The 57,671-nt window shown below is 41.4% G+C and carries 61 protein-coding genes and 1 tRNA gene (1 of these 62 running past the window's edge); 17 read left to right on the forward strand and 45 right to left on the reverse strand.

The window, feature by feature from the left end; all coding sequences use genetic code 11:
• Positions 1–48: 48 nt before the first annotated feature.
• Together D5281_RS05565 and D5281_RS05570 are read right to left on the reverse strand one after the other, a co-directional pair.
• On the reverse strand, positions 49–486 hold the full coding sequence (locus D5281_RS05565) for a DUF2752 domain-containing protein (protein ID WP_277935198.1): 438 nt from the start codon (positions 484–486) through the stop codon (positions 49–51).
• Positions 473–1,114 carry a DUF4190 domain-containing protein gene (locus tag D5281_RS05570; protein WP_277935199.1) on the reverse strand — a complete coding sequence of 214 codons (642 nt, stop codon included), beginning with the start codon at positions 1,112–1,114 and terminating at the stop codon, positions 473–475. The genes D5281_RS05565 and D5281_RS05570 overlap by 14 nt, the downstream gene beginning before the upstream one ends.
• 597 nt (positions 1,115–1,711) lie before the next feature.
• Between D5281_RS05570 and D5281_RS05575 the strand changes: the two genes are divergently transcribed.
• Positions 1,712–2,689, forward strand: a complete 978-nt coding sequence (locus D5281_RS05575; protein ID WP_277935200.1) for a hypothetical protein — start codon at positions 1,712–1,714, stop codon at positions 2,687–2,689.
• 16 nt (positions 2,690–2,705) lie between these two features.
• Positions 2,706–3,245, forward strand: a complete 540-nt coding sequence (locus D5281_RS05580) for a hypothetical protein (protein WP_160559156.1) — start codon at positions 2,706–2,708, stop codon at positions 3,243–3,245.
• Between the two features lie 316 nt (positions 3,246–3,561).
• Here the strand turns inward: D5281_RS05580 and D5281_RS05585 are convergent, their stop codons facing one another.
• From D5281_RS05585 to D5281_RS05595, 3 genes are all read right to left on the reverse strand, one after another.
• On the reverse strand, positions 3,562–3,765 hold the full coding sequence (locus D5281_RS05585; protein ID WP_160559157.1) for a helix-turn-helix domain-containing protein: 204 nt from the start codon (positions 3,763–3,765) through the stop codon (positions 3,562–3,564).
• Positions 3,737–4,195, reverse strand: a complete 459-nt coding sequence (locus D5281_RS05590) for an RNA polymerase sigma factor (protein ID WP_160559158.1) — start codon at positions 4,193–4,195, stop codon at positions 3,737–3,739. Before D5281_RS05590 ends, D5281_RS05585 begins: the two co-directional genes overlap by 29 nt.
• Before the next feature lie 371 nt (positions 4,196–4,566).
• Positions 4,567–5,355: an SDR family NAD(P)-dependent oxidoreductase gene (locus D5281_RS05595; RefSeq protein WP_160559159.1), complete on the reverse strand. Its 789-nt coding sequence runs from the start codon at positions 5,353–5,355 to the stop codon at positions 4,567–4,569.
• Positions 5,356–5,437: 82 nt separating this feature from the next.
• On the opposite strand from D5281_RS05595, the gene D5281_RS05600 reads away from it, so the two are divergent.
• From D5281_RS05600 to D5281_RS05615, 5 genes are all read left to right on the forward strand, one after another.
• Positions 5,438–5,812, forward strand: a complete 375-nt coding sequence (locus D5281_RS05600) for a MerR family transcriptional regulator (protein WP_160559160.1) — start codon at positions 5,438–5,440, stop codon at positions 5,810–5,812.
• A 347-nt stretch (positions 5,813–6,159) separates the two neighbouring features.
• The gene (locus D5281_RS05605) at positions 6,160–6,780 is read left to right on the forward strand and encodes a hypothetical protein (RefSeq protein WP_160559161.1); all 621 of its coding nucleotides are present in this window, start codon (positions 6,160–6,162) and stop codon (positions 6,778–6,780) included.
• On the forward strand, positions 6,750–7,700 hold the full coding sequence (locus D5281_RS05610) for a Mu transposase domain-containing protein (protein ID WP_160559162.1): 951 nt from the start codon (positions 6,750–6,752) through the stop codon (positions 7,698–7,700). The genes D5281_RS05605 and D5281_RS05610 overlap by 31 nt, the downstream gene beginning before the upstream one ends.
• 61 nt (positions 7,701–7,761) lie before the next feature.
• A complete protein-coding gene (locus D5281_RS25475) occupies positions 7,762–7,893 on the forward strand; it encodes a hypothetical protein (RefSeq protein WP_277935201.1) in 132 nt (43 codons plus the stop codon).
• A complete protein-coding gene (locus D5281_RS05615; protein WP_160559163.1) occupies positions 7,890–8,486 on the forward strand; it encodes an ATP-binding protein in 597 nt (198 codons plus the stop codon). The genes D5281_RS25475 and D5281_RS05615 overlap by 4 nt, the downstream gene beginning before the upstream one ends.
• Positions 8,487–9,150: 664 nt before the next feature.
• Here D5281_RS05615 and D5281_RS05620 read toward each other — a convergent pair.
• Both D5281_RS05620 and D5281_RS05625 read right to left on the reverse strand, forming a co-directional pair.
• A complete protein-coding gene (locus D5281_RS05620) occupies positions 9,151–10,083 on the reverse strand; it encodes a sigma-70 family RNA polymerase sigma factor (RefSeq protein ID WP_160559164.1) in 933 nt (310 codons plus the stop codon).
• 283 nt (positions 10,084–10,366) lie between these two features.
• On the reverse strand, positions 10,367–11,044 hold the full coding sequence (locus tag D5281_RS05625) for a recombinase family protein (RefSeq protein WP_160559165.1): 678 nt from the start codon (positions 11,042–11,044) through the stop codon (positions 10,367–10,369).
• Positions 11,045–11,256: 212 nt separating this feature from the next.
• Between D5281_RS05625 and D5281_RS05630 the strand changes: the two genes are divergently transcribed.
• Complete coding sequence (locus D5281_RS05630) at positions 11,257–11,484, forward strand: type II toxin-antitoxin system HicA family toxin (protein WP_121705144.1); 228 nt, start codon at positions 11,257–11,259, stop codon at positions 11,482–11,484.
• Positions 11,485–11,531: 47 nt separating this feature from the next.
• Positions 11,532–11,876, forward strand: coding sequence for a type II toxin-antitoxin system HicB family antitoxin (locus D5281_RS05635; protein WP_121705145.1), 345 nt, complete (start codon positions 11,532–11,534; stop codon positions 11,874–11,876).
• 70 nt (positions 11,877–11,946) lie between these two features.
• Here the strand turns inward: D5281_RS05635 and D5281_RS05640 are convergent, their stop codons facing one another.
• From D5281_RS05640 to D5281_RS05695, 12 genes are all read right to left on the reverse strand, one after another.
• Entirely contained in the window at positions 11,947–12,297 is a 351-nt protein-coding gene (locus tag D5281_RS05640; RefSeq protein WP_160559166.1) for a hypothetical protein, read from the reverse strand.
• A gap of 8 nt (positions 12,298–12,305) precedes the next feature.
• Positions 12,306–12,464 carry a hypothetical protein gene (locus D5281_RS05645; protein WP_160559167.1) on the reverse strand — a complete coding sequence of 53 codons (159 nt, stop codon included), beginning with the start codon at positions 12,462–12,464 and terminating at the stop codon, positions 12,306–12,308.
• A gap of 10 nt (positions 12,465–12,474) precedes the next feature.
• Positions 12,475–12,756, reverse strand: coding sequence for a hypothetical protein (locus D5281_RS05650; protein ID WP_160559168.1), 282 nt, complete (start codon positions 12,754–12,756; stop codon positions 12,475–12,477).
• Between the two features lie 14 nt (positions 12,757–12,770).
• Positions 12,771–13,166: a hypothetical protein gene (locus D5281_RS05655; RefSeq protein WP_160559169.1), complete on the reverse strand. Its 396-nt coding sequence runs from the start codon at positions 13,164–13,166 to the stop codon at positions 12,771–12,773.
• A gap of 49 nt (positions 13,167–13,215) precedes the next feature.
• Complete coding sequence (locus D5281_RS05660) at positions 13,216–13,476, reverse strand: hypothetical protein (RefSeq protein WP_160559170.1); 261 nt, start codon at positions 13,474–13,476, stop codon at positions 13,216–13,218.
• Positions 13,466–14,011 (reverse strand): hypothetical protein, encoded by a 546-nt coding sequence (locus D5281_RS05665; RefSeq protein ID WP_160559171.1) that lies wholly within the window; start codon positions 14,009–14,011, stop codon positions 13,466–13,468. Before D5281_RS05665 ends, D5281_RS05660 begins: the two co-directional genes overlap by 11 nt.
• Before the next feature lie 80 nt (positions 14,012–14,091).
• Positions 14,092–14,337: an HNH endonuclease signature motif containing protein gene (locus tag D5281_RS05670; RefSeq protein ID WP_160559172.1), complete on the reverse strand. Its 246-nt coding sequence runs from the start codon at positions 14,335–14,337 to the stop codon at positions 14,092–14,094.
• Entirely contained in the window at positions 14,318–14,596 is a 279-nt protein-coding gene (locus tag D5281_RS05675; RefSeq protein WP_160559173.1) for a hypothetical protein, read from the reverse strand. The genes D5281_RS05670 and D5281_RS05675 overlap by 20 nt, the downstream gene beginning before the upstream one ends.
• 205 nt (positions 14,597–14,801) lie before the next feature.
• Positions 14,802–17,117: a phage/plasmid primase, P4 family gene (locus tag D5281_RS05680; RefSeq protein ID WP_277935202.1), complete on the reverse strand. Its 2,316-nt coding sequence runs from the start codon at positions 17,115–17,117 to the stop codon at positions 14,802–14,804.
• The gene (locus D5281_RS05685) at positions 17,114–17,308 is read right to left on the reverse strand and encodes a hypothetical protein (RefSeq protein ID WP_016299277.1); all 195 of its coding nucleotides are present in this window, start codon (positions 17,306–17,308) and stop codon (positions 17,114–17,116) included. The genes D5281_RS05680 and D5281_RS05685 overlap by 4 nt, the downstream gene beginning before the upstream one ends.
• A complete protein-coding gene (locus D5281_RS05690; RefSeq protein WP_016299276.1) occupies positions 17,305–17,529 on the reverse strand; it encodes a hypothetical protein in 225 nt (74 codons plus the stop codon). The genes D5281_RS05685 and D5281_RS05690 overlap by 4 nt, the downstream gene beginning before the upstream one ends.
• 12 nt (positions 17,530–17,541) lie before the next feature.
• Positions 17,542–17,718, reverse strand: a complete 177-nt coding sequence (locus D5281_RS05695; protein WP_160559174.1) for a hypothetical protein — start codon at positions 17,716–17,718, stop codon at positions 17,542–17,544.
• Positions 17,719–17,920: 202 nt separating this feature from the next.
• On the opposite strand from D5281_RS05695, the gene D5281_RS05700 reads away from it, so the two are divergent.
• From D5281_RS05700 to D5281_RS05715, 4 genes are all read left to right on the forward strand, one after another.
• Positions 17,921–18,685, forward strand: coding sequence for a helix-turn-helix domain-containing protein (locus D5281_RS05700; RefSeq protein ID WP_160559175.1), 765 nt, complete (start codon positions 17,921–17,923; stop codon positions 18,683–18,685).
• Positions 18,686–18,689: 4 nt separating this feature from the next.
• On the forward strand, positions 18,690–19,892 hold the full coding sequence (locus D5281_RS05705) for a tyrosine-type recombinase/integrase (RefSeq protein ID WP_277935203.1): 1,203 nt from the start codon (positions 18,690–18,692) through the stop codon (positions 19,890–19,892).
• 155 nt (positions 19,893–20,047) lie between these two features.
• Positions 20,048–20,566, forward strand: coding sequence for a hypothetical protein (locus D5281_RS05710; protein ID WP_160559176.1), 519 nt, complete (start codon positions 20,048–20,050; stop codon positions 20,564–20,566).
• A complete protein-coding gene (locus D5281_RS05715; RefSeq protein WP_160559177.1) occupies positions 20,563–20,877 on the forward strand; it encodes a hypothetical protein in 315 nt (104 codons plus the stop codon). Before D5281_RS05710 ends, D5281_RS05715 begins: the two co-directional genes overlap by 4 nt.
• Positions 20,878–21,110: 233 nt before the next feature.
• Here the strand turns inward: D5281_RS05715 and D5281_RS05720 are convergent, their stop codons facing one another.
• The 8 genes from D5281_RS05720 to argH all read right to left on the reverse strand — a co-directional run bounded on the left by D5281_RS05720 (position 21,111) and on the right by argH (position 31,803).
• On the reverse strand, positions 21,111–22,121 hold the full coding sequence (locus D5281_RS05720) for a GGGtGRT protein (protein WP_160559178.1): 1,011 nt from the start codon (positions 22,119–22,121) through the stop codon (positions 21,111–21,113).
• A gap of 19 nt (positions 22,122–22,140) precedes the next feature.
• A complete protein-coding gene (locus tag D5281_RS05725) occupies positions 22,141–22,833 on the reverse strand; it encodes an iron-sulfur cluster assembly scaffold protein (RefSeq protein WP_120471292.1) in 693 nt (230 codons plus the stop codon).
• 190 nt (positions 22,834–23,023) lie between these two features.
• Entirely contained in the window at positions 23,024–23,689 is a 666-nt protein-coding gene (locus D5281_RS05730) for an LbetaH domain-containing protein (protein WP_160559337.1), read from the reverse strand.
• Between the two features lie 71 nt (positions 23,690–23,760).
• A complete protein-coding gene (locus D5281_RS05735) occupies positions 23,761–25,809 on the reverse strand; it encodes a DNA topoisomerase (RefSeq protein ID WP_160559179.1) in 2,049 nt (682 codons plus the stop codon).
• Positions 25,809–27,173: an ATP-binding protein gene (locus tag D5281_RS05740; protein WP_160559180.1), complete on the reverse strand. Its 1,365-nt coding sequence runs from the start codon at positions 27,171–27,173 to the stop codon at positions 25,809–25,811. The genes D5281_RS05735 and D5281_RS05740 overlap by 1 nt, the downstream gene beginning before the upstream one ends.
• A gap of 59 nt (positions 27,174–27,232) precedes the next feature.
• Positions 27,233–28,948: a putative bifunctional diguanylate cyclase/phosphodiesterase gene (locus D5281_RS05745; RefSeq protein WP_160559181.1), complete on the reverse strand. Its 1,716-nt coding sequence runs from the start codon at positions 28,946–28,948 to the stop codon at positions 27,233–27,235.
• 162 nt (positions 28,949–29,110) lie between these two features.
• Positions 29,111–30,196, reverse strand: coding sequence for an aspartate-semialdehyde dehydrogenase (gene asd / locus D5281_RS05750; RefSeq protein ID WP_160559182.1), 1,086 nt, complete (start codon positions 30,194–30,196; stop codon positions 29,111–29,113).
• A 209-nt stretch (positions 30,197–30,405) separates the two neighbouring features.
• Positions 30,406–31,803, reverse strand: a complete 1,398-nt coding sequence (argH, locus tag D5281_RS05755; protein ID WP_160559183.1) for an argininosuccinate lyase — start codon at positions 31,801–31,803, stop codon at positions 30,406–30,408.
• 194 nt (positions 31,804–31,997) lie between these two features.
• On the opposite strand from argH, the gene D5281_RS05760 reads away from it, so the two are divergent.
• Complete coding sequence (locus tag D5281_RS05760; protein ID WP_160559184.1) at positions 31,998–32,765, forward strand: ABC transporter ATP-binding protein; 768 nt, start codon at positions 31,998–32,000, stop codon at positions 32,763–32,765.
• Positions 32,766–32,767: 2 nt separating this feature from the next.
• Positions 32,768–33,595: an ABC transporter permease gene (locus D5281_RS05765; protein WP_160559185.1), complete on the forward strand. Its 828-nt coding sequence runs from the start codon at positions 32,768–32,770 to the stop codon at positions 33,593–33,595.
• Positions 33,596–33,655: 60 nt separating this feature from the next.
• Here the strand turns inward: D5281_RS05765 and D5281_RS05770 are convergent.
• From D5281_RS05770 to glgB, 4 genes are all read right to left on the reverse strand, one after another.
• Positions 33,656–33,728 (reverse strand) — tRNA-Thr (locus D5281_RS05770).
• A gap of 79 nt (positions 33,729–33,807) precedes the next feature.
• A complete protein-coding gene (locus tag D5281_RS05775) occupies positions 33,808–35,214 on the reverse strand; it encodes a hypothetical protein (protein WP_160559186.1) in 1,407 nt (468 codons plus the stop codon).
• Positions 35,215–35,217: 3 nt separating this feature from the next.
• Complete coding sequence (locus D5281_RS05780; protein ID WP_160559187.1) at positions 35,218–36,183, reverse strand: glycosyltransferase family 2 protein; 966 nt, start codon at positions 36,181–36,183, stop codon at positions 35,218–35,220.
• A gap of 36 nt (positions 36,184–36,219) precedes the next feature.
• Positions 36,220–38,706 carry a 1,4-alpha-glucan branching protein GlgB gene (gene glgB, locus D5281_RS05785; RefSeq protein ID WP_160559188.1) on the reverse strand — a complete coding sequence of 829 codons (2,487 nt, stop codon included), beginning with the start codon at positions 38,704–38,706 and terminating at the stop codon, positions 36,220–36,222.
• A gap of 156 nt (positions 38,707–38,862) precedes the next feature.
• Here glgB and D5281_RS05790 point away from each other — a divergent pair, with 156 nt between their 5' ends.
• Positions 38,863–39,174 (forward strand): hypothetical protein, encoded by a 312-nt coding sequence (locus D5281_RS05790; RefSeq protein WP_160559189.1) that lies wholly within the window; start codon positions 38,863–38,865, stop codon positions 39,172–39,174.
• A gap of 153 nt (positions 39,175–39,327) precedes the next feature.
• On the opposite strand, the gene D5281_RS05795 is transcribed toward D5281_RS05790, so the two are convergent.
• The 10 genes from D5281_RS05795 to D5281_RS05840 form a co-directional block, all read right to left on the reverse strand.
• A complete protein-coding gene (locus D5281_RS05795; RefSeq protein WP_160559190.1) occupies positions 39,328–40,491 on the reverse strand; it encodes a phosphoglycerate dehydrogenase in 1,164 nt (387 codons plus the stop codon).
• A 50-nt stretch (positions 40,492–40,541) separates the two neighbouring features.
• Positions 40,542–41,636 carry a 3-phosphoserine/phosphohydroxythreonine transaminase gene (serC, locus tag D5281_RS05800; RefSeq protein WP_160559191.1) on the reverse strand — a complete coding sequence of 365 codons (1,095 nt, stop codon included), beginning with the start codon at positions 41,634–41,636 and terminating at the stop codon, positions 40,542–40,544.
• A 156-nt stretch (positions 41,637–41,792) separates the two neighbouring features.
• Complete coding sequence (locus D5281_RS05805) at positions 41,793–43,193, reverse strand: L,D-transpeptidase family protein (protein WP_160559192.1); 1,401 nt, start codon at positions 43,191–43,193, stop codon at positions 41,793–41,795.
• On the reverse strand, positions 43,190–44,869 hold the full coding sequence (ilvB, locus tag D5281_RS05810) for a biosynthetic-type acetolactate synthase large subunit (RefSeq protein ID WP_160559193.1): 1,680 nt from the start codon (positions 44,867–44,869) through the stop codon (positions 43,190–43,192). The genes D5281_RS05805 and ilvB overlap by 4 nt, the downstream gene beginning before the upstream one ends.
• Before the next feature lie 62 nt (positions 44,870–44,931).
• Positions 44,932–46,599: a dihydroxy-acid dehydratase gene (gene ilvD / locus D5281_RS05815; RefSeq protein WP_160559194.1), complete on the reverse strand. Its 1,668-nt coding sequence runs from the start codon at positions 46,597–46,599 to the stop codon at positions 44,932–44,934.
• A 69-nt stretch (positions 46,600–46,668) separates the two neighbouring features.
• Complete coding sequence (locus D5281_RS05820) at positions 46,669–48,336, reverse strand: glycosyltransferase family 39 protein (protein ID WP_160559195.1); 1,668 nt, start codon at positions 48,334–48,336, stop codon at positions 46,669–46,671.
• Positions 48,323–49,408: a 3-isopropylmalate dehydrogenase gene (gene leuB / locus D5281_RS05825; protein ID WP_160559196.1), complete on the reverse strand. Its 1,086-nt coding sequence runs from the start codon at positions 49,406–49,408 to the stop codon at positions 48,323–48,325. The genes D5281_RS05820 and leuB overlap by 14 nt, the downstream gene beginning before the upstream one ends.
• 146 nt (positions 49,409–49,554) lie before the next feature.
• Positions 49,555–49,872 (reverse strand): preprotein translocase subunit YajC, encoded by a 318-nt coding sequence (gene yajC / locus D5281_RS05830; protein ID WP_277935204.1) that lies wholly within the window; start codon positions 49,870–49,872, stop codon positions 49,555–49,557.
• 235 nt (positions 49,873–50,107) lie between these two features.
• Positions 50,108–51,271, reverse strand: coding sequence for a tRNA guanosine(34) transglycosylase Tgt (gene tgt / locus D5281_RS05835; protein WP_160559197.1), 1,164 nt, complete (start codon positions 51,269–51,271; stop codon positions 50,108–50,110).
• 26 nt (positions 51,272–51,297) lie between these two features.
• A complete protein-coding gene (locus D5281_RS05840; RefSeq protein ID WP_160559198.1) occupies positions 51,298–52,320 on the reverse strand; it encodes a M15 family metallopeptidase in 1,023 nt (340 codons plus the stop codon).
• Positions 52,321–52,505: 185 nt separating this feature from the next.
• On the opposite strand from D5281_RS05840, the gene aroC reads away from it, so the two are divergent.
• Entirely contained in the window at positions 52,506–53,606 is a 1,101-nt protein-coding gene (aroC, locus tag D5281_RS05845; RefSeq protein WP_160559199.1) for a chorismate synthase, read from the forward strand.
• 68 nt (positions 53,607–53,674) lie between these two features.
• Here aroC and D5281_RS05850 read toward each other — a convergent pair whose 3' ends face one another.
• The 4 genes from D5281_RS05850 to D5281_RS05865 form a co-directional block, all read right to left on the reverse strand.
• A complete protein-coding gene (locus D5281_RS05850) occupies positions 53,675–54,736 on the reverse strand; it encodes a lactonase family protein (protein WP_160559200.1) in 1,062 nt (353 codons plus the stop codon).
• Between the two features lie 363 nt (positions 54,737–55,099).
• Positions 55,100–56,341, reverse strand: coding sequence for a glutamate-5-semialdehyde dehydrogenase (locus D5281_RS05855; protein ID WP_160559339.1), 1,242 nt, complete (start codon positions 56,339–56,341; stop codon positions 55,100–55,102).
• Positions 56,342–56,434: 93 nt separating this feature from the next.
• Positions 56,435–57,019, reverse strand: coding sequence for a 5-formyltetrahydrofolate cyclo-ligase (locus D5281_RS05860; RefSeq protein WP_160559201.1), 585 nt, complete (start codon positions 57,017–57,019; stop codon positions 56,435–56,437).
• A gap of 91 nt (positions 57,020–57,110) precedes the next feature.
• Positions 57,111–57,671, reverse strand: the 3' end of a protein-coding gene (locus D5281_RS05865; RefSeq protein WP_160559202.1) for an NAD(P)/FAD-dependent oxidoreductase. 1,059 nt of this gene lie beyond the right edge of the window; only the last 561 of its 1,620 coding nucleotides appear in the window; the start codon falls outside the window, past its right edge; it ends in the stop codon at positions 57,111–57,113.

A 57,671-nucleotide genomic window follows, 5' to 3' on the forward strand; every position in this document is an offset into this window, starting at 1 on the left:
TGCTATTTTATTGCCAGTTTTTATTGAATTTTCAAGGTGCATAGGCACTTATTCAAGTGCGAAGTTTGAGTATATTATCTTAACTGCCCATTGAACCAGCAAAATTACAATGGCAGCATACATATAAACCTCAATCCGTATCTCTTTTTCCTGAATTGTGCCACTTACATGGCTGCGGTAAAAATAAAACACCATAAAGTGCAAATACGCCAACACGCCATAAAGCACCGTTGGATTAAGCTGAAAGCTTTTTATCAGATTTCCCTGAAACAGATAATAAAATGCTCTGGTCCCGCCGCAGCCCGGACATGGCAAGCCGCATGTTCTGCGAATAAAGCACCCCATCCATTCCCCCATATATTCATATCCGCTATGTGAAAACCAGATGCCTGCCATACAAAATGGCAGCCAGGCTATCTTTCCAATCTGATAAAGAACTTCATCCACACGATACTTTCTGTTGCTTTCCAGCTTAATAAATCCCATTTGTAAGCTGTTCAATCATATCATAATAAGCGGACGAACTGCCTATGATCATAGCAAAAATAACAAATACTAAAGCAAGGCCGCCTGTAATGATACCCGCAATAGCCATTCCTTTGCCATCATATTTAAAGCAAAGCGTAATAATGCCAAGTACAATTGCCGCAATACCAAGCACTGCGCTGAAAAGGCCAAGACAGCAGCAAACCAACGAAATAATACCGCATACCAAAGACGCAATCGCAAAGCCAATGTTTCCGCCGCCCTGTTTTCCCTCGTCCAATCCCCCAGTATAGTATTGGGATGCCTGTGAATCATAATAAGAACTGCCTCCATTATCATTGCTATAATAGCCGGACGACTGCCCTGTTCCATAATTGATTTTTATTTCTTCCTGATAAGGAGACGCGGGTTTTTCTTCCTCCGCATCCGTTATTCTCTCATAAGCAGGCACAGTGTTTTCCTCTGAGGCACTTTCGCCGGAAAAAGCTCCCTCTGTCCGGAGAGCATCGTTTTCATCCTGCGAAGAAGGCTGTTCTAATTTTGCACCGCAATTGCTGCAAAATTTGGAAGTAGCCGCATTCCCCTTTCCACATTGTGTACAATAAATCATCTTACTTTCTCCACTCATTTTATTCCTCCAACCATCATTCCCTGTCTATCAGGGTATTATCATAAATCAAGTAACTGCATACTTGACGCAGTGCGTAACATAATGGGTTAAAGCTTTTCATTATCTTTTTATATCTTATCCTTCTCTATTGTAAATTAAGAATCCATAAATGTCTATAAAAATTTATTTACCCACACGGAAATCAATTTTCAAAGATACTTTTCACACATTGACCAGGGGATGCTTGCACTGTGTATCATATCTAAGTTTTGATAGATTTAAGAAAGGGGTTCTCCACTGCCCATCCATAAGAAAAGCCCGCAAGCGTTAGTTTTACGGTGATAAAGAAGTATGGAAACTAACTTATCATCAATGCTGACAAACAGGGGGCAAACAAGAGCAGAAAATACATTACTTTCATTAGTGGTGGGTTCTCTGATCTTCTGTTATGTAATAAAATGCTATTTTTGAAATCTGGCATATATAATCTTACTATAATAGGAAGCAGATAGAAATGGTACACAATTATGAATTTTCATTTGTCACTTCTATTTTTTCGACAGAGCAATATTTTTGTGTTATAATTGTTATAATACTCAAAGAGGAGGAACGTTAATGTTCAATCTTAGTTTAACCGCTTGTAGCTTTCATTTACGAAAAACCAACTCGAAGGGAAACACAAAAATTTATAGTCTGAATATGCCTTTAACCCTGCAAAAAGATGACGGAGCAGAAGAAACTTTACAGGATTTATCAGAAATATTTGTTCAATTTTTTGAAAAACATAAAACTCTTGTTAAAGATGATGTCAAGCAACAATCATTTAGATGTGAATATAATAAAGAGAATTATTTAGAAACTACTGATTTCCGTATGTTCTATACAAAAATTTACTCTGGTATATATGGCAGTTCATCTGATATTATTGACGGAAGTACTCAAAGAATAAAATATAAAAAGAAATCATCTGATATAGATACACGACCATTCTATTTAATGGTAATTTTTCCAAAAGATAGTGAGAATGTTACGGTTCAAAAAGGCTTATTCATTTTTCAGAATGTAGGTCAATTTGGTGTAAAGACAATTACTACTACTTTAATGCAAGATTTTTTTTCTAACGAATTTATAATTACGCTAAAATGTAATACTATCTCTCCAGATTTGTTCATTAAAAAAGTTATACGGCAAGACAATATTAAGAAACTAGTAATGATTAAAAATATCAAATCAAGTGACAATTCCGATAATATAGGTAAAGGATATGGCTCAGAAGTTCGAGAAATTGGTAATTTTTATTTTAATGAAAAAATGTGGGGCCGTTTAATGGATAAAATCCGATATGTTGCAGGCGGTCGCTATAATTTATTTGAATTTGAACAGGTAGCGTATGACAATTTAAAGGTTATCGTTGACATTGGCGGTCGTACTCGGAAAATAAATTTACACAATCTTGAAAACTTGAGCATTATAGAAGCAATCCCAGATGAAATAAAAATGGCAGATGGACACCCCAATCTGTCAATGCTCCTTGAACACTTCACAAAGGTAGCAACTGAATATTTGGAGGAAATGGTGTTATATATTCGTTAGATAGGAGGAGGCGTTTTTGAATAGTATATCCATAATTTTATTTGTAATCGGAGTTGTCATTTTGATTTTTAGCCTTTCCTTAAAAATGAGCAATTTTCTTGATGTACGCAAAATTTTTTTGGAGCATTTTAGTGTATTTAAAGGGAATACACTACAACTTATAAGTATTTTTATTGTTCCTTTTTTGTTTTCTGTTGGAACTGTAAGGATACGTTGTGTAGATAGGGAAATACTGAATAACTTAAATATTGTCTTATCTATTCTTATTGCCATGTTTTTTTCTACACTTAGCATATTATGTGCATTTGAAGATAAAAATAATAAAAATTTAACTTATAGACAACTTTTAAAAGAAACATTTAATGCAACGATTTTTGAGGCAATGATATGTTTACTTCTACTTTTCATTTCCTTTATTACGCTATTTATTGGGGAATTTGAGCAATCACTTTACTTACAAATTATCAGCGGTAGTATTTACTATTTAGCGATTGTAGCCGTCTTAAATATTTTAGTAATTATAAAACGGCTTAAAGTTCTCTTTGATAATAAATAATTTTAATAATCTTACTTCTAGTCTAAATAAAAACTAGAGTGAGCAGTATCTGCTGTCTATGTTCTGTTACGCAATAGAACACCGTTTTTGAGGACAGACATACAAAACCCTTACCCCGTCATTTCAACGCCCACAAAGTCGCATAAATCAAGGACAAAATAACCTCTACTACGTAACAATCCCAATAATAAATTGAGGGCGAAAGCAGTCTACTGATTTCGCCCTCTTGACTACCCACAAGCAAAGGCGGGAAACGCTGTCAAGGGCGCAAAGCGCGAAGTTTACCCTTGACTGCTTTTCCTGTCTTTGCTACTTCCTATCGGTCAAAACAAAATTTCAATATAGCTTCAACCAATTTCGCCTTTAATCTGTCCTGTGTATCGTCATTGATATGTCCTTTATACATAGACAGGTATTTGATGTGTGCGGTGTAGTGCCGCAATACTGCGTCTACCGCTTCCGGCTCTCCGGCAACGGCTTTTTGGATTACCTCAAAAGGTATCAGCTTTTTGTTCCTCATGTTCCAATCTCTCCCATTCTTTCCGCAAATGTTTCAGCGCGACATTTCTCCGACTGTTTATTGTACTCCTGCAACGCCCATACAGTCTGCCGATTGCTTCATCACGATAGCCGACAAAATAATACAATAGCAAGGTTTCCCAACGCAATTTCGGCAATCTTGATAATGCTGTTGCTAACTGTTCATCATCAATGATAACTTCCTTTCCAAACACAAGAAATACAGTCGGTTTGTCCTGCTTTTCAAAATAGCTGTCCATAGCAGACGGTTCAAAATACCGTTCTGACATCAGATAGTCGAGGGATATTTCCCGTTCTTCTTTCCATTTCAAATCCCGCCATGCGTTGATTGCTTCATGGCGCAGGACAATCTTACAGAAAGCATGAAACGCATATTCTATATGCTCCATGAACTGTTCAGAATATCTCATTTTCTCTCACCCCCTTTCTTCCCAGTAGGGGGCTATTACAACAAAAACCCATGCAGAATATACCCGCATAGGTATTTGAGTAATATGAGTTATTAAGACATACTAAATGATATGTGTATTCATACTTATAGGCAGAATATCCCACTTTGCAAAACAGATTTTTTTTGACGAAAAATCTCCGACAATATATGAGTAATGAACAGGCATAGCAATACCTCTGCCGCCGGAAACCTGCTTTACAGAAATACAGACAACAGAAAACGGCGGCTTGGACTTTCCAAAACCGCCGTAAAGATTATCAAGGCATGAAAATAGGATTGCAACACGATGGTTTTTTTCTTTTGCCATCGTGCGGCAATTATCTGAACATATTACATCTTTTGGTTATGCTGTGAATCTCCCGCATATTGAAATTGTGGTTCGCATAAGTGAAAAGAAAAGTTTTCCCTGTCAACCAATCCTGCCACTTTATCACTGTCATATAATTCAAGCAGAAAATCCGCTACCTGTGCGCTTGTATGGTATGTGCCAAACAGTTTATCATAGTCATATTCCGCTACATCATTTGCAACTTTTCCAAACTCTGTTTTTGTTGCGGCGGGTGCTAATACCTTTGCCTGCATTTTCGCATGAGCAGTTTTTAATTCCCATGAAAGCCCCTCTGTAAAGGCACTGACATAAAATTTTGCCGCACAATATGTCACCGCATTAGGAACAATCGTATAACCGCCGCATGAAGAAACATTGATAAGCTGTGCTTTTTCAGTATTCTTGAAATCACGCACAAATAAGGACGAAAGGATAGTGAGGGCTTCCACATTCAAGTGCAACATCTGACTGATTTTCCCCAAGTCCTGATGGCTTACGCTGTCATAATCACCAAAGCCCGCATTGTTAATCCATGTCTGCAACGGATAGGATTTTACATCTTCATAAACCCCAAAAACATTTTGGGAAACAGATAAATCGGTTACTTTCAGCACAACATCAAGTGTCGGATATAAAGTCGAAATTTCCTGCCGCAACGCTTCCAGTCTGTCTTTCCTGCGGGCAATCAAAATAAGATTACTTCCGCGCTCTGCAAATACCTTTGCCGTTTCGTACCCTATGCCAGAGCTTGCCCCTGTAATGACCGTGTATCCTTTTGTGTTTTGAACCATTTACAAAACCTCCTCGTCTTTGATATAATGCAAGCATACAATGTAGAGTAAACTCTATGTCAAGAGGATAGGAAGTGATTTTTTGGAATACTCCATAGGTGAATTTTCAAGGCTGACAGATTTAGGAATACATACCCTGCGCTACTATGAACATGAGGGCTTAATTACGCCGGGGCGCAATTCCAGTAACCGCCGCTGTTATTCGGATAAAGACCTTGCATGGATTGAATTTATCAAGCGTTTGAAAGATACGGGTATGCCGATTAAGGAGATACAGCATTATGCAAAACTGCGGGCGGCGGGAGATCCCACTCTGCGTGAGAGAATGGAAATGCTGACTGCACATAGGGAAGCCCTAAATGAGCAGATAAGACAGTTACAGAAACACCTGACAAAACTGGACGACAAAATTGACTTTTACCGACAGGAGATAGACCGCACATCAAAAAATAATTAGGACGCAATAATACGCCTGTTTTCTTTCTGAAAAGATTGGAAACAGGCGTAAATTTTTATGGTTTTGTTTGGCATTTCCCAAACTTGCCCGTATTAAGAAACAAGGAAAACTTTTTGAAGAATTTCTCTCAAAACTCCGTCAAAAATGCCCTGTGTGGTGTTGTATGAATATTCTAACGCTTTGGAGCCACCGTTTTATCGCTTGAGAGCCATTTGATTTTGGTATTCTAATGCTTGAGAGCCACCACAACATCTAGTGGTCTTTGATATTTGATTTTATATAGGATCTCCTATAGATTTTGATAGAAAGCCTAGTGCTTTTAATAAATCTATAGGAGGTCTTTTATTATGTACAAAAAGACGAAACCCAGAAGCGTGATGGAGCTTCTAAACAAAAATCTAAGCGAAAGGGAGGTGGCGGCAATACTTGGATGCTCAAGAAACACAGTTTCTGAAATTAAGGAACTTTGCAGACAGCAGGGCATGACTTGGGATGACATTCAGGATATGACAGATGACGGGTTGTACGATATCTTATATCCTAAGAAATTCAAGCGGACAACAAACTATGTGCCTGTCAATTATGCATACGTACATTCAGAACTCAAGAAAACTGGAGTGACTATGAAACTGCTGTGGGAAGAGTATCGGGACAAATGCGTGAGCGAGGGCAGGGAATACTGTGCGTATCCTATATTTACTGTCAATTATTACAAATACACTGGCGAGAAGAATTATACCAGCCATATACAGCACAAGCCGGGAGTCGAGGTAGAGGTGGATTGGTCTGGTCCTACAATGTCATATGTGGACGTGGATACCGGAGAAATAATCATAACCACATATCTGTTTGTCGCCACACTGCCATACAGCCAGTATGGGTATGTGGAAGCCACTACGGATATGAAAGAAAAGGCGTGGCTTGAAGTCATGTGCATATGTTTGAATTCTTCGAAGGCACTCCTGTGAAGATTGTCTGCGACAACTTGAAAACTGGTGTTGTGTCCCATCCTAAGAAGGGCGAGATAATCCTCAATGATGCATATTTGGCATTAGGGGAGTATTACGTGACCGCCATCATGCCTACAGGCATTAAAAAGCCCAAGCAGAAAGCCAGCGTAGAAGGTTCCGCAGGCAAGATTGCAACGGCTGTTATAGCAAAGCTTAGGAATGAGATATTTACATCACTTGAATCGCTAAACTCAGCTATTCGCAAGGCTGTAAAGGAGTACAATGACAGACCGTTCCAGAAAAGAGATGGAAGCAGGAGCACTGTTTTCAATACGCAGGAAAAGGCTTATCTGAGAGCCCTGCCGTCAGTCCCTTACGAGGTGTGTGAATGGTCTTACGGACATAAGGTGGGCAGGAACTCCCATATAAGCTTTAACAAGGGTCAATACTCTGTTCCCAGCAGATATATTGGTTGTAAGGTTGATGTCAAATACAACTCCCACCTTGTCTTTGTCTATTATAACAGAAGCGAAATTGCAGGACATGAAATTCTTCCCAAGGGCATAGTAAACGGTGTCAGGACAGATGAATCCCATCTTCCGTTTCCGCTTAAGAAGAATAAGCAGGCTGAAGACCTGATTGACGCAGCCAGAGAAATCGGGCCGAATGCTTTTGAGTTGATCCGAAGGATGTATGACGAGGCAAAAGTAACGGAGCAGCCCACGCAGACGGTTGTGGCTATTCTCGCAATTGCTGACACCTTTATGCCGGACATCTTAGAAGCCGCTTGTAAAAAAAGCTTAAAGCAGTATCATATGCCTTTTTACAAAACGGTATACAAGGCTGCTGAGAATCTAAATCATCAAAAAGAGCTTGAAAAATTCAAAGAAACAAATAAAACAACCGGCATCGTAAGAGGTGCCGATTACTATGGATAGGAGGAAATATCATTATGAAATTTGAGTTAAAAAAACCCTTACAAAACACGAGCTGGGTGATTTGGCCAGACTGGTGGAAAACCAGGAAAGCGATATCGCATTGGCAGATTTGAGCTTTGATGCAAGATTGGAACAACTGCTTGAGGAATTGATTTGTGAAAGAGAAAACAAGCTTATTAACAGGCTGATATGATAAAGACTGCCTCATTCAAGTATCCAATGGCAAGCATTGAGTCTCTGGATTTTGACGCAAGACAAGTCAAGAAGAACACGATAATCAATCTTGCCGCAATGGGATTTGTGACTACAGCAACAAACCTTATAATCACAGGTCCGACCGGTGCTGGCAAAACCTATCTTTCATGTGCGTTGGGAATTGAGGCATGCAAAAAAACTTACAGGGTTTTCTACATCCGAATGCCTGATTTAATGCGCAATTTTGAGGACAGGAGGGATGACCTTAAAGAGTTGACCCGTTACAGGAAGATATTGGGCAACTACAACCTCCTCATAATCGATGAGTGGCTGAACTACAAGCTTAACGAGAGAGATGCAAAGATGCTCTATGAATTGTTTGAGCAGAGAAGTGGAAACAATTCTACTATCTTTGTCGGACAATTTCCTGTGTCAGAATGGCATGACAGGCTGGGAGGCGGAACACAGGCTGATTCTATAATGGACAGGATTGTTCATAACGCATATGAGATTCCGAGCAGCGAAACGAATCTCAGGAAGATATACGATTCCAAAAAGCTTGCTAATCTTAAGGCCGAGATTGAGAAATAGACACTTGTAAGACCTGTAAAAAAAGTTGGAGCTGTGAGCTCATGCTCATGGCTCCATTACTATATCTTGTGTTTGTGATGGCTCTCAAGTGTTACGAGGTGGCTCTCAAGCGATAAAACGGTGGCTCCGAGGCGTTAGAATATTCACTGAATTATAACATGGACTATTTTTTTCGACAACTTATATTAAAATTTTTATTTTCTATTTTATCTCAAACATCTCCCAACTGAAATCCTTTATGAATTGTGTAAAATTGTAATTTGGGAGGTGCTATACGGGTGCTACTTGGGTGCTACGAACTCAAATTATCCTGAATTATCTTGAACACCATAAACATGAAAAACCCTAGAACTCGCGCGGCTTTAGGCCATTCTCCCTTTTCGTCATGATGGGAGCTCAAAATGCAACTCTGTCGCACCAACCATCAATTTTCAGCAAAATCACTCCGATATTGTATTCGAAAAACGCCACAATTCAAACGAATCATGGCGTTTATCTGTCTTTGTCTTCTGTTTTTGTAATTTCTAGTTCAAATCAATCAAAATTTCCCAGCCTTCGCCGCTTCCTCGATCGAAACTGTCAGCCTTGATTTTATAGGGTTTTAAGGACTATTTGTGTGCTACTTGTGTGTAACGCACCTAAATTTTTATCTATTTTTGAACACTTACAGACACTTCCTTTTTCTCTGCTCAAGCATAATTTCTACCTGTCTTTTATGCTTTTCATACTCTGCCTGTAATTCTGCCCTGCGTAAAGCAATATACTCAACCGTAGAAGTAAACCCATGCTCATTGAATTTATTGATACTGTTTCTGTATGCCCCGGCTTCCACAATATCAAATTTTTCCAATAATTCACGCTTTGCCTTGCCTGTCCGTAACCGCCGCAGTCCTTTTTCCTTTATCTGGCGTATTCTATCTATGGTTATGCCCTGCTCTCTGGCTACCGCTGCCATTGTCCGATTATTTATGAATATCTCCCTTATTATATTATTCTCTCTATTGCTTGTAAAATGTTCCACAATGCCCCATAATTGGCTTTTAGAGTGTTCGGCATACATTTTATCTATTGTTTCATCTTCAAGGCTAAAATCGGCTTGTATGGTATCGGAAAGTGTCAAACTGTAATCGTCTGCTAAAGGGGTATCTAAACTGGCTACCCCTTGCATCTGTATTTTCAATTCCGGCAGCAGTCCTACAGGTACACGCATTTTATCAGCTATTTCATTATCTGTCGGCATTCTGCCTAATTCCTGTTCTAACTCCTGTACAGTTTTCTTGTAACGTGCTATTTTCTGCCTTGTGTGGCTCGGTATTCGCACCGTAGAGCCGCATTTTTCAAGATACCGCTGTACTGACTGCCTTATCCAGTATTCCGCATAAGTCATAAACCGCACATTTGCAGACGTTTCATAATGCTGTACCGCTTCCCACAATCCAAAATAGGATTCCTGCACTAAGTCCTCCATAGGCTCATAGGCGGCATATGGTTTTATGAATTTCTTAATCAATGGCAGATTGCTTTCATACAATAATTGCATATAATCCGTTACAGAATAACCGTTCCTAATTTCAGAAACAATTTGCTCATTCGTCATTACAACGCACCTACCCCTTTGCTATAATTTGAGTAGATGCAGGATATAAAGAGAAGTCAGCCCACAAAAGCAACGACTTCTCTTTTATTTTATCACAAAACCGCCTTTTTGCATATTTTAAAAATATTTTGAATGGCAACAGGACTAAGCCTTTTTGAAAATGCCCGGCAGAAAAAGACGCTAACTACCCCTATGCAGCGTTTCCCTATAAAACCCCCACCGCATGATATTTAGAACAAAAACAAAAGGCAGCAGTCCATTATGAACCCTGCCTAAACAATCCTTATTCTGCTTTCAATTCTCTCTTATATTTATAGAATGTATTTCTTGCAAGCCCTATCAGCTTCATGCAATCCGCATCTGACAATGCTCCATTAAAATCCTTGCTATGCTTCTGTATCTGCTTTTTTGCTTCAATAGATTTCTTTGTTGTCAGCTTTGCCCCCTGCTTCTGTCCGATCTGCTTACCGTTTAATCTCGCTGTTTCTATGCCCTCTTTTGTTCTCTGGTGCAAGTCCTGTACTTCTTTCTCCGACTGTTCAAAAGCAAGCCGTATCTGTTCCTTTGCAAGCGACATAAGGTATTTATTCACACCCTCTAAGATAAAGTCAACATTTGTTCCAGTCATTGATATATTGCTCTCTAATGCTTTCTTATATGTGCTTGTGTTGATATGCGGCTCTTTCAGAAATACAAGCTCTATGCCCTTATTATATAATTCCTCATACAGACAAAAACCCTCATCCGCATTCCTACTCATTCGTGATACACTATCAAAAATAATGGTATCTCCTGCTTTGGCTTTCTTATACAGTTTATTCCATTCTGGTCTGTCCTGCTTTGTTCCTGTATATACTTCCTGTATTATCACAGCCTTATCATAACTGCCCTTGATATTTCTAATCTGCCTGTCAATACTCTGCTGTTTTGTACTTATTCGGCAATATCCATACGTACACATAAACAATGCCCTCTCTTTCAGTATCACTTCTATCGTTCGTCTTTTTTGATACTTCTATTTTACTTCTTATTATTGTTGTTGTCAATAACTTTTAATACTTTTTTATCATACATTACTTTTGATACTAAACAGACATAGAAACAATACTTTATTTTGATATTGACATATAGTACTATATATGATACTATAGTGTGGGAAAGGAGATAATCACAGTGCCAAACGTAAAAAAGCTAATTGAAAAAATGAAGCAACAGCCAAATGGAATGCGGCCAGAAGAAATAGACAAAGTTTTAGCAGCATACGGCTATATTCCGGCAAGACAAAAAGGAAGCCATAAGCATTATCTGAATAAAGAAACTGGGGATTTGATAACAATAAAACAAGAAAATCCATTAAAAAAGGCTTATGTCGTAGATGTTCTGAATAGGATAGGGGAATAATCCCCTTATCCTGGCATAGCATAACAAGCAGAAAGGAGCAGGAAAGCATGGAAGTTAAAGATTATATGAAATTGCCCTATACAAGATTAGTACAGGAAATGAACGATGAAAGCGGACACTATTTCTATGGCAGAATTTTGGAACTTGACGGATGCCAAAGCACCAGTGATACACTTGAAGAATTGTATGAAAGCCTTAATGAAGCAATGGAAGGATATATCGAAACAAAAATAGAAAACAATCTCTCTATACCAATTCCAGAAACACCAAACAATTACAGCGGTAAGTTTGTTGTAAGGCTTCCAAAATCTTTGCATCAAAGATTAGCCATTGAAGCAGAAAAAGAGGGTGTAAGTCTTAATCAGTTAGCATTATACAAGTTGGCGCTTTAATATATGATACGCACAAGGCAGGGAATCATCAACGCCCTGCCTTTGCTTATATCCTTTTAAATAATTTCCGTTAATGTAAACCGTTAGGAAAGTAATAAACTGCTGCCCTCTGTGGCTCTACAGGCTTGAAATACTCGTCCGGGTTTTCTCCGGCTTCTATCAATTCCTTTCTGCATTGCTCTATCCGCTGTAAAAGTTCTTCCCGGCTCTCACCGGTTATCGCCATCACATCATCTAAAGAGAAATACTCATGCTCATTAAATGCGGATGCAAGGCTCATCCTCAAACCGCTGTAGATAGCTTCTAATGACAAATCATAGTTCTGTATGCCATCATCTATAATCGGTTCTAATTCTGCTCTGGTAACGCCGTATTTGCCATAATTCGCAAGCAGATTGTTTATAAGTGTGTCCTTATCCATAATGTGATCTACCTCCATTTTCCGCTTGCATAGTCGCTAATAATTTCACGCCTTGCCCGCTCGTTCCCTGTTCTTTTTGCCGATTTTACAGCCATTTCTTCCGCTGTCAGTGTTTGGCGGTCTTTATGTTCCTGCTGCCTTCGCGCTGTACCATTCTTATTATCCATAATCCTCCCCCTATACTGCTATTGCTCGCCCATCTATAGGAATAAACTTTTGCGGTGTCCGTCCAATCAGCGTTACTTGATATGACGTTCTACTTGTCCGTATCACTTGTAAATCAATAAATTCTCCTATCCGGTATTCTTCCGGCATTGATACCATCAGCCGCCCCTGCTCGTCACTATTTAGCCATAATTGAAAAATTAAGTGTTTATCTTCAATATCTAAAATCCGATGCGCCTTAATTCCGTTCTGATTGCGTAAAGCCGTTGTTGTCTGAATATGTTTGTATTCCATAATATTTTACCTCCCTACCTAATCGAAAATGGTTTATTTTTGAATGTGTTTTCAGTCAACCGCCTATTGTGTAGCTTTGCCTGTTCGTCCTGCTCCTTGTGGTATCTCTCCCGGTACTGCTGGTATAATTCCGGGGATTCTTTAGCAAATTGTGATAACTCCTGCATAACTCCCCTTTTGCCGCTGTCTGATTTTTTCTTGAATTGTGCATAGGTCATAGTTTCGTTTCCCTCCTGTTTCATTTCCGCAATATCCTGTCTTGTGATTCGTCCGAGCATATAATCTTTTTCAAGATTGAATACCGCCGTCCTTTCTGAATCGCTTAATGAATTTATGGCTTGTTCCCGTTCCCGGCTTCCTTGCGGCGTGCTAAATACTTTATTGTGTAGTTCTGCTATTCGTGCGTTCATATTGATACCTCATTCTTTCTTTATGATAATTTTTATTGTTACCTCAAAATCACTTATCCGGCAGATATGCAATCGGATAGCCTTTCACTTCCAATCCGTAAAACCGCTTCAAATCGTCTGACATACGCCTTTTCAATAATGACATTTCGGGATAAATTCTTCTAAGCGTTGCACGCACTATGTATAAGGAAATATTGTATTTCTCACATATCATAGTGCAGATTTCTGTTTCAAGAACATATCCCTGCTGCCTAACCACGCTTAAAACCTCATTTCGCAGGATTTCTTCAACATACACTTTAAAATTCATTTTCTCCCTCCCCATAATCTAATTTCATTCCCAATTTTGGTAAATCCTCACCCTGTTTCTTTGTAGCATCACCCAGTTTAGGCAGTTCCGCAGCAGTCAGAATACGCTTTGTCTCTTTGTTTGGTATGCTTTCTTCAATGCTGATAGCATCTTTATAAGACAACCAATTTTTCATTAAGAAAATGCCGCTTGGAGGGCTTATTTTACCGCCTAACATGGCTTGCTCGATAAATGCCCCTATAAACGCTTTTGCCGATTGTATCAACTCTTGACACATCTCACTGCATCCTGTTCCGTTATTCCAGTTAAAAAGTGTTGTCCTGCTGATATGCAATGCCATACAGAGAGATTCAATGCCAGGACGAATACTTGATTGCTGGCAGAATGAAAAATACTCGTCAATCCTCTGTTTGATTTCCTCGTCCGTTTCCGGCTTTCCTCTGTCGTGCAATTGCTTCAATGATGTGACAAGTTCCTGCACCGTTGACGGTTCCATATCGTCAACCTGTCCTTGTGGATAACTGTTTCTTCCCATATTTTTACCTCTTTTCCGCTGATTTTCAGCTAATTATTTTTCTTTTTATGATGTTAAGATTGTGCGCTGTACCTAGTCTTTCACGCCCTCCTGCGGTTATAGTAAGCGTGTATCTTCTTATGACACGAACCGCAAAGAGTACAAAGGTCTGTCAGCACATTCTCATTGCCTAATCTAGCATAAGTGATATGATGCACCTGTACGCTCCTAATCCTGCTTATCGGTCTGCCGCACATCACACAACCGCCATCTATGGCTATTCGCTCCTGTTTCTTGGCTTCCCATTTATCACTACGCATATAATCCTTATACTGCTGTGTCTGCATTTTTCATCATCTCCTTATAAATCCGTTCCAGTTCATCAATGACCGCCAATAATAACGCAATCGCAAATTTGTGATTATCATACTTCTTTGCTATCTGTCCGCTTTCATCAACTACCGCTTCCCAGTACGCATCATCTGTCTGTACCTTTGAATATTTTTTGTGGAAATTCCAAACATCTTGATAAAGCCCCCAATATTCGTTTTTAAATGAATCTCTCCTAATATTCTCCTGTATCATATCAATATCTTTGTTCGTCACTATTGACCTCCATTTCTGAAATACCGTTACAAAAACCATAAAATTATTTACATTTATTTTGCACACTTCAATTTACTAAAGTGCTTGAAACCATTGATTTTACTGGATTTGTGCAAAATGTGCATTTCATATGTGACATTCTAAAGCTAAACCCTATAGGGAATTTACATTTACTTTGCACAAATTGCACATTTCCAGTTTTTCTTTAGTCAAAAGGTAATGGCTCTTGCCCCTCGTACTCAATAAAATCTGTTTCCACCGTATAGCCCTTTACGATATTTTTAACGGTCTTGCCCTCCACCGTTCCACTGTTCGCAAATAATCCCTTTGTTTTAAGTTCTGCAAAGAAATTTGACTTGTTCTCCACTCCGAAGCCGTTTTCCTCGCACCACTTTGAATAAACCTCGTAAATATCTTTCGCCTTGCTGTTTTGTCCTGTCTTTGTCAGACATTCATTGATAAAATTACCTATCTTGTCACTGTCCGTCCTGTAAGTGTCCGTAGCGGTCTGTACTGCTACCGGGGGCTTCAATCCATCTCTACGGTATAACTGCAAGCCCTCAATGCACCAATTCAAGATGCCGGATAGTTCCTGTTTATCCCTCAATCGGTTCTTTAGGTCTTTGTCTTGCTCCTGCAGCTCAAAATGTCGGTCAAAACTGATAACATTGATTCTGCCGGAACTGAAAACCGTATCATCTGTAATCGTTGGTAAATAATTTGTATTTATCACAAGTTTAAACTTGGGAATGAAACTAAATTCTCTTTGGTGTAAATGCCTTGCTGTAATACTATCCCTGCCTAACAATGATTTTAATAAAGCTGTATCAAATAACATTCGCTTTGGCGGCTCACTGGCATTACAGAACCTACACCCTGCCAATCGTGCTATATCTCCGCTTGCCTGTCTGCTGTCAAGATTTTGCTTTACTGCCAAACTCTCCGGCTTCATTGTCAAAGCATAATCGCCCAACAGATATATCAGTGTTTCACAAAACGTAGATTTTCCGTTTCGTGTGGTACTTCCATAAAGGATAAAACAAGTTTCTTCCTGTGTGCATCCAGTAAGTGACAGTCCGGCTATCTTTTGGAGATATGATATTTTCTCCTTATCGCCCTGCATGATTTCCATTAAAAATTTCTTCCATTCTCTGCAATCGGCAGCAGGATCATATTCAGCATTGCATATCTTTGAAAGAAGCATATCGGGGCTGTGGCTCAAAAATACAGGCTCATTCCCGGATAAATCCAGTGTGCCGTTCTGCACATTCAAAAGATAATCATTCACATCTAACTGCTCATTGCTAAAAAAATATACATCTTTGCTGTCCTGTAACATATTGTTTCGGTTTCTGATGTTACACAATGCCGCTACTGCTTTGAGATACTTGCCCTCTGTATCAACATTTACTGCATATCGCACAAGTGCATCTGATAGAACCTTTGCTGACGCTCTCGCACCCAAACCCTCAATATCATCAATCCACCGTTTACCGTCATACCTCATAAAATCTTTTCGTGATGGGTTGTATCTGTGTTTGTCCTTAAAAACATCTGCAAATAGCCGTCCGAAGCCTTTATCGCTTGTTTCATACCGCTCTGCGTGTAAATCCTTTAATACCTGCTCTAAGTGGCTGTCCTGCCGTTTCTGCGGCTCTATAGGGGTACTGTGAACCGCCGTACACTCCCTTACGGTTACTTTAACGGTACTCTTATTGAGTGCATCTTTAATCAGGGTTTGTAAATCTTTCTTTGTGTGTTTCTTCATATAATCACTAATATCGCCCTTTTCTGGCACTTCTGGCGGTATAATCATGGTTGCAGTTCCTACCGTATTTAGTAATGCTGTAATACGCTCCGCATCTGCAATTCCAGCTCTGTCGTTATCGCCAAATACTGCAAATCTACCACCCTTTAAATATGGCAATAACTCTTTTTTAAAAGTATTTGTACCTCCACAAGTGAAACTGATACAATCATTATTCCATAAGCATTTAGTATCTTTTTCTCCCTCTGTATAGCAAACAAGACTTTTCTTCTCAATGGCGTTCTTCACTTCCTTTAAATGTCCGTTACAGAAAACCGCATAAGTTGTATCAACTCCATCTGTTCCCTTTGTAACGTGTTCGCCGTCTCTTATACCTCTTGGAAAACCCTGTTTTTCTTTGTCTTTCATGCGAAAATGTGAACATAAATATTTTTCTGTCACAAAATCGTACATTTTATATTCATCTTCTGTATTGTAGTAAAGAAACTTTTCAAATGGTGTAAACCCTCCGCTATCGGATTTATCCTGCCACAATCCAGCATCTTTCTTTAGTTGATGATAAATACTTCCACACACAGAGCAATAACACATAGGCATCCCATTTCTTCCAATTTTCATAGAGGCACTTGGTAAATTATCATTGTGATAGAAACAGTTAAAAATAATACCGTTACCACTCCTTTTTACCTTACTACTGCGTGACCTTATGTATTGCTCTAATGCGGTAAATTCTTCTTGTCCTGTCATTCTCATTCACAGCACCCCATTTCTAACACATGGCGTATCTGCTCTGCTTCCTCGTCGATGGCATCCATTTCTTTCTGTGCATACCTGTAAAAATATTCATCTCCACTGTGTTCTGTCTGCAACTGTTCCAATATCGCATATCTACGCACTAACTCTTTTTGCTGTTTTTTCAGTCGGTATCTTTTCAAAATATTCATTCTGATGTACCTCCTTTATAAAGGAAGCCTGTTTCCTCGTAGAACTTCTTAGGATAAATCAGATAAGAATATTGTCGGCTCTTTGGTGTCCTATGGTATGCAATTCCCCAATTTACCGCACCGCTTTGAAGTAATAGCCTTACTGTCTGACAATCTACCTTTAAGGCTTTAGAAGCGACTGCAACAGGGATATTTGCACATTCAAAAATAGGTTCGCTCATATCATCACCGCCTTACTGCTCTGCTGCCAGTTCATCAATAATTACTCTGATTTCAGCTTTTTTCTCCTCTGAAAATTCAATTCTCAACTTCCTGCTGAAATTTCCATCATTGATACCAAGTTTTGATGCTATCTGCCATAAACGCACATTTCTTTTGTTCGCATATTCCCTTATATCTTTATTACACATAAGAATTACCTCCACTTTGTTTAATGTTGTTGACTTTTACCCTTGCAAGTGGTATTGTTGTTGTAGAAACATTAAAATTATTTGTTTCTATAAACACATTATCATGCTTGTTGTTGATGTTCAATTTTTTCAAGATTGTTGTGCTTTTTATCACATTTTTATTATTTTGTTATTTTGACAACATTTTATAAAGGAGATTTTAATGAATAATTATAGGTTTTTAGAAATGCGTGTTGACAATTTAGGTAGAAAAAAAATGACACAAGATGAATTATCAAATATTATACACATTGATAGAAATAGAATACAACAACTAGAAACAAGTCCTAAAGTTATACCTAAAGAAGAAGAATTACGTGCATATTGTAACTATTTTAATACAACATCTGATTACTTACTTGGAATACGCAACACAAAACCTGTAGATGAAAATATTGCTATGATTGCAAAAGTCACTGGTTTATCAAATGATGCCATTGAAATGCTAAAAATTCTTTCTAATTACAGAAAAGAGTATAATTCATTTCTACCTGGACTTGGTGCGGATATTGATGCAATAAATGCAATACTCGAATTCCAATATAAGGAAACAAAAAAAACTGAAAAGCAAGATAATATTCCCGCATGGTCAGTTTTGCACTATATAAAGCAATATCTTTCTTCTGGAATATACGAAAGAGAACAGCAAGACCGATTAAGAATATGTGATGGTAATGTTTGGGTTGATATAGACAATGGAGATATTTTGATTAAGAATAATGAGCAATATACAATACAAAATAAATCTGCAATTAATAGCAGCTCTGGAAGCGGCGAAAATTCTAAAACAGTTCATATTGTAAATATAAGAAACAAAAAGGAACGTTACGTTGTTGAAATAAATAAGATGTTTGAATCTTACTCGAAAGATAACATATTTCGTGAACTAGATAAGATTAAAGATTATATTGAAAAGAAAAGGAAGTGATCTCATGGCATTATTGAAATGTCCAGAGTGTCAACATGATGTATCTGACAAGGCTGCTGCCTGCCCTCATTGCGGTTATCCTATGAATAGCCCTACCAGTACAAAACCACGTATCAGAAATGGCAAACCTACAAAATTACCTAACGGGTACGGAACAATCTACAAACTGCCCGGAAAGCGTACAAAACCGTTTAGGGCTGTCAAAACTGATAAATGGGTACTGGATGCCGATACAGGGAAAAGCAAGCAAATACGCTTCACTATCGGTTACTATGCCACTCGTGAAGAAGCTATGATTGCTCTTGCTGAATACAACGAAAATCCGTATGACATTAAAGCGGATAGCATTACATTTTCAGAAGTCTATGAAAAATGGAATAAAGGATATTTCCCTACGCTCTCCAATCCGTCCAGTATCAGGACTATCACAGCGGCATACGCTTATTGTAACGGTCTTTATGATATGCGGATGAAAGATATAAGGGTATCTCATTTAGAGGGTACTATCTTAAATGCAGATGTCGGAGACAGCACAAAGGGCAGAATCAAAAGCCTGTTCAACATGATGTATAAGTATGCTGTAGCGCATGATATTGTAGATAAGGATTATGCTTCTGTAATGTTTGCAAACGGCAATCCCATTAAAAGGGAGCGCACAAAAGAACCCATACCGTTTACAAGTGAAGAAGTACAGCAGTTATGGGATAACAAAGACTTAATACCTTTTGCCGATATGATACTGATAGGGATATACAGTGGGTGGCGGCCGCAGGAATTGTCTATACTTCAAATAGCAGATATTGACCTTGAAGCAGGAACCATGAAAGGCGGCTTGAAAACGGATGCCGGTAAAAATAGAATTGTTCCTATCCATCCAGTAATAAAACCGTTAATTGAAAACCGTATGAAAGAAGCCGCCACTCTACAATCTGGTTATCTTTTCAATGATGTAAACGGGCAGCAAGGTACATATATGACCTATGACAAATACCGCAAGAGATTTCAAAAGGCCATGGACAGATTAAAAATGAAGCACCGCCCTCACGAAACCCGGCACACATTCATTACAAAGGCAAAAGCGTGTAATGTTGATGAATATATCTTAAAGCTGATTGTAGGACACGCCATAGAGGATATTACCGAAAAGGTATATACCCATAGAACAATGGAGCAACTAAAATCCGAAATGGAGAAAATCACAAAATAGAAAGGAGTTGATGCAGATTGATTGTAGCAATTAAAAAGGCTCTACAGTACCGCAAATACCATAGAGCCGCTACCCAGTAATAAGCTACCACGCAAATTAAAGGGAGTATGTTCATTGTAGCATACTTCCCAACCAAAAGAAAGGAAGATTTTACAATGAAGAAGATTAAGAACTTGACCGCCGCCGAAGCAAAGGAAGCCTTTACCAAATGGGAAGTAAAGCATCCCCGGCATGATGATTTTGATTTTAATTCCGCACAGATCGGAAATTACAAAGAACTTTTCAGACTGGCAGACAGAGAAAGCATTATTGATTTGATTTATGACCTTTTCAATTATGGCTTTATGGCAGGATATAAGCAAGCAGAAGCCGAACTGAAAGTGAAGATCGATAAGCGTATGTATAGCGATATGCACCGCCGCCTTTTGGAGTTAGTCTATTATCTGCCTTTTGGGTATCATGCAGAGTATTTCTATTACATTATGGTTTATTCCTTTAAAGAAGGTATGCTTGAAGCGTTTTATCCTAAAAGAATAGCAACGCCAGCCCTTGAAATCCGAGCAAAGAGCAAGGAAAAAGAAGCAAGGAAAAAGGCAGAGCGTGAGGAAAGAAAAAGGGTAGTAGATGAAGCCTTGAAGCAGTACGAACAGCAGAAAGGCGGTGAATCTGCATGATGGTACACAAAGGACTTTTGAGCAAGGAAACCGCCGAAGAAATTTTTAATATTGAATCGGTATATCTTGACCGTGGAAACGTAATACCATGTTACCGAGTAGCGGAAATGTTTGGGGATTGGATAAAGGAATATGCAAGAACAAGATTAAAGGATGGCAATGATTGTAATGCATGGGGCGATTGCCACGAAAGACCTATGATTTATTATCTTAGTAAATCCGGCTTTATGAAAGTAGTGGCAGAAAGAAATTATTTGCTTATGGCTAATGAAATCAAAGAAAAGGGCATAAGCGGAGAATTAGTTGAATAGAATAACCGTTACATAAAACCGTATTAGAGGGTGTCTGTCAAATGCAGATGCCCTTTATTCACTTCAAAAAGAAACCGCTCCCCCACCTACTTTGGGTAACGGTCTTTTTATGTTTAATATTTGTGTGCTACCTCATGTGTGCTACCTGTGTGTTACTTGTGTGCTACGTGGCAAAATTCAGGGCTTCCGCTGACAATCCACATCAACGGAAACCCTTAAAAATACGCTATTTGTTAGAACTTCCCAGCCTTAGCAGCTTCCTCGATCGAAACTGCAACAGCCACTGTAGCTCCTACCATCGGGTTATTACCCATTCCAATCAGCCCCATCATCTCAACGTGAGCCGGTACGGAAGAAGAACCTGCAAACTGTGCGTCAGAATGCATACGTCCCAATGTATCAGTGAAACCATAAGAAGCAGGACCAGCTGCCATGTTATCAGGATGAAGGGTACGGCCTGTACCGCCGCCTGATGCAACTGAGAAGTACTTCTTTCCGGCTTCTGTTCTCTCTTTCTTATATGTACCTGCTACAGGATGCTGGAATCTTGTAGGGTTGGTAGAATTACCGGTGATGGAAACGTCAACGTTTTCCTTCCACATAATAGCAACGCCTTCAGGAACGGAATTTGCACCATAGCAGTTAACTTTTGCACGAAGTCCCTCTGAATAAGCTTTGCGCTCGATTTCTTTAACTGTGTTTGTATAAGGATCATATTCTGTCTCAACAAAGGTAAATCCATTGATTCTGGAAATAATCTTTGCCGCATCTTTTCCGAGACCGTTTAAGATAACACGTAAAGGTTTCTGGCGAACCTTGTTTGCTTTCTCAGCGATACCGATTGCGCCTTCAGCGGCTGCAAAGGACTCATGGCCTGCAAGGAATGCAAAGCACTCTGTCTCCTCTTCAAGGAGCATCTTGCCAAGGTTACCATGTCCAAGGCCTACCTTACGGGTATCCGCAACCGAACCGGGAATACAGAAAGCCTGAAGGCCTTCGCCGATTGCTGCAGCAGCGTCAGCTGCTTTTTTGCAGCCCTTCTTAATAGCGATTGCAGCGCCTACTGTGTAAGCCCAGCAAGCATTTTCAAAACAGATAGGCTGGATTTTCTTAACCTGCTCATAAACATCAAGGCCAGCATCCTTTGTGATTTTCTCAGCTTCTTCGATAGAAGAAATGCCGTAAGAATTTAAAACGGAATTGATTGTATCAATTCTTCTTTCATATGATTCAAATAATGCCATTTTTACATTCCTCCTATAATTATTCTTTTCTGGGGTCAATGATCTTAACAGCATCATCTACACGACCATACTGTCCGCAGGATTTTTCATATGCAGTTGCAGGATCATCACCTTTTTTCATAAAATCTGTCATTTTACCAAAGTTTACGAATTTATAGCCAATGATTTCGTTGTCAGCATCAAGGGCGATACCTGTCACATAACCTTCAGCCATCTCAAGGTAACGTGGACCTTTCTTTAAGGTTCCGTACATTGTACCAACCTGGCTTCTAAGTCCCTTTCCTAAATCTTCAAGACCCGCACCGATAGGAAGTCCGTCTTCTGAGAACGCACTCTGAGAACGTCCATAAACGATCTGCAGGAATAATTCCCTCATAGCCGTATTGATTGCATCACATACAAGGTCAGTATTTAGTGCCTCCATCACAGTTAATCCGGGAAGAATTTCAGATGCCATAGCAGCGGAATGTGTCATACCTGAACATCCGATCGTCTCAACTAAAGCCTCCTGAATAATACCTTCCTTTACATTCAGTGTTAATTTGCAGGCGCCCTGCTGGGGTGCACACCAGCCAACACCGTGTGTTAACCCTGAAATGTCTTCAACCTTTTTTGCCTGAACCCATTTTGCTTCTTCCGGGATAGGAGCACAGCCATGATGAACACCCTGTGCAACTGTACACATTTCTTCAACTTCCTTTGAATAAATCATGTGAAAACTCCTTTCAATATGTAGATAGTATAAACACCAGCCCACCGGCAAACCAGCCAAATCACTAAACAGCTCGCCTGGCGGCATAGGTTTCAACAACGAAATCCCATGTTATGGGGTTTAACGCAAGTATATTTTCGCATATCCGGCGCAAAAAATCCAGTGTTTTTCACAAATTTTTCGAGGATTCTTAATATTTTTCAGCAATTTCTCCCTGTTTTTTATAGATATTTTTGGCAGGAATGCAGCCGCGCACCATACTGGTAGGATATATATTAGAATTTCTCCCCACAACGGTTCCCGGATTCAATACGCTGTTACAGCCCACCTCAACATAATCGCCTAACATTGCGCCAAATTTTTTCAGTCCAGTCTCTATCTTTTCCTCCCCGTTTTTCACGACTACCAGCGTTTTATCGCTCTTGACATTTGATGTGATGGAGCCTGCGCCCATATGGGATTTAAAGCCAAGAATGCTGTCTCCCACGTAATTATAATGGGGAACCTGCACTTTATTAAATAAAATTACGTTTTTTAGCTCCGTAGAGTTGCCCACAACAGCGCCCTTTCCCACTATGGCATTTCCGCGGACAAAAGCACAGTGTCGTACCTCCGCCTCCTCGTCAATGATAGCAGGGCCGTTGATGTTGGCGCTTGGAGCTACCTTGGCGGATTTTGCAATCCAGACATTTTCTTTCACCTGTGTAAATTTTTCTTCCGGAAGCTTTTTCCCCAGCTCCACAATAAAGCTGTCGATTTTAGGAAGCAGCTCCCACGGATATTGCACTCCCTCAAAAAGGGCGGCTGCAATTGTCTCCTCCAGATTGTAAAGATTTTCAATTGTAAATTCTTTCATGCTCATACGATTCCTCCATTCTTGCCGGCAACCCGCATATTTGGGAGCAAGCACAAATTTGTTGTATTCCTTCATTTTTTATAATTTGCGGCTGCCTTATGAAACTGCTGGTTTAGAACAAACTGATTGTCTAACTGTTTGACAATATTGGTTCTTCTGGACACAAAATCGTCCAGTTTCCGCATATATTCTTCTTCTGTTATCGTTCCGTCCGCTACCATGGTAAGCCCCTTTTCCCAGCTTGCAGTAAGGGCCGGATCCAAAAGGGGGCGGATGGAATTGTTAACCACCTCGTATATCATCTCTCCCATCAGAGTTGGGGTTATAATCTGTGTTTTTTTGTTCAGGGCCAGATACTGGATGTTCACAAGCTTTTTTAAAATCTCAGCACGGGTTGCACTGGTTCCGATCCCACTGCCCTTTATCTGGGCCCGCAGCTCCTCATCTTCTATAAACTGGCCTGCATTTTCCATCGTTAAAATCATGGTGCCGGAATTATACCGTTTGGGCGGAGATGTCTCTCCTTCTTTTACTTGCATATCTTTCACTGGGATCATCATCCCTTTTCTCAAATGGTTAAGCGCATCCATAAATGCTGGATCCGCTCCATCATTTGCACCCTCACTCTCAGCGCCTTCGGCCTCCTTTTCCTGTGCCTGATAAGATTGTTCCTTACGGACGGCCTCCATTTTCTTTTTGGCAAAGGAAAAAGCTGCAACCTGAAGATAGCCTTCTTCCTCAAGTACTCTAAAGCTTGCAAAAAACTTTTCTTCCTTTACGGACACACGAAGGGCGGCTTTCCGGTAAATTGCAGGAGGGAAAAAGATACTGAGGAACCTTCGCACAATCACCTCATACACCTTAACCGCCGTAGGGTTAAGGCTGTTTAACTGGTTTAACCCCTGCCCTGTGGGGATGATTGCATAATGGTCTGTAATTTGCTTATCATTCACATACCTTGTCTTTGCAATTCCCCTGTAACTGCCACTTTCCAACACTCTCTCAGCAAAGGCGCCGACCAGCCCATAGTTTGTAAGTCCCCGCAAATTCTTATGTATTTCCTTGGAAACCGCACCGGATAACACTCTGGCATCCGTACGGGGATAAGTAGTCATCTTTTTCTCATACAGTTCCTGGGCTATTCTTAATGTTTCATCCGGGCTGATTTTAAAATATTTGGAGCAGTCATTTTGTAATTCTGCTAAATTATACAAAAGAGGCGGATTTTTGGTTTCCTTCTTTCTTTCCACACTCTCCACCATAGCCATTACCGGAGGAGAATCCATAAGATGTACAATCAATACTTCCGCATCCTTTTTTTCTTTGAATCCATTTTCTTTATACAATAAAGGAGACTGAAAATATTTTGTATTTTCTACTGCTCTCCATTCACATTCGCAATTTTTTTCATTCATGGATAGATTGGCTGCAATACGGTAAAAGGGAGTTTTCACAAACTCTCTGATTTCCCTTTCCCGATTCACCACCATTCCCAGGACACATGTCATAACGCGCCCTACGCTAATCACCGCCCGGTCTCTTTTTAAATAAGTCTTTACAGGATTACCATACTTTAAAGTCAGGACTCTTGAAAAATTGATGCCCATCAGATAATCTTCTTTCGCTCTCAGATACGCAGCGGCTCCAAGATTATCATAGGCGGAAAGATCCTTTGCCTCTCTGATTCCGCGAAGAATTTCTTCCTCTGTCTGAGAATCAATCCAAACTCTTTTTCGTATTTTCCCTGTTACATGGGCTTGCTGTTCCACAAGTCGGTAGATATATTCTCCTTCACGCCCGGAGTCTGTACACACATAAATGGTTTCCACATCCTCACGATTCAGCAATCCACTTACAATCTTAAACTGCTTTTTTACCCCTTCAATCACTTCATATTTAAATTCAGTGGGGATAAACGGAATTGTATCTAAAGACCATCTTTTATATTTTTCATCATAGACTTCCGGGTAACTCATGGTTACCAAATGTCCCACACACCAGGTTACAACACTGTCTGCCGATTCCAGGTACCCGTCTTTGTTGCTTGCGTTTATCTGTAATGCTTTGGCAAACTCCCTTGCCACACTGGGTTTTTCTGCTATATATAGATTTTTTCCCATCACATTTCATCCATACTGATTAATTTAAGCCTTTGTTTTCCTTTTGCTTCCAGAATCAGCTTTTCCTCAAAGCCCTGAACGGAGAATAAATACACGTAATCCGCCTGCAGCTTCGCCTTTTCCGCACAAAAGAGAAGCCATTCATAATCATCGTACCGCACAGTCGGTTTATCCCAGCTGCAAATACCTACAATGGTTTTCCCACTTTCATCCTGGGCAACTACGTCAATATTTCCAAACTTTCCAACCCACTCTCCCATCTTGTCCACTTTAATGGGCAGGCTTCCCCATTTACTCCATTTTTCAATATACTGTCTACAGACTACTTTAAAATATTCTGCCACGTAATCTTTGAAATTAGAATCTATATATTTATTATAAAATTCACCTGGAGTCAATCTCTCTAAACCGCTTAAATTAGGATAAAGATAGGCAAAATAAAAATGCACAAAATGACTGCAAATTCTATAAATTCCTTTCTGGACATTTGCCTTTCCTTCCGTATCATAGGAAAAAACCTTTTCTACCAGCTCAAGCTCTATCAAATTTTTCAGATAAACACTGATTTTGGCCCGTGAAAAGTTTGTATGCCTATACAAATCGTTTAGTTTTAAATTTCCGGCTGCCAGTGAGGCAAGGATGGTATTATACACTCCCATTTCGCGGAGTTCCTCCTCCACCATCCGCTGACCTTCCCCGTATAAAAAGGCATCCTTATTTAAAATATATCTACATATATTTTCTTTTATACCAATTTTATCATCAAACTGCTTCCAAAGTCCCGGCAGTCCTCCTAACACAGCGTAAGCTTCAATCCCCTGCCTCATGGAAAAGCCCGGAAAATATTCCATCATGACCTCAAAGCTAAGCTCTCTGACTTTAAGCAGCCCTGAAATCGTATAGGCAGCATCGCCGATTTTTTCAGTCATGGTGTTTTCCACCCATCCAATGGATGAGCTGCAAAGAACAAACATCACCTGGGCATTTGGCTGTATATGATGAAGGAAATTGTTAATATCCTTGATAAACGCTTCATTTGCTTTGATAATGTGCTGAAATTCATCTACTATAACGATTTTTTTATCGCTTTTTTCCTGTAAAACCGCATCAAAAATTTCAGTATAAGACGGATATCTGGACACCTTAATCTTTTCCTTTTCCAGCTCCCGCCCCCACTGGTAGCGCTGCTCTCTCTCGGAGGCAGATCTTGCCCGATAGTAATAGCTGGGTTTACTTTGGATAAATTGGCGAAGCAGGGCTGTTTTCCCCACATTTCTGCATCCATAGACCACCAATATCTGGCTTCCCTCACGGTCATAATAACTATTTAAATATTTTAACTCCGAAGCACGTCCTAAAATCATTTCACTTTCCTATTGCCTAACGGCGCCCTAAACACTCTAATGTTACCCACTATTTCTATCTATTTTAACAGCTGCTCCATGTCTTCTTTTCGCATTGGTCTGCTCAACAGATATCCCTGCATATAATCACAGCCAAGTTCCTTTAGGCGGCTTAACTGCTCCTTGGTTTCCACTCCTTCTGCTATGATTTCATATCCAAGCTTTTGGGCCATGGTAATCACAGATTCTATCAGGATTTCCGTGTTCTGATCTGTCATAATGCCTTCAATCAGCTCCTTATCTATTTTCAAGGTATTCACAGGCAGCCCCTTTAAATAAGCAAGTGAAGAATAGCCGGTTCCAAAGTCATCCAATGCAAATCGGATTCCGTAATCCTTAAGCACACACATTTTTTCCGTAACCGTCCTGTAATCCTCAAATAATAATCCTTCCGTGATTTCCAACTCTAATTCTTCCGGATTCACGCCATACTTTTTGATCATTCCAAGAAGTTTGTCCGTAAATCCGTCCTCCATATACTGGCTTGCAGATATATTAAGCGAAAGAATGATATTTAACTCAAATTTCTTTTTCCATATGGCAAAAGTTCGGATGCTTTCCTCCACTACCCATCCGTCTATTGAAGACATAGTGCCGTTTTTTTCTGCAATTGGAATAAAGTCCATAGGGCTTACCTGCATCCCATCCGGTCTTTGCCACCTGACTAGTGCCTCTATCCCCCTTAGCCTTTCCTCCTTGGTATCATACTGCGGCTGAAAATTTAAATCAAAACTAAGGTTAGAGAGGGCTTCTTTTAAATCATTTTCTATATGAAGATTCAGGGCAATCTCATCTAAAATGGCCGTATCAAAATACTGAACTGTATTTGGTCCGCTTTTTTTAGCCCGTTCCACAACAATTTCCGCACAGTTAATCAGTTCAAGCGCTGTCTTTGCCGCCTCCGGATACTCCGCAATCCCTATCCCCGCAGAAAGCAGCGACTTCTGTCCTGACTGAAGCTCAAAGGGCGTTTCCATCCTCTCCTGTATTTGTCTGCAGATATTTTCCACAGTCCTGCAGCCTCTCGGGTCATAAATGGCAATGCAGAAAATATCCGCCTGAAAGTAAGATACAATCACATTTTCTCCCTGAATGGAGGATAAAAACTGTCCAAACTGCTGTGTTCCTTCCTCTCCTGCAGAGAGCTTAAGACCATCTCTTTGCTTCCTGTTGTCACTTACATCAATAGAAATTAGAGAAACAATTGCATTTTCCTGCTCTGCCCTGTGTACATAGTCCGTTAAAAGTCTGATAAAATAATTCTTATTATAAAGACCTGTTGGCATATCATAATATGCCATATAAGCCAGGTCATCGTTTTGATTTTTCAGCTTGGAGATATCTTTAAAGCGAATTACCTTATCCGTTGCATTTCCGCTCTCATCGTACAAAACAGAAACGGTACATTCCACCCATGCTTTTTCATCCTTTAAGCGTATGATTCCTCCATCTGTGTTTCTCTGGGATTTTTCCAAAAAAAGCAAATCGCGAAGAGGAAGCACATATTTTTCTTCTGCTTTCGCATACAATTTCGCTAAGTCCTTGACATCCTTTACCTCCACATCAGGGAAAAAGAAATTCCAGTCGCCTAAAATCCTGACCTGGTTCTCGGTAAAATTTATATAAAGAAATGCACTGCCTGACACATCACAAATCATCTGGTACATTTTTTCATCGTTTGTCAATTTTTGATTCATTGCGCCTAAAAGGTCAACCTGATAGCGTAACTCGTCCATAAAGCCTGCTCCTTATCTTTCTTCCATATAAATCCCCCATGCTGCCAGTTCCTGCAAATTTGGGTGTCAGCACAAATTTGTATTATAAAAATTTATTTTTCATAGTAACCATCTCAAAAAGCATGATAGTATTTTCCCTGGCAGCTGCCGCGGGGTCATTGACTATTTATGGGCAATATATCCCTGTGCTTTTAAAAGCTCCGCGCAAAGAATTGCACCGCCTGCAGCGCCGCGGACCGTATTATGGGAAAGTCCCACGAACTTCCAGTCATATACGGTGTCTTCACGCAGACGCCCCACGCTGATTCCCATTCCATTTTCAAAATCCACATCCGCTTTTACCTGAGGCCTGTTATCCTCCTCCAGATATTGAATAAACTGCTTCGGTGCGCTTGGCAGATGAAGCTCCTGTGGAAGACCTTTAAAAGAAACAATCTTTTCAATCAGTTCTTCCTTTGAAGGGTTCCTACGGAATTTCACAAATACAGCTGCCGTATGTCCGTTTAATACAGGTACCCGGATACACTGACAGGTAATCACCGGAGAATCAGCAGGCACAATCACACCATCCTTGATTTCACCCCAAATCCTTAAGGGCTCCTTTTCGCTCTTTTCTTCCTCACCACCAATATAAGGAATAATATTTTCAACCATCTCCGGCCAGTCCTTAAAGGTTTTTCCGGCGCCGGAAATCGCCTGGTAGGTGGTTGCCACTACCTCATAAGGCTCAAACTCCTTCCATGCCGTAAGGACTGGTGCATAGCTCTGTATGGAACAGTTTGGCTTTACCGCAACAAATCCTCTTGTGGTTCCCAGCCTTTTTCTCTGGAAATCAATCACCTGCATATGTTCCGGATTAATCTCAGGCACTACCATAGGCACATCCGGCGTCCACCGGTGCGCAGAATTATTAGAAACAACAGGGGTTTCTGTCTTAGCATATTCCTCCTCAATCCGTTTGATTTCTTCCTTGGTCATATCCACAGCACTAAACACAAAATCCACCTGTGCCGCTACCTTCTCCACCTCATTTACATTCATAACCACAAGGTTTTTTACTGCCTCCGGCATAGGCGTAGTCATTTTCCACCTCTCACCCACCGCCTCTTTATAAGATTTTCCTGCCGACCTTTCACTTGCAGCAATTGTGGTCACTTCAAACCACGGATGATTTTCAAGCAGGGAGATAAATCTCTGTCCTACCATGCCTGTTCCGCCTAAAATCCCTACTTTTAATTTTTCACTCATCTTTATAACCATGCTCCTTTCTCAATGTGCAAATTTGTTCGCTCAAGCACAAATTTGCGGTTGAAAGAATGCAATTCTTTCAACCTTTTCTCCTCTTTTCTGCCAGATGAACCGTTACAATTTTACTCCTTGTTCCTCTTTGCTTTATTGTATTTCACAGAGTCTATGATTGCATTGCAAACACAAACTCTTTAGAATACTTTTCATTTTTAATATCTTTCCACTACCCAGATATGCGCAAGAAATTCTTTGTTTATCCTGATGACTTCCTCCATAGCCTTTTTACTTGGAGCCCCCATGGTCAATCGTTTTTCCACACAGGTTTTTAAACTGATTGTATCATAGACATCTCCCTCAAATAACGGGCTGAAATTTTTAAGCTCATCTATACTTAAGGCATCAATTGAACAGTTTTTCTCAATACAGTAAAGCACAAGCTGTCCTATGATGCCATGAGCATCTCTAAAGGGAACTCCTTTGTTTACCAGATAATCTGCCGCATCAGTGGCATTGGTAAATCCCTTCGTCGCACTTTCTTCCATAATTTTCTGATTGAACTTCATAGTGGAGAGCATACCATGAAACAGGGTAAGACAATTCTTTACTGTTGTAATTGCATCAAAGGTGAGCTCTTTATCCTCCTGCATATCTTTATTGTAGGCAAGAGGCAGACTTTTCATAGTCGTAAGTATGGACATAAGCGCACCGTAAACCCGTCCTGTCTTTCCGCGAACCAGCTCTGCAATATCCGGATTCTTTTTCTGGGGCATAATGCTGCTTCCTGTGGAAAATCCATCATCTATCTCTACAAAACGATACTCATTTGAATTCCAGATAATAATCTCCTCCGAAAACCGGCTAAGATGCATCATAATTGTAGAAAGCGCCGCCAAAAATTCTATCACATAATCCCTGTCCGCCACAGCGTCCATACTGTTTAGGGTGGGACCTTCAAATCCCATAAGCGCTGAAGTGTAAGCTCTGTCCAGCGGATAAGTTGTTCCCGCAAAAGCCCCAGACCCTAACGGACAGTAATTCATCCTTTTATAAATGTCTTCAAGTCGGAGCACATCTCTTTTAAACATTTCAAAATATGCACCCATATGATGTGCCAGTGTGGTAGGCTGTGCTTTTTGAAGGTGCGTAAATCCCGGCATATAGGTCGTTAGATTCTTTTCCATGATGGATAGCAGCGTTTCCAGCAAATCCTTTAAATTTTCCGCAATCTGTACCACTTCCGACCTAATATAAAGCTTCATGTCAAGCGCCACCTGGTCGTTTCTGCTCCTTCCGGTGTGCAGCTTTTTACCGGTATCACCAATCCTCTCTATCAGATTGGCTTCCACAAAGCTGTGGATGTCCTCATATTCCTCCGTAATGGAAAGCTTTCCATCCTCAACATCTTTACGAATACCGGTAAGCCCTTTCACTATGGCATCCTTTTCCTCACAAGTCAGTATTCCCTGCTTTTCCATCATCACAACATGTGCGATACTTCCCTCTATATCCTGTTCAAAGAACTTTTTATCAAAAGAAATGGATGCGTTAAATTCATATACCAGTTTATCCATCTCCTTGGTAAAACGTCCTCCCCATAACTGAGCCATGGTTTCTACCTCCAATTATTAAATCTGAATTTGATACTACCATATTTTAAATGTCATTTCAACATTTTCTTCTAATCTTGATGACAAAAAGCTTTCATTCTTTATCTGCACATAAATGTCGAAAGTTCATAGATTATATGTATAAGAAACAAATATCGGTGCATTTCATACTGCTACTGATAAAAGGAGGAACTATGAACCAGCCTGTTTTGGAATGTAAAAACATCTGTTTCTCTTATCATAACTTAAAGGGCGAAACAAAAGCTTTGACCAATATATCGTTTCAGGTAAATAGAGGGGAATTCCTGGCAATTGTGGGGCCCAGCGGCTGCGGCAAATCCACACTGCTTTCCATTATTGCGGGGCTTCTTAAACCGGAATCTGGAGAAGTATTATTAAATGAGAAGGAACAGGGGCACATTGGGTATATGCTTCAGCAGGATCATCTGCTGGAATGGCGCACCATATGGAAAAATATACTCTTAGGTCCTGAAATTAATAAAACTCTTACCAGGGAAAAAGAGGCATTAGCAGGCAAGTTATTAGAGGATTATGGTTTGTCCAAATTTAAAGATAAAAAGCCCAGCGAATTATCAGGAGGCATGAAACAGCGTGCTGCGCTAATCCGCACCATGGTTATGGAGCCGGGACTTCTTCTTTTAGATGAGCCTTTCAGCGCACTGGATTATCAGACCAGACTGAGTGTGTCTGCCGACATAGGAAAGATTATCAGGGCCTCTGGTATCACCGCCATCCTAATCACCCATGACCTGTCGGAAGCCATCTCTTTATCTGACAGAGTGCTTGTCCTGTCCAAACGGCCTGCCCGTATCAAAAATAGCATTCCAATCCAACTTACTTTAAAAGATTCCTCTCCTCTGGCCGCTAGAAATGCTCCTGAATTCCAGGACATATTCAATTTATTATGGAAAGAAATTTCAGATGAATATAGGGGAGATTAATTATGAACAGAAAATCTACAAACTCTACGCTTAAGGGAGAAGCTCTGACTGCTCAACAGCTTTATATAAAGAAACACCATAAGCATCATCATTTCGTCACTATACTGCGCCTGCTTGTGCTTGTTCTGTTCCTGGCTATCTGGGAATTCTCCGGACGACTTGGGCTGATAGACACGTTTTTTTTCAGCAGTCCCTGTATGGTAGTCACCTTTTTTATAGAAATGCTCCGTGATGGTTCCTTTTTTACCCATACAGGAATTACTTTGCTTGAAACACTTATAAGTTTCCTGCTGATTACAATAATTTCTATCCTGTCTGCTACTCTCTTGTGGCATTCAAAAACACTGTCAGAAATTATAGAGCCTTTTCTTGTGGTGCTGAACAGCCTGCCTAAATCCGCTCTTGCACCGCTATTTATCGTCTGGCTTGGCACCGGCATCAACACGATTATCGTTGCTGGTATTTCCGTAGCGATTTTTGGCTCTGTCATTAATCTTTATACTGGCTTTAAAAGTGTGGACAGCGAAAAGTTAAAGCTCATTCAAACACTAGGCGGAAATCGTTTCGATGCCTTCCTCAAAGTGGTACTGCCTTCCTCCATTCCTACTATTTTGAGTAACATGAAGGTCAACATTGGCCTTGCACTTGTAGGGGTAATCATAGGAGAATTTCTGGCAGCCAGACGTGGGTTAGGATATCTGATCATTTATGGCTCACAGGTATTTCAGCTAAATATGGTTATAACCTCTATTATCATTTTATGTGTGATTGCCATGGGATTATATCAATGTATCCAATGGACAGAACATTATTATAAAAAAAGAGCTTAATCCACCGTCTCCCGCCTTCGCTTGATGGAACGTAAAAAGGCTGGCTCAAAGCCAGCCTGAAGCTACTGAGGGGACTCGAACCCCTGACCTGCTGATTACGAATCAGCTGCTCTACCAACTGAGCCACAGTAGCATCAAACATCATTATAAAGGCACTTATTTAAATTTGCAAGTAAAATTTTTTCTATCAAAGGATATTATTGAAAATTTTGTTAAAAGTTAAGTGATATGCTTCCTGCTGCAAGCATAAGCAGGCATAAGATTGTCCAACCGTATAAAATGATGATCCGTATCCTTATGTGCCAATTTTCTATCACTATTTCTTCTTTATCATTTTCTTCTTTCATCCCTCTATAACTCAGATATGCAACAAATATAACTGCTGCAATAACCACAGAATTGATTACCGGCTGAAACATAGTCAGCTGGAACCTTCTCAATGTACCACATACCGTTGGAATTTCTTCTTGATTTATCATTTGGTAAATAGGACGCAATATTAAATAACTGAATGTCTTTTCTCCTCCGTATACCCACGAAAAAGAAACTATCATACTAAAAATAACGCCTGTATTTACAACAAAATCCAGCAACAAAGATTGATTGATCTTCCGTTCATTAAAGAACAAAACCAAAACCAAAAATGGAGCCAAATAGACTATCCAATAAGGTGCTATTTCTAAAAAAAGGGAAAAATCAGCCCATAGCAAAAATGCAAACCAAATAAATTTTTTACCGTTTCTCTCTACGTTATCCGTTAATTTCTCCATATATGCCGCTATATATATCAAAGCTCCCACAAGAAAGCACAAGGAAAAACCCCCATTTCCTGCCGGAACAGACACCTTTAACAAGTCGGATACTACTCCGGCAAGAAAAATGTTGTTACTGTCACTGTTTAGAGGATTCAGTAAATAAATTCCTTTACAAATAAAGACCGGTATTAAACTGACTACAGCCTTTAATATTATATATCGAATCCGCTTTTCTTCCAGTAATAACAATATCCCATATGTCAATATCGCAATTGGCTTCATGGTAAATGCAATTGAAAATCCCAGTAAACACCTCTTTTTATCCTGCTCCATCCAGCCAAGTATTCCATACATCATAAAAAATACCGGAACTATGTCGTATTGTGCCGCAACAAGAATGGGAAATACAAACAATAATGAAATCCCTGACAGGTAACAGACATATTGGCTTATCTTATCACTAAATCCAAGTTTTATTGCTATTTTCTTTAAAAGAAGTATGGTTCCTAATGTGAAAAGAATCAATAAAAGCTTAAACCAGAGCAAACAGCCCACCGACATTACATCAATGCCCCATAATTTATTTAACCCCCATACAGGTATTCCCCATACGGCAAATACAATATAAATCCCAATATCATATACAGCGCCTTCGGGGGCAATCCCTGTTTCTAATGCATTCATGTAAAAACTGGCAAATTTTCCGTCAAAAAGAGAATCCAGAAAAGTCATGGAAAACCGCGCTGTTACTGTTATGTCTGCATAAAACATAGTAAGCGTCATTATGATTAATATAATCGCCGCCGCGACTTTTTCTGGCGCTCCTATGGTAAAATCTACCCTCTCCTTTTTTATAGCAGACATCTGTTATATTTCCTCCTCTTTGTCGTTGAAATTTATTTTTTCCGCAATGACTACCCTTGGGCGCTTTAATGTTTTTGTATTGATGCTCAGCATGTACTCTCCTAGAATTCCAATGAAGAACAGCTGCATTGCTCCTAAGAAAAATATGCCAACTGTTATAGAAGCCATGCCAAAAGGATAGGAATCCCAATACATTAACTTCTTAATCATCACGCTGATTGCATAAGCCGCACTGGCAATTCCAAGCAAAACCCCACAACAAGTGGATAATCTCATAAGCTTCTTGGTGGAGGAAGTGATACCTTCCATTGCAAAGTCATAATTTTTATAAAGATTAAAATTAGATTTTCCTCTTTTCGAAATGCTCTGCTTATATGAGACAGTCCCGTAGTCTGTGGCATACTCAGCAATCACCTGCTTTAAATATGGCTGCATCTCCTCAATTTGTCTTAAAATAGAAATAAATTTTTTATCGTACAGACCAAATCCATTAAAATGCTTGATTTGTGTTTTATCTGAAAACACACCAATTAATGTATAATACAGCTTTCTCATAGCGCTCATCAGCCACTTTTCATCACTGCCGCTTTTTTGTCCAATTACTACCAGTTTTCCGGCTTCCCATTTCTCTATAAACTGCGTCAAAAGCTCTGGCGGATCCTGTAAATCTCCAAATACCAGAAAAGCCGCATCTCCGTCCGCCATTTGTAAAGATGAAAAAACATTCCTGGAAAATCCAAAGTTAGCTGCATTAAAAACGGCTTTCACATGCTCAGGATCTTTCTCGCAAATCTCCCTGATAATTTTTCTGGTATCATCACTGGAATAATCATCTGCAAATACCATTTGATAATCATAATCCACCAGCTCGTTTTTAAATACATTTCTCACTTTCTCATATAGTAGTGTAATGCTGTTTTTTTCATTATAGCATGGTACTACAACACATATTTTCTTTCTTCTGCTCATAATCGTTTTCTCTTTACTGCTTGGTTATTGCTTTCTTTATTTTTTAGCCGTAGAAGCCTTTTGCCTGGCATCTTCCTCCTGACGCATTTTCTCCGCCAGCTTCATTTCTTCCTGTGCCTTTTTTATTTCCTGAAGCGCTCTCTTTTCAGCCTCCTGTGCTCTGTTCATGGCTTCCTGCGCCAGTCTCTTAGCTTCCTCTGCTTCCTCTCTGGCCTTTTCTGCCTCTGCCTTAGCTGATTCCGCTTCGCGCTTTGCCTCCTCTGCCCGCAGCTGGGCTGCCAAGGTCGCTTTCTTTTTCTCTATCTGCTCCTTTTCTTTTTCGGTATAAGGACTATAGGAGAAGATACTTGCCGACAAAGGCGCGCTTTCCATGGTAAAGGAATAGGGCTTACCATCCACTTCCTCCTCCATGACAAACTTAACATCGGAATTGATCCTTCCAAGGCCGTCATAACATTTCGCATCCGTATTCAAAATTTCCTTATATTTTCCTTCGTAAGGCACGCCAATCGTAAATTCCTGGGCCGTATTTGCAAAATTAACTACGACTACCAAAATTTCTTCATTTTTTTGTGATTTACGCAGGAAAGATACCATACACTTTTCAGGAGAAATACAATTAATCCACTCAAAGCCTTCCGGGCTGGTGTCTAATGCATAAAGCGCCGGCTTTTCCCTATACAAGGCATTTAAGTCTTTGACCAAACGGCTAAGCCCCTTATGCGGCTCATGCTGGGTGAGGCTCCATTCCGTCTCTCTCGTCTCATCAAACTCGCGGAACTCTCCAATATCCTGCCCCATAAAAAGCAATTTCTTTCCGGGATGGGTCATCATATACGTATAGGTGATTCGCAAATTAGCAAACTTGTCCTCCAAAACCCCTGGCATTTTTCCAATCAGAGTAGATTTCCCATGAACCACTTCATCGTGGGAAAATACCAGTATAAAGTTTTCACTGTAAGCATAAACCATGCTGAAAGTCAGCTCATTATGGTGATGCGCCCTGAAATACGGGTCATAGCTGATATATGCCAGGAAATCATTCATAAAGCCCATATTCCACTTTAAATCAAATCCAAGTCCGTCATCTTCTACTTTTCCGGTAATTTTCGGCCATGCGGTAGACTCCTCAGCAATCATAAGCACACCGGGGTTTCTCTTTTTCATTACAGAATTTAAATGCTTTAACAATTCAATCGCCTGGAGGTTTTCATTGCCGCCATAGATGTTAGCTACCCATTCTCCATCCCTTTTTCCGTAATCCAGATAAAGCATGGAGGCTACCGCATCCATCCGGATTGCATCTATGTGATACTTCTCTACCCAGAAAAGAGCATTTGCAATCAAATAATTGGAAACCTGTGGCCGTCCATAATTGTAAATCAGAGTACCCCAATGAGGATGAGCTCCCTGCCTGGGATCTGCATGTTCATAAAGACATGTACCGTCAAAATTGGAAAGACCATAGGTATCTCTTGGAAAATGAGCCGGAACCCAGTCTAAAATCACACCGATTCCTTCCTGATGCAGTGTATCTACAAAATACATAAAGTCTTCTGCTGTCCCATATCTTGCCGTAGGTGCATAATACCCAATTACCTGATACCCCCAGGAGGCATCTAAGGGATGCTCCATAACCGGCATCAGTTCCACATGTGTATATCCCATCTCCTTCACATATTTCACAACTCCAGGCGCAAGCTCTCTGTAATTTAAGTATTCATCCGTATCTTGATTCCGCTGAAAGGAACCTAAATACATTTCAAAAACACTGATGGGTGAATTTTCCTGCTGGTGCTTTTCTCTCTCTCCAAGCCACTTCTTGTCCTTCCACTTGTAATCGCTGATATTCCGGACAATTGATGCTGTTTCCGGGCGAAGCTGCTGTCCGAAGGCATAAGGATCCGCCTTCAAGAAAGTAAGACCTCCTTTAACCTTTATCTCAAATTTATAGCATTCCCCTGGTTTCACATCAGGTATAAAAATCTCAAAAACACCGCCCTCTTTGCTGCGCTTCATCTGATGCACTCTGCCGTCCCAATGGTTAAAGTCACCAACTACGCTGACCCTAAGTGCGTTAGGCGCCCATACGGCAAAGAACGTGCCTTCCACGCCATCCACGGTCATCAAATGGGCTCCTAGCTTTTCATAAATTGTATAATGAATACCTGCTCGAAACTTTTCAATGTCATTTTCCGTAAGGCCAATGTTATATCTGTATGCATCCTTCACACATACCACCTGTGAATCTTTGTACTGAACTTCGTATTCATAACGATCCGGAACCTTCCCCGAAACCAGACAAGCAAAATACCCAGATTCATCCACCATTTCCATTTTGCGTTTCTTGCTGTCATTTTCTATTACCAATGAAACTTCCCTTGCCCCCGGCTGGAAGGTCTGAAATAAGACACTTTTTCCGGTTACATGAGGGCCTAATACCTCATGCGGCTTGTCCTCCTCCGAATAGATAATCCCTTCAATTCTCGGCCAGTTCATCAGTTTATAAAGTCTGTCGTTCATGTTTAACCTCCCCTTTCCGGTGCCGGTCCATTATTTACTATATATGTTATTTTAACAAAGATATCTGTACAACACAAGCATCAAGTGCTACAATAAAGGCCATAACACTTGGCAAATTATAATGTGTTATTTAATATTTGTAAAGGATGTGAAAATATGTTTCAAACTACAAAAAACTCAGTTCAATTTGAATCTATCAGCTCGGAGGATAAGGCTATGCTTGACCGCATCAATGCTTATGCCGAGCAGGTTTTAGGCGATATTGATCCACAAAAAACCCGTATTTCCTTTCAGCTTGACAAGTTAAAACCTATCATGCAGGAAATTGCTGATGAAAAGGGAATGAAGCTTGAGGACATTTTCATCAAATATATGGATTTGGCCAGCCTGGTATCTGCGAAGCAAAATGCCATGCTCAAAGAGGATTTTGATGAAAATGGATTAACAAACTTTGTGGAAATGCCATAATGGCATAGCTATGGGATTCGTCTCAAAGAAATTATAGAAAACGCTGATTCGCTTGGCGCAAGCTTGTTGACTATAAATTACCCCGCCACCTGCAGCATTGCAAGCAGCGGGGTATATATCTTTTGGCCGGATATCCTGAAATAGCAATTTAGGCTATTTTACCACTCTTACCCTAAATACACCTTTAATAGCCTGAAGCTTGCTGATAATTTCAGCATCCGCAGCCGTTTCAATATCTATCATTGTGTACGCCACTTCCCCCTTTGACTTGTTCATCATATCCGTGATATTGATTCCCTCATCCCCAAAGCATGCCGCAAATTTCGTAATCATATTTGCAATATTCTTATGGAAAATTGCCACGCGCCCTGCCTGAGAGCAGATGCCCATATCACAATTGGGATAATTGACACTATTGATAATATTCCCGTTTTTCAAATAATTCATCATCTGCTTCACTGCCATCTTAGCACAGTTATCTTCCGATTCTTCCGTAGAAGCCCCCAAATGAGGAATCACTACACATCCTTCCGCTCCGGCTGTGGTAGGATTCGGGAAGTCAGTCACATATCTACGTATCTTTCCTTCCTTTATGCCTTCAAGTACATCTTCCTCGTTTGCAAGCAAATCTCTTGCAAAATTAAGAAGGATCACCCCATCTTTCATCTTGGAAATAGCTTCTTTATTTATCATACCCCTGGTAGAATCAAGGAGCGGGACATGAATCGTGATAATATCACAGGTCTCATAAATTTCTTCCACATTAAGCGCGTGTTTCACGTCACGGCTTAAATTCCAGGCAGCATCCACCGAAACATAAGGGTCATAACCATACACTTCCATGCCCATATGTTTTGCAACATTGGCAACCTTAACGCCGATTGCGCCTAATCCAATGATCCCCAGCTTTTTATCCGTAAGCTCCGTACCGGCAAAACGCTTCTTTTCTTTTTCCGTAGCTTTGGCAATATCCGCATTGTCCTTGGCTGATTCCACCCAATTGATACCACCTACTATATCTCTGACTGCAAGCAGCATACCTGCAATCACCAGTTCTTTTACGCCATTGGCATTTGCACCGGGCGTATTAAATACAACAATACCCTTTTCCGCACATTTATCTAGGGGAATATTGTTGACGCCTGCTCCGGCTCTTGCCACCGCTAGAAGGTTATTTGACAGCTCCATATCATGCATAGCTGCGCTTCTCACCAAAATACCCTGAGCCTGATTAACATCCTGGGTGTTTTCAAATTCCTCCGTAAATTTTTCCAGTCCAATCTGGGAAATTGGATTTAAACAATAATATTGAAACATTTTTCATTTTCTCCTTCTGTTGTGCCAGTAACACTTCAAACAAATCTCAATCATCCATTCTCTTTTTCAAACTCTCGCATAAAAGCCACCAGTTTTTCAACGCCTTCTATAGGCATTGCATTGTAAATGCTTGCGCGCATACCGCCTACGGTCCTGTGTCCCTTTAAGTTTACAAATCCGGCGTCCGCTGCTTCCTTTACAAATTTTGCATCCAGTTCCTCACTTCCTGTTACAAAAGGAACATTCATAAGGGAACGGTCCTCTTTCCTGACGGTACCTTTAAACAAAGCGCTTTCGTCCAGAAAATCATACAAAACTTTTGCTTTTTTCTCATTAGATTCCTTGATAGCGGATAAACCGCCCATCTTCTTTAACCATTTGAATACCTTACCGCAGATATAAATGCCATATGCCGGAGGCGTATTGTATAAAGAATCCGCATCTGCATGAATTTTATATTTTAACATGGTTGGCGTTCCAGGCAGGGTATCCTCCGTAATCAAATCTTCTCTGATGATAACAATCACCACCCCTGCCGGTCCCACATTCTTCTGCACACCGCCGTAAATGACGCCATACTTCGTCACATCAACCGGCTCTGACAAAAAACAGGATGAAACGTCCGCCACCAAGGTATGCCCCTTAGTATCAGGCAGCGTCTTAAATTTCGTTCCGTAGATTGTATTATTTTCACAGATATAAACATAATCGGCATCCTCCGGAATGGGAAGGTCAGAGCAATCCGGAATATAGGAAAATGTCTTGTCCGCCGAAGAAGCCACTTCAACCGCTTCACCATAAATTTTTGCTTCCTGAAAAGCCTTTTTAGCCCACTGCCCTGTGACAATATAAGCTGCCTTACGGTTTTTCATAAGGTTCATAGGAATCATGGCAAACTGCTGACTGGCGCCGCCCTGCAAAAATAACACCTTATAATTATCCGGAATATTCATCAGCTCCCGTAAGTCCGCCTCCGCATCCTTGATAATTTTGTCATACACTTTGGAACGATGGCTCATTTCCATCACGGACATACCTGAACCCTCATAATCAAGCATCTCAGATGCCGCTTCTTTTAGTACTTCCTCCGGTAAAACCGCAGGCCCTGCCGAAAAATTATACACTCTGTTATATTCTTTGGACATTACTTTATTCCTCCTTAAAATCTCCCCATCCTTCTCCATAAAATCTTCATACCGTCACCAACCACATCATTAGGGTGTTGGCGTAGAATCTGTTTTGGTTTTCACAGCAACACTTGAAAAACATTTTAACCGCATTTAACACTTTAGTCAACTGCTTTAGTAAAACATCACACAGGGCGTTCCTATTTCCACCATGTCATAAAGCTTTGAAACTTCCTCCAAAGGCGTGTTGATACAGCCGTGGGACCCATTGGTTTTATAGATTTCGCCTCCATATTCACTGCGCCAGGATGCATCATGAATCCCAACTGCTCCCTTTACCGGAATCCAGTACTTTACCGGCGAAGCGTAATCCTCTCCCCGAAGCACTCTGTTTCTTTCTTTATTATACACATAGTTCGTACCTGTGGGGGTACCTCTGCGCAGTCTTGTATTCCCTGTTACCACCGGTGTTTCCACTTTAAGCTCACCTTTTTCGTAGTAATACATCATCTGGTTTGTCATATCCACTTCTATATAGGTATCCCCAATATCATCCTGCCCCTGTTTAAGAGCGGTTTGCAGATATACCGGTTCATGTTCTTCCCGTTTATGGGCCAAAAAAGCCGAAAGCAAGTATTCCTTTTCCGCCTCCCGGTCCAGTTTATTGCCATAAATACCGCCTTCCACATTCACTACTTCGCCGCGGGTAGCATGGAACAATCGCGCAGCGCCTACCGTATCATACTGATCCGCCAGTCTGTCAACAAAGGCATAAACCTTTTCTTCATCTGTGCACAAATTCCCCTGCCCGTCAAAAACAAAATCCCCGTTTTCATCCAGCTTCAAAAACTCGCACGCCACGCTTTCGTCAATTGGATACTTTTCCTCACCAAACAGGTATACAATGCCGCAGTCCTGATAAGCTGATAATTTCTGCCACAGAGAAATCTGATCCTCCATCTCTTTTGTCAGGGGAAGATTTTCATAGCAGCCCTCCGCCTCCAGATCAAGCACAGCCTCGCAGTTCTCAAAAGCGCTTTTAATCGCTTCTTTTGTCCTTTCCTCATTCAAGATATGGGTTCTCTCATCTAAAAGATAATAACCCGTATCTCCCTTTAAGATTTCCACCTTCAGCTCATTCGGGGCCTTTCCCTTGAAAAAAGGAAAAGAATTTACGATTTTCTCATAAGCCTCAGCATCATATTCCGCCACAGGCCTAAAGGTTTTTCCATCCGGTTCCCCAAGCAGATTTTCTATCCACAGATAAGGATTTTGTTTTTCCAGATACAGCGAAAGGCCCTCGGCAAAATCAAAAGAAAGGCCCACATCCTGCGCTGAAATAGCATAAGACTTACCATCACTGTCTAGGATGGTAAGTCCGGTATAGTTACATTGTTTTAACAGTTCATCATTTACTTCATTGATACTCTTTCCGGTACAATATACGCCATTGATCCAGGTGCCATAACTAAAGCTGTCCCCATAATAAAGCGCCAGCCCCAAATACATTGCCGCTATGGATAAGAGTATGATAGAAAAACCAATGCACGTTCCTTTTAAAACATTTTTTCTCATGATTCCTTTTCCAAATCCGTTGCATCAAACACTTCGCTGATGGGCGCTCCTGCCGGCACCATAGGAAACACTTTATCATCTTCCGGAATCACACACTCAATCAGCACCGGTTTTTTCATCTCAATTGCTTTGGCGATTGCATCTGCAACTTCTTCCTTACGTGTAACACGGATGGCTTCGCAGCCAAGCCCTTTTGCTACCATGCAAAAATCAACCCCATCCTTAAGAACCGTCTGGGAATACCTCTTTTCATAAAACAGGGTCTGCCATTGCCTTACCATTCCCAGCACATGATTGTTGATCACAATTTCAATCACCGGAATCTGGTATCTTGCCGCAGTTGCCAGCTCGTTCATATTCATGCGAAGACATCCATCCCCTGCAATATTGATGCATACCTTCTCTGGCCTTCCCATCTTTGCCCCTATGCATGCGCCCAGACCATAGCCCATCGTTCCAAGACCGCCTGAGGATAAAAAAGTCCTTGGCTCGGAATATTTATAATACTGCGCCGCCCACATCTGGTGCTGTCCCACATCTGTTACAATCACTGCTTTTCCATCTGTCACCGCATCAATCTGCTCCATAATGTAAGGACAGGATAGAGCGCTCTCATCATAGTTCAGCGGGTACTTTTCCTTTAATTCTTTTATATGCGCATTCCACTCCTTGTGTTCCATTTGGGAGAGCTCTTTATTTATGAAAGTGAGAATTTCCTTTAAATCTCCTACAACCGAAGCGTCTGTCCGTATGTTTTTATTGATTTCCGCCGCATCTATATCTATGTGGAGAATTTTGGCCTTCGAGGCAAACATTGCGGCGTTTCCCACCACCCGGTCGGAAAACCTTGCCCCAAGGGCTACTAAAAGATCGCATTCACTGACGCCCAGATTGGAGGTCTTAGTTCCATGCATACCAATCATTCCGGTATATCGTTCGTCATGTCCGTCCATGACCCCCTTTCCCATAAGGGTGTCGCACACGGGTGCATCCATAAGTTCCGCCAAAGCTCTCACTTCTTGATAGGCTCCGGAAGTCACAGCGCCGCCTCCCACATAAATAAACGGCTTTTTTGCTTCCTGTATCAGTGAGACAGCCTTTTTAATATCTTCTTCGGTATATTTACAACCGGACTCACACCTTTTTGGCTCCTGCTTTGTATATTCCCATACCCCCGCTGTCACATCCTTTGTAATATCCACTAAAACCGGTCCCGGTCTTCCTTCCTTTGCTATCATAAACGACCTTCTAATCGTGTCTGCAAGCTTTGCAATATCCTTTACAATATAACTGTGCTTGGTGATCGGCATTGTGACGCCTGCAATATCTACTTCCTGGAAGGAATCTTTTCCCAGAAGGGGAAGATTCACATTACAGGTAATCGCCACAACCGGAACTGAGTCCATATACGCAGTCGCAATACCTGTCACTAAATTGGTTGCCCCCGGGCCGCTGGTAGCAAGACAGACTCCCACTCTGCCGGTCGCGCGGGCATAACCGTCCGCCGCATGGGCGGCCCCCTGTTCATGGGAAGTTAAAATATGCGTAATTTCTTTGCTGTGCTTATACAAAGCATCATAAACATTTAAAATCGTTCCTCCCGGATATCCAAAAACAGTATCGACTCCCTGTTCCTTTAAACACTCCACTACAATTTCCGCACCTGTAAGCTGCATCCTAACCTCCATTCTTGCTATTATGAGCAAATTTGCTGCTTAAAAATCTTTGATTTTTCAATTTATTTGGGGATTTCCAAAATTGCCCCTCTGTTTCCGCTTGTAACCATTTCTCTGTATCTTGCAAGATACCCGGTAGTTACCTTCGGCTTTCTTGGCTGCCATTTTGCCGCCCTCTTTTTCATTTCTTCATCGGAAACCTTTACTTCAAGCTTCATTTCAGGAATATTGATGCAAATCATATCCCCTTCCTCCACAAGGGCTATGGGGCCTCCCACCGCCGCCTCCGGCGAAACATGCCCGATGGACGCCCCCCGGGATGCGCCGGAAAAACGTCCGTCCGTAATCAGCGCCACACTAGAGCCAAGTCCCATACCTGCAATGGCTGAGGTAGGATTCAACATTTCACGCATACCAGGGCCGCCCTTTGGACCCTCATAGCGGATTACCACCACATCTCCTGCCACGATTTTTCCGCCTTTGATGGCATCAATTGCATCCTCCTCGCACTCAAATACTCTGGCTGGGCCTTCATGCACCATCATTTCGGGCACCACCGCAGAACGCTTTACAACACTGCCGTCAGGCGCCAAATTTCCTTTCAGCACCGCCAGGCCCCCTGTAGCAGAGTAAGGATTGTCAAGAGGTCTTATTACCTCAGGATTTTTATTTACTGCATCTGCAATATTTTCGCCTATTGTTTTTCCGGTTACGGTCATACAGCCTGTATTTAAAAGGCCCGCATCCGACAGCTCCTTCATGACCGCATACACGCCCCCTGCCTCATTCAAATCCTCCATATAAGTAGGGCCTGCCGGAGCCAAGTGACATAAGTTGGGGGTTTTTTCACTGATTTCATTGGCAAAGGCTATATCAAAATCAAATCCAACTTCATGGGCAATAGCCGGCAAATGAAGCATGGAGTTGGTAGAACACCCAAGGGCCATGTCCACCGTAAGGGCATTTAAAATGGCATCCTTTGTCATAATGTCCCTCGGACGGATGTCCTTGCGGTACATCTCCATCACCGCCATGCCCGCATGTTTTGCAAGCTTGATTCTCTCCGAATACACGGCGGGAATCGTACCGTTCCCCTTAAGTCCCATACCCAGCGCTTCTGTGAGACAATTCATGGAATTAGCCGTATACATGCCGGAGCAGGATCCGCAGGTAGGGCAAACCTTTTCTTCAAACTCTCTTACATCTTCCTCCGTCATGGTTCCCGCCGCATGGGAACCAACCGCCTCAAACATAGAAGATAAGCTTCTTTTTTGTCCCTTTACACGGCCGGCCAGCATAGGGCCGCCTGACACAAATACGGTAGGCACGTTGATTCTTGCCGCCGCCATCAAAAGTCCAGGCACATTTTTATCACAGTTCGGCACCATCACCAGCGCGTCAAATTGATGGGCTAAAGCCATGCATTCCGTGGAATCTGCAATTAAGTCTCTTGTAACCAGGGAATATTTCATTCCAATATGCCCCATTGCAATCCCATCGCAAACGGCAATCGCGGGAAACACCACAGGCACACCTCCGGCCTGGGCAACCCCAAGCTTAACTGCCTCCACAATCTTATCCAGATTCATATGCCCCGGCACAATCTCATTGTAGGAACTGACAATGCCTACCATGGGCTTTTTCATTTCCTCCTCCGTAAATCCCAATGCATTAAACAAACTCCTGTGAGGGGCCTGCTGTATACCTTCTTTTACTTGATCACTTCTCATTTTCTACCTCTTTTCCATATGTTTTTAGACAAATCCTCCTGCAGAGGGTTCACAAAACGTAACAACTTTTCATTTATAAATTGCTTCATCATTTTTTACATAAAGAACATAATCATCGTTTTCGTAAGTTTTGCTCATATTCTGTTCCATATATTCCCATGGAATGCTGTCATAATAATGGTAAAATTCCCAAACCATCTGGTTAAAATCCGGCTCCATCATCCTTTTATCCAAAAGAACCACATCTGCGCCTTCGATTTCCGTGTTCTCGCAGCGGATTCCGTAAAGGAAATACAATAGGTACTGCTGGTTGCAGTCCGTCACACAGAAATTTTCCCATTTGTTTATATTCGCTTTTGATAAAGCTTCCTCAATCTCATGCTCCCGGTCTCCGTATTGCGCATTATATCCAGAAAAGAAAAGACATTTTACACCAAAAATACCTATCAACAGTAATACCAAAAAAGAAATCCTCTTTCTTTTCCCTTGCTCCTTTATTTGGGCACATACCCTATCCAGGATATATTGGATCAGTACCACAAGTAAAATGGCTAGAAGAACGCCACCATAGGCAAACACCCTGTAATAAGGACGTTTACACTGTATCAGAAGACAAATCGGCACCAGAAAACTTCCCATAAACAAGCACAAATATAGCAGCAGTTCTCCATCCATAGCCTGGTTCTCGAAGCTTGAAAGCGTTTGATTCTCTCTACGCGTTATACCCTGCCTAATTTTCCAGACCAAAAATAACAGCCCAACTCCCCACACTACGGCAATGGCTCCAGAAAGGGAACCATAATAGTAATGAAACAAATTACCCATCCATTCTAAGAGCCTGCCTGTAAACCCTGCCCGCACCTCACTTTGAATATAGGGCGTATCCAGCATGTATTCCATACCTCTGCCGATTGCCGCCAAGGGCGCATTTAAGATCATCTTTACATGCCCCATGCCATAATAAATGCTTGCCACATCCTTAACCAGAAGGTTTGAACCGATAGCCAGCCAAATTGTGGTATAAAGAAAAATTGTCCCCAGCGCTGCCACAACGCAAGCAACTACAAGCTGGAAAAGTTTCTTCCGGCTTTCAGCCTCTTTCCCCTCCCATATTCCTTTTACAAGAAGGTAAATACCTCCTGAAAAACAGAGAGGAACCACCCAGTACACATTGCTGCTGACCGCGTACAATCCTAAAATCAATGCGGCGGTATAAATCACATAATATCTTTTTGGCGTCTTTCCTTCCCTGCAAATAAAAATCATACAGAGCCATGCCGTTAGATAACAGGTAATCCCAAGCGTATATCCTCTCCCCTGTACCGCAAGCTGGTTCACCAGGTTCATGGACACGTACAGGATAACTCCCGCCAAAGGCCAGAAGCCCTTTTTGTATTTTCCTATTATTTCATAAAGAAGACACAGATTCGCCAGCGCACACAGATAAGATATCCCCCGCAGGCCAATATAAGAATTTCCCAGTAAGTCAAGACAAGCCGAAAGCACCGAATACCCCACATGGTTATTAGGAAGGGGCCAGTGAATCGCCGCATATACCGGTCCGTTGCTGATAAAATAATAGTAGGTATACAATTCATCATACCACGGCGTCAGTGCGAACATGCGATAGCCATAATATACCGCCATAGCTATCAGCAAAACAAAAAATGCAATCCTTCCCTGCCTGTCCATCTCCTGTTCATCTAACAGTCCCTTTCGCTGCTTATTTGATTTCATCTGCCAACAAATCACCCATTTCTTTACAGCCCACCAGCTTACATCCTTCTGACATAATATCTGCGGTGCGATAGCCTTTTTCCAGAATATTCTTAACGGCCCTCTCCACCTCATCTGCTTCCTTATCTAAATCAAAGGTAAAACGCAGCATCATAGCGGCAGAAAGAATCGTTGCAATGGGATTTGCAATATCTTTTCCTGCAATATCCGGCGCCGAACCATGGCTTGGCTCATAAAGGCCAAATTTACTGTCATTTAAAGATGCGGATGCAAGCATCCCAATAGAACCTGTCACCATGCTGGCCTCATCGGAAAGAATATCTCCAAACATGTTTTCCGTCAAAATCACATCAAACTGCGCAGGATCTTTCACCAACTGCATAGCGCAATTATCCACCAGCATATGCTCTAGCGTAACCTCCGAATAATCCGCTGCCACTTCCTCCACAACCTTGCGCCACAGCCTTGAGGAATCCAGCACATTAGCCTTATCCACGCTTGTAACCTTTTTGCGGCGCTTCATAGCAATATCAAATCCCTTAATGGCAATCCTGCGGATTTCATTTTCATTATAAGTGAGCGTATCAACTGCCTTACGCACGCCTCCCTCCTCTGTGGTATAGCGCTCTCCAAAATACAACCCGCCGGTCAGCTCGCGCACAATCACCATATCAAATCCGGCCTGACTGATTTCCTTTTTCAAAGGGCAGGCATCTGCCAACTCGTCATAGAGAACCGCCGGTCTTAGATTTGCAAACAAATTAAGGGCCTTGCGCAATGCCAAAAGCCCGGCCTCCGGCCGCAGCCCGGGCGCAAGCTTATACCATGGCGAGGTGGCAGTATTTCCACCTATGGATCCCATAAGCACACAATCCGCCGCTTTCGCTGTCTCTACCGCTTCCGCTGTAAGTGGGACGCCATGCACATCTATGGATGCACCTCCCATTAAAATATCTGTATATACCATCTCATGTCCATAAACACTTGCGATTTTGTTCAATACCTTTTTGGCCTCCGTCACAATCTCAGGCCCAATACCATCTCCTGGTATACATGCAATATTCAGCTTCATTTCCTTTCCTCCTGACTTTTACCTATAAAATAAGACGCATATTCTGCGCCTTATTTCCATCAACAAGCTGACTCGCCAAGCGCGGCAGCGTTCGACCTTTAAATTAACTGGGGATTTCCTAATACGGCATCCATCGTTAACATTGTTTATTCCGCATCAGCCTTCTCAACCTGAGCAATTGCGGATTTCTGCATGGGAATACGGCAATTCTTGTTATTACCAAACTCTACGATTACCGTATCATCCGTAATATCTATAATGATTCCGTAAAAACCACTGCTGGTAAGCACGCAGTCTCCCACCTCAAGGGTAGAGAGCATTGCCGCCATTTTCTTCTGCTCCTTCTTCTGTGGACGAATCATAAAGAAATAGAAGAAGGCGCCGATCAGTACCAAATACACAATCATAATAATACCGCCTCCGGCTCCCGCAGCAGCTTCTCCTCCTGTCAGTAAAATACCCATTTAAATTTCCTCCTAAAATAAAAATATATTTATATTACATTTCATAATACACTTTATAGTAATCCTCCATGCTTATAGGCAGCCCGCAAATTTGGGCGCAAGCACAAATTTTTCTGTGAAAAATTTATTTTTCACAGTATACTTTCTGTCATCTTCTTAATCGTCCATCATTAATCATACACAATTAAAGCATTAAAAACAAGCCCCTTTCAAATTTTTATACCTTCACCCCAAATCATGTCCTCACAGAATGCGCAGACTGTGTGCATTCCTGCCCCATGGAAAGTAATGCCAGCTTTCTCCGTTTATATGCGGCAAATTCCCCTGCATCCAGCGCAGAACGTATTTCCTCCATCAATGTATTATAAAAATACAAATTATGAAGTACACAAAGACGCATTCCAAGCATTTCCTTTGCCTTTAGTAAATGTCTGATATAAGCTCTGGAATATCTGCGGCATGCTGGGCAGTTGCATCCCTCCTCTATAGGTCTTTCGTCCAGCTCATATTTCGCATTAAAAAGATTCAGTTTTCCGTGATTGGTGTAAAGATGACCATGCCGTCCATTCCGGCTGGGATAAACGCAGTCAAAGAAATCGATTCCCCGCTCTACTGCCTCCAAAATATTAGCAGGTGTTCCCACACCCATCAGATAAACCGGCTTATCCTTTGGCAAAAAGGGGAGCGTCTCCTCTATTATGTGGTACATTTCCTCATGGCTTTCCCCAACGGCCAGTCCTCCAATTGCGTAGCCGTCAAGGCCTAACTGTGCAATCTGCTTTGCATGTTCTATTCGTATATCCGCATAAATGGCGCCCTGATTGATACCAAATAAAAGCTGGTTCGGGTTAATGGTATCCTCAAGTCCATTTAATCTGTCCATCTCCATCTTGCAGCGCTTAAGCCATCTGCTTGTCCGCTCTACAGATGCCTGCACATAAGCCCTGTCCGCTAAACTGGGGGCACATTCATCAAACGCCATGGCAATTGTGGAGGCAAGATTGGACTGAATCTGTATGCTTTCCTCCGGCCCCATAAAAATCTTCCGCCCGTCAATATGGGAATGAAAATAAACCCCTTCTTCCTTAATCTTGCGTAAGCCTGCCAGGGAAAAAACCTGAAACCCACCGGAATCCGTGAGTATGGGCTTATTCCAGGACATAAATTTATGAAGTCCGCCCAGCTGTTTTATAATTTTATCGCCTGGCCGCACATGCAAATGGTAAGTGTTAGACAATTCCACCTGGGTATGAATCTGTTCCAAATCCTCCGTAGATACTGCTCCCTTAATAGCCGCCGCCGTTCCCACATTCATAAAAACAGGTGTCTGTATCACGCCATGGACGGTTGTAAATTCTCCGCGCTTTGCCCTTCCTTCCTGTTTTAGCAACCGAAACATAATATTCCTCCAATTATTTTAGAATTTTACAGATACTTTTCCCAGAACTCCTCCAGGCAAAGCTCCTCCTCCATAATCACCTTGGCAGCTTCCTTTCCCACATAACGAAAATGCCAGGGTTCAAATTCAATACTTGTAATATATTCTTTTCCTTTGGGATAGCGGAGAATAAAACCATACTCCGCACAATGCTCCTCCAGCCATATTCCTGCCTCTGTTTCCGCAAATCCTTCATCCAAATTCAGGTAAGTGTCCGCAACAATATCCACAGCAAGTCCCACCTCATGCTCACTTGCCCCTGGTACCGTTACAATCTGAGAAGCAAGCTTGTAGGCTTCCATGTAAGTCATATCCTTATCCATATAAGCTTTAATCTTGCGGTTAAACAAAGCCTTCTGCCTGTTCATGTCACGATAAGGCGAACAGATTGCAAGATTTATCCCATCCTCCTTTGCGCCCTGCATCATGAAAAGCAAATCCTCAATAATTCTCTCATCACATTTCATGGTTCCCTTCATAGTTTTAATTGGACCAAGTGTAAAAGAATAATCTAACGGAATCGGGTGCAGCTTGTTAATCAACATCAGCTTCCAGTCCTCTCTGTCGAATACAATCTGCTCCTTTTCTTCTTCCTGCTTCAAACTGTCTTTTTCATTTTCATCCTTATCTTCTATATCCTTACTTAAGGAGAAATTACCATCAAAAAGTCCATCTGATAACTCTGTGTGTTCTTCTTTTATCCCGTAAAATGCTCCTTTATCCAAATTTCCAAAGGTATCCTCCGTATCTGCCATTTCCATTTCTTTTGCAGAGACAAATCCGCCTTCCTCATGAAAAACAGGGAACGCAAAGCTATTCGCTATTACAAAGCAGGATAAAATAAAAACAACGCAGGCAAACCGCATGGTCTTCTTCCTGCCATGCTCATACAATCTATATGTAAACATACTAACAGCAAGCCCTGCCAATGCCGGAATCTTCCAGAATTTGCTGCGCTTTCCCATATTGATAAAATATCTAATTAACTTGTTGTATGACTCTCTCTCCATCCCTTACATTCTCCACCCATCCCCCGCCGTAAGGCAATACACATGATTATTTTACACAAATCTACCGTAATCTACAATAGTTGTTAGAAAAATAATTGTAAAATAATTTCTTATCCGCTATAATCCAGCTTAAGGATGTATTTTCACAATTATCGATAGCTTTTTAAAGTTCGAAAGGAGAATATATGGCAGGCTCAACTTTTGGAACCATATTTAAAATAACCACCTGGGGAGAATCCCATGGAAAAGCTTTAGGTGTTGTCATTGACGGCTGTCCCGCAGGCCTTGCGCTTACTGAGGCAGATATCCAGCCTTATCTTGACCGCCGAAAACCGGGACAGACCTCTATCTCTACCCCCAGAAAGGAATCGGATCAGGTTGAAATCCTCTCCGGCGTTTTCGAAGGAAAGACTACCGGCACTCCGATTTCCCTTATCATACCAAACACTTCACAAAAATCTTCCGACTACAGCGAGATCGCGTCCTATTACAGACCAGGACATGCGGATCTTACCTATGATTCCAAGTATGGCTTTCGGGATTATAGAGGAGGAGGGCGTTCCTCCGGCCGCGAAACAGCAGGACGGGTAGCGGCAGGGGCTGTGGCAGCAAAACTGTTAAAAGAAATGGGGATTACCGTTACCGCATATACCAGTGCAATTGGTCCTATTTCCATTGATATGACTCAGTTTAGCAGACAACTTATTTTTTCCACTGCTACCTGCATGCCTGATGAAGCTGCGGATAAAGAGGCCATGGCCTATTTAAAAGAGTGTATGGAAAATAAAGATTCCTGTGGCGGCATCGTGGAATGTGTCATAGACGGACTGCCTTCCGGCATCGGCGACCCGGTATTTGAAAAATTAGATGCCAACCTGGCAAAGGCTGTTATGTCTATCGGCGCTGTAAAAGCTGTGGAAATTGGCGATGGTTTCAAAGCTGCCGGTGCCAAAGGTTCTGCCAACAATGATGCCTTTCAAAGCTTCAATGGCAAAATCTATAAAACGACCAACCATGCCGGCGGAATCCTCGGGGGAATCAGCGATGGATCCCAAATCATCCTTCGGGCCCACATTAAACCAACGCCATCCATCTTCTCTATCCAAAAGACAGTAAACAAGGATATGGAAAATATAGAGATCGCCATCAAGGGACGTCACGATCCTGTCATCGTTCCCAGGGCCGTGGTCGTTGTGGAAGCAATGGCCGCACTTACCGTTTTAGATGCCTGTATGCTCAACCTGAGCGCAAAGCTTGACTATTTAACTGCTTTTTATAAAAGATAAATCAATCCTTCTCACGCTTTGTGAATCAGCTTATTCATTATAAAAAGTTGGCCTTACGGCCAACTTTTTTATTTCAATTTATAAAAAATGATACAATTAGGTTGATCAACATCTATTGCTTTCCCATTCATGACAATCGTCTTATTCTCAATATCAACATTAAAAAATGTCATGGTATTTGTTTCATGATTTAGAGAAACCAAATGTTTATTGTCTGGGAACAGAGCGGCATCCTTGGGATAGTCACCGCTAATCGGCAGGCAAAGTATTTTGGTAAGCAATCCGGTTTCCTGATCGATCGAATAAAGAACTACGCTGTTATCGCCTGCATTGGAGCTGCATAAGTACTTAAAATCCGCCGAAAGATTAAGGGCACTGGCTGCCGAACCGCCTGCATGGTAGGTATTTAGAGTCGAAATATTCTGAATCTTATCAAAAACAGGGATTCCATGCTCGTCAATTGAATACCTGTACACATCAATATAATTCTTAAGCTCATGCACGATATACACGATTTTCCCATCCTTGGAAAATTTCAAGTGCCGGGGAGCTGATTCCTGCTCGCTTCTAATGATATCCACCTGACGCAGTCTTCCATTGGTATGATTAAGCTCGTAAACAATTACGTGATCCATGCCCAAATCCGCCGCACACAAATATTTATTATCCCTTGTCATTTTCACGCAGTTAATATGCGGCCTGAAAGTTCTCTCCGCAATGCTTCCAAGTCCCTTATGAAATATTTCATCCGTAATTTCACCGATTGACCCGTCTTCTTTCACGCGCAGTACGGTCACCTTTGCATCATGATACCCCGCCACAAAAAGGAATTTATCTTCATAATCTGTTGAAAGGTAACATCCTCTCATTCCGTTAATGGATGCGTGGTTAATTACGGAAAGACCTCCATCCTCCAATATTTTATAGGCTTCTACCCCAAAATCCGTGATGGAATAAAGATATTTTTCATTATGCGATATTGTAACATAGGAAGAATTGGTTATTTCAACCTGATCCTTTTCATAAAATCTTCCTGCTTCTAAATCCACATCATAAATCTTTATCCCAAAGCTGCTTTTGTTTCCTGATGTATAAGTGGATACATAGGCTACATATTTTTCTTTTTCCATGACGATCCTCTCTTACTTTTCCTTTCATGCGTACTTCATTTGCTGTTCTTATTATATCACAGGACTTTTTTTCATACAACAAAAGAAAAAATACCTATACAAAATATGGGAAAACAGGTTACTTTTCACACGGTAGCCAATAAACAGCTTGGAAAAAAACTATTCCAAAAGGAACCCTTGGAAAAACGTCACGCATTATGCGTGTGCGCTTAGGTAAGGTCCTTTCGAACCTAGCGTCTGCTACGTTTTTACAGAGCGAAAGCGTGGTGACGCCTAAATATTTGTTTTTTCCAAGCGTCCTCTGGTCAACGTGTGAAAGGTAACAAAACAGCATTCCTGTTTACGGGTCAGATGAGCAGTCTGTTACCGTATCTGCCCATTCCCTTTAATGACATATTTGTAAGAAGTAAGCTCCTTAAGTCCCATGGGGCCTCTGGCATGAAGCTTTTGTGTGCTGATACCGATTTCCGCCCCAAAGCCAAACTCAAACCCATCCGTAAATCTGGTAGACGCATTTACATAGACACAGGCCGCATCCACTTCCTTTAAGAATTTCTCCGCATGCTCTTTATTTTCTGTGATAATTGCTTCTGAATGCCTGGTGTTATATTTGTTGATATGATCAATCGCCTCATCTATAGAGGAAACTGTCTTCATGGAAATAATGTAATCTAAGTATTCTGTCCCGTAATCTTCCTCGCAAGCCGGTTTACAATCAATCACCTGAGCTACCTTTTCATCTCCACGGATTTCTACATGGTGTTTTTTGCATGCATCGGAAAGCAGAGGAAGCACTTTATCCTTCACTGCCTCGTGAATCACCAGAGACTCACAGGCATTGCACACGCCGATTCTCTGGGTTTTTGCATTTATAATAATGGAAACTGCCATATCACAGTCTGCAAATTCGTCTATATACACATGGCAGTTGCCGGTTCCCGTTTCAATAACCGGTATGGTACTGTTCTCCACTACACTCTTTATTAGGCCTGCTCCGCCTCGTGGTATCAGCAAATCTACATACTCCTTAAGATGCATAAACGCTTGGGTTACCGCTCTGTCTGTGGATTCAATCAGCTGCACTGCATCTTCTGTAATGCCTTCCGTTCTTAGGGCTTTTCGTATCACCTTTGTAATTGCTCTATTCGAGCAAATGGCATCACTTCCCCCTTTTAAAATTACGGCGTTTCCACTTTTAAAGCAAAGGCCAAAGGCATCTGCCGTAACATTGGGACGGGATTCATAAATCATACCGATTACTCCCATAGGAACCCTGCGTTTTTCTATGGATAATCCGTTGGGCCTTTCAAAGGCTTCTATCACTTCTCCGATTGGATCCGGCAGCTCCACCACCTGTCTAAGTCCTTCCGCCATCCCATTTATACGTTCCTGTGTAAGGCGCAGTCTGTCAAGCAGGCCAGGGTGCATTCCCTTTTTTTCACCTGCTATGATATCTTTTTCATTTTCCGCAAGAATCTCTGCACTTTCTTTTATAAGCGCATCCGCCACTGCAAGCAGCGCTTTGTCTTTCTGCTTTGTAGTTAACTTCTGCAATTCATATTTGGCGGCTGCCGCATTTTTCCCCAACTGCACCAAAAATTCCATATCCGCTTCCTTCTCCCTTTCTGCTTTCATCTTCTATTCCTATCCCCCGCATGCATCAGATCAAAATCCTGTTTTGACTTTCTTTTCACACTTTTATCTGATAATTTCTTTTTCTGTGATAATCATATCCGGTTTCCTGTCATGCATCTCTACCGGAACCTTCCCGGCCATCTGACATGCAAAAGCTAGCGCCACACTGTGAAGCATAGGAAACGCTGCCAGATAGCGGTCATAAAATCCTTTTCCATAGCCCATCCGGCCTCTTTCCCTGTCAAATACGGTTAAAGGCACCAAAATCAAGCTCTCAGCTTCTTTCGCCCTTTGCAAATCAAATCGTTTTTCAGGATTATCCTCAGGCTCTCTAATTCCCTGATATCCACTTGCCAAGTCCTCCATGCTTTCCACTTGGTAGAACTGAATCTCCATCCCTTCTACCTTTGGGGCAAATACCTTTTTTTCCGTCCCGAAAAGTTTTTCCACCAGTCCAGTGGTCATAACCTCACTGCGGTAATCCATGTACACAAGAATGTTTGACGCATCCCGGTAAAGCGTTTCTCTTTTTAACTGTTCCCAAATTCTGGCGCTTTTTTCTTTTCTTTCTTCCAACGAAAGACTATCCCTATAAGCCAGATATCGGCTTCGCAGTTCCTGTTTACTGCTAAATTCCATTTCTTTCATCAGACAGCCTCCCTTTCATCCGCGGCTTTGTAACCGTACCATTTCGGTTCTTCCTGCCACTGCACGATACTGCCAACTGCCAAAGCTCTTTTCAAGATTGGCTCGCGATGGCTACGGCCACTTCCTCAGCCACCCGTATGCCATCCATTGCCGCTGAAGTGATTCCACCTGCATAGCCGGCCCCCTCTCCACAAGGATACAATCCCTTAAGGGAGGATTGCAGCTTTTCATCCCGCAAAATTCTCACCGGTGAAGAAGTCCTGCTCTCTACCCCTTCCATCAGCACATTGATATCGTTAAACCCTTTTATGGTCTTCCCAAACTGCTCCATTCCTTCTACAAGCGCCAGGCCAAGCTCCTTTGGAAGTATTTCATGTACCGGTGCAAAACGCCACTTTCCTTTAATTGCAGGCGTAAAATCCTCCGGAATTAAGTAAGACGATGGAAGGCCTGCATCTCTTTGCGTCAGAGCCCTTCTATAATCTCCATACCGTTCCACCGGTATGACGCCATCGCCCACTTGAAAAGCCTTTTCCTCTAACCTCTGCTGAAATTCCACACCTGAGAGCGGATGATCCTGTCCGTAATCTTCAGGGGTAACTGTTACAATGATAGCGCTGTTTGCATTACTGCCATCCCTTTTGCTGTAGCT

The sequence above is a fragment of the Parablautia muri genome, from assembly GCF_009917485.1.
In the GTDB taxonomy this organism is placed as follows: Bacteria; Bacillota; Clostridia; order Lachnospirales; family Lachnospiraceae; genus Suilimivivens; species Suilimivivens muri.

Excerpts from the sequence above, each read along its gene's own strand:
- D5281_RS05565 (WP_277935198.1), bottom strand. The coding sequence starts at position 486 with ATGGGATTTATTAAGCTGGAAAGCAACAGAAAGTATCGTGTGGATGAA.
- D5281_RS05570 (WP_277935199.1), bottom strand. The coding sequence starts at position 1,114 with ATGAGTGGAGAAAGTAAGATGATTTATTGTACACAATGTGGAAAGGGG.
- D5281_RS05575 (WP_277935200.1), top strand. The coding sequence starts at position 1,712 with ATGTTCAATCTTAGTTTAACCGCTTGTAGCTTTCATTTACGAAAAACC.
- D5281_RS05585 (WP_160559157.1), bottom strand. The coding sequence starts at position 3,765 with ATGAGGAACAAAAAGCTGATACCTTTTGAGGTAATCCAAAAAGCCGTT.
- D5281_RS05590 (WP_160559158.1), bottom strand. The coding sequence starts at position 4,195 with ATGAGATATTCTGAACAGTTCATGGAGCATATAGAATATGCGTTTCAT.
- D5281_RS05595 (WP_160559159.1), bottom strand. The coding sequence starts at position 5,355 with ATGGTTCAAAACACAAAAGGATACACGGTCATTACAGGGGCAAGCTCT.
- D5281_RS05605 (WP_160559161.1), top strand. The coding sequence starts at position 6,160 with ATGTACAAAAAGACGAAACCCAGAAGCGTGATGGAGCTTCTAAACAAA.
- D5281_RS05610 (WP_160559162.1), top strand. The coding sequence starts at position 6,750 with ATGTTTGAATTCTTCGAAGGCACTCCTGTGAAGATTGTCTGCGACAAC.
- D5281_RS05615 (WP_160559163.1), top strand. The coding sequence starts at position 7,890 with ATGATAAAGACTGCCTCATTCAAGTATCCAATGGCAAGCATTGAGTCT.
- D5281_RS05620 (WP_160559164.1), bottom strand. The coding sequence starts at position 10,083 with ATGACGAATGAGCAAATTGTTTCTGAAATTAGGAACGGTTATTCTGTA.
- D5281_RS05625 (WP_160559165.1), bottom strand. The coding sequence starts at position 11,044 with ATGTGTACGTATGGATATTGCCGAATAAGTACAAAACAGCAGAGTATT.
- D5281_RS05635 (WP_121705145.1), top strand. The coding sequence starts at position 11,532 with ATGGAAGTTAAAGATTATATGAAATTGCCCTATACAAGATTAGTACAG.
- D5281_RS05640 (WP_160559166.1), bottom strand. The coding sequence starts at position 12,297 with ATGGATAAGGACACACTTATAAACAATCTGCTTGCGAATTATGGCAAA.
- D5281_RS05645 (WP_160559167.1), bottom strand. The coding sequence starts at position 12,464 with ATGGATAATAAGAATGGTACAGCGCGAAGGCAGCAGGAACATAAAGAC.
- D5281_RS05650 (WP_160559168.1), bottom strand. The coding sequence starts at position 12,756 with ATGGAATACAAACATATTCAGACAACAACGGCTTTACGCAATCAGAAC.
- D5281_RS05655 (WP_160559169.1), bottom strand. The coding sequence starts at position 13,166 with ATGAACGCACGAATAGCAGAACTACACAATAAAGTATTTAGCACGCCG.
- D5281_RS05660 (WP_160559170.1), bottom strand. The coding sequence starts at position 13,476 with ATGAATTTTAAAGTGTATGTTGAAGAAATCCTGCGAAATGAGGTTTTA.
- D5281_RS05665 (WP_160559171.1), bottom strand. The coding sequence starts at position 14,011 with ATGGGAAGAAACAGTTATCCACAAGGACAGGTTGACGATATGGAACCG.
- D5281_RS05670 (WP_160559172.1), bottom strand. The coding sequence starts at position 14,337 with ATGCAGACACAGCAGTATAAGGATTATATGCGTAGTGATAAATGGGAA.
- D5281_RS05680 (WP_277935202.1), bottom strand. The coding sequence starts at position 17,117 with ATGAGAATGACAGGACAAGAAGAATTTACCGCATTAGAGCAATACATA.
- D5281_RS05685 (WP_016299277.1), bottom strand. The coding sequence starts at position 17,308 with ATGAATATTTTGAAAAGATACCGACTGAAAAAACAGCAAAAAGAGTTA.
- D5281_RS05690 (WP_016299276.1), bottom strand. The coding sequence starts at position 17,529 with ATGAGCGAACCTATTTTTGAATGTGCAAATATCCCTGTTGCAGTCGCT.
- D5281_RS05695 (WP_160559174.1), bottom strand. The coding sequence starts at position 17,718 with ATGTGTAATAAAGATATAAGGGAATATGCGAACAAAAGAAATGTGCGT.
- D5281_RS05700 (WP_160559175.1), top strand. The coding sequence starts at position 17,921 with ATGAATAATTATAGGTTTTTAGAAATGCGTGTTGACAATTTAGGTAGA.
- D5281_RS05705 (WP_277935203.1), top strand. The coding sequence starts at position 18,690 with ATGGCATTATTGAAATGTCCAGAGTGTCAACATGATGTATCTGACAAG.
- D5281_RS05710 (WP_160559176.1), top strand. The coding sequence starts at position 20,048 with ATGAAGAAGATTAAGAACTTGACCGCCGCCGAAGCAAAGGAAGCCTTT.
- D5281_RS05715 (WP_160559177.1), top strand. The coding sequence starts at position 20,563 with ATGATGGTACACAAAGGACTTTTGAGCAAGGAAACCGCCGAAGAAATT.
- D5281_RS05720 (WP_160559178.1), bottom strand. The coding sequence starts at position 22,121 with ATGGCATTATTTGAATCATATGAAAGAAGAATTGATACAATCAATTCC.
- D5281_RS05725 (WP_120471292.1), bottom strand. The coding sequence starts at position 22,833 with ATGATTTATTCAAAGGAAGTTGAAGAAATGTGTACAGTTGCACAGGGT.
- D5281_RS05730 (WP_160559337.1), bottom strand. The coding sequence starts at position 23,689 with ATGAAAGAATTTACAATTGAAAATCTTTACAATCTGGAGGAGACAATT.
- D5281_RS05735 (WP_160559179.1), bottom strand. The coding sequence starts at position 25,809 with ATGGGAAAAAATCTATATATAGCAGAAAAACCCAGTGTGGCAAGGGAG.
- D5281_RS05740 (WP_160559180.1), bottom strand. The coding sequence starts at position 27,173 with ATGATTTTAGGACGTGCTTCGGAGTTAAAATATTTAAATAGTTATTAT.
- D5281_RS05745 (WP_160559181.1), bottom strand. The coding sequence starts at position 28,948 with ATGGACGAGTTACGCTATCAGGTTGACCTTTTAGGCGCAATGAATCAA.
- asd (WP_160559182.1), bottom strand. The coding sequence starts at position 30,196 with ATGAGTGAAAAATTAAAAGTAGGGATTTTAGGCGGAACAGGCATGGTA.
- argH (WP_160559183.1), bottom strand. The coding sequence starts at position 31,803 with ATGGCTCAGTTATGGGGAGGACGTTTTACCAAGGAGATGGATAAACTG.
- D5281_RS05760 (WP_160559184.1), top strand. The coding sequence starts at position 31,998 with ATGAACCAGCCTGTTTTGGAATGTAAAAACATCTGTTTCTCTTATCAT.
- D5281_RS05765 (WP_160559185.1), top strand. The coding sequence starts at position 32,768 with ATGAACAGAAAATCTACAAACTCTACGCTTAAGGGAGAAGCTCTGACT.
- D5281_RS05775 (WP_160559186.1), bottom strand. The coding sequence starts at position 35,214 with ATGTCTGCTATAAAAAAGGAGAGGGTAGATTTTACCATAGGAGCGCCA.
- D5281_RS05780 (WP_160559187.1), bottom strand. The coding sequence starts at position 36,183 with ATGAGCAGAAGAAAGAAAATATGTGTTGTAGTACCATGCTATAATGAA.
- glgB (WP_160559188.1), bottom strand. The coding sequence starts at position 38,706 with ATGAACGACAGACTTTATAAACTGATGAACTGGCCGAGAATTGAAGGG.
- D5281_RS05790 (WP_160559189.1), top strand. The coding sequence starts at position 38,863 with ATGTTTCAAACTACAAAAAACTCAGTTCAATTTGAATCTATCAGCTCG.
- D5281_RS05795 (WP_160559190.1), bottom strand. The coding sequence starts at position 40,491 with ATGTTTCAATATTATTGTTTAAATCCAATTTCCCAGATTGGACTGGAA.
- serC (WP_160559191.1), bottom strand. The coding sequence starts at position 41,636 with ATGTCCAAAGAATATAACAGAGTGTATAATTTTTCGGCAGGGCCTGCG.
- D5281_RS05805 (WP_160559192.1), bottom strand. The coding sequence starts at position 43,193 with ATGAGAAAAAATGTTTTAAAAGGAACGTGCATTGGTTTTTCTATCATA.
- ilvB (WP_160559193.1), bottom strand. The coding sequence starts at position 44,869 with ATGCAGCTTACAGGTGCGGAAATTGTAGTGGAGTGTTTAAAGGAACAG.
- ilvD (WP_160559194.1), bottom strand. The coding sequence starts at position 46,599 with ATGAGAAGTGATCAAGTAAAAGAAGGTATACAGCAGGCCCCTCACAGG.
- D5281_RS05820 (WP_160559195.1), bottom strand. The coding sequence starts at position 48,336 with ATGAAATCAAATAAGCAGCGAAAGGGACTGTTAGATGAACAGGAGATG.
- leuB (WP_160559196.1), bottom strand. The coding sequence starts at position 49,408 with ATGAAGCTGAATATTGCATGTATACCAGGAGATGGTATTGGGCCTGAG.
- yajC (WP_277935204.1), bottom strand. The coding sequence starts at position 49,872 with ATGGGTATTTTACTGACAGGAGGAGAAGCTGCTGCGGGAGCCGGAGGC.
- tgt (WP_160559197.1), bottom strand. The coding sequence starts at position 51,271 with ATGTTTCGGTTGCTAAAACAGGAAGGAAGGGCAAAGCGCGGAGAATTT.
- D5281_RS05840 (WP_160559198.1), bottom strand. The coding sequence starts at position 52,320 with ATGGAGAGAGAGTCATACAACAAGTTAATTAGATATTTTATCAATATG.
- aroC (WP_160559199.1), top strand. The coding sequence starts at position 52,506 with ATGGCAGGCTCAACTTTTGGAACCATATTTAAAATAACCACCTGGGGA.
- D5281_RS05850 (WP_160559200.1), bottom strand. The coding sequence starts at position 54,736 with ATGGAAAAAGAAAAATATGTAGCCTATGTATCCACTTATACATCAGGA.
- D5281_RS05855 (WP_160559339.1), bottom strand. The coding sequence starts at position 56,341 with ATGGAATTTTTGGTGCAGTTGGGGAAAAATGCGGCAGCCGCCAAATAT.
- D5281_RS05860 (WP_160559201.1), bottom strand. The coding sequence starts at position 57,019 with ATGAAAGAAATGGAATTTAGCAGTAAACAGGAACTGCGAAGCCGATAT.